Genomic DNA, 56661 nt, shown 5'->3' with positions numbered 1-56661 from the left:
CGCGCCGCGTTCGAGCGTGGCAGCGTCGATGCCTGGGTGATCTGGGATCCTTACCAGGCCGCCGCTGAACAGCAACTGCAAGCGCACACCCTGCGCGATGGTCAGGGCATCGTCGACAACCACCAGTTCTATCTGGCCACCAAGCCCTACGCACAGAAAAACCCCGAGGTCATCAAGGCCCTCGTGGACGAAGTGCGCGCCGTCGGCGAATGGTCCAAGGCCAACCCTGAAGACGTGACCCAACAGGTCGCGCCGCTGCTCGGCCTGCCCGCCGACATCACCCTGACGTCGGTGAAGCGCCAAGGCTACGGCGCGCTGTTCCTGACCCCTGAAGTGGTCGCCGCGCAACAGAAGATCGCTGACAGCTTCTTCCAGCTCAAGCTGATTCCAAAGCCGCTGAGCATCAAGGACGTGATCTGGACACCACCGGCCGCCGTTGCCAAGGCGCAGTAACTCGATTCCCCAAGGAGACCACTCCATGAGCCTCAATATTTTCTGGTTCCTGCCTACCCACGGCGACGGCCATTACCTTGGCACCGCCGAAGGCGCTCGCGCCGTGGACCACGGTTACTTGCAGCAGATTGCCCAGGCGGCGGATCGCCTGGGTTTCGGCGGGGTGCTGATCCCGACCGGTCGTTCCTGCGAAGACTCGTGGCTGGTGGCGGCGTCGCTGATCCCGGTGACCCAGCGCCTGAAATTCCTCGTCGCCCTGCGCCCCGGGATCATTTCCCCGACGGTGGCGGCGCGGCAGGCAGCGACCCTGGATCGTCTGTCCGGTGGCCGTGCGCTGTTCAACCTGGTGACCGGCGGTGATCCGGATGAACTGGCGGGCGACGGTCTGTTCCTGACTCACGAAGAGCGCTACCAGGCCTCGGTGGAGTTCACCCGGATCTGGCGACGTGTGCTGGAAGGCGAAACCGTGGATTACGACGGCCAGCACATCAGCGTGAAAGGCGCCAAACTGCTCTATCCGCCGCTCCAGCAACCGCGTCCGCCGCTGTATTTCGGCGGTTCGTCGGAAGCGGCGCAGGATCTGGCGGCGGAGCAGGTGGAGATGGTCCTGACCTGGGGCGAACCACCGGCCGCCGTGGCTGAGAAGATTGAACAAGTGCGGGCCAAAGCCGCAAAGCTGGGGCGTACCGTGCGGTTCGGCATTCGCCTGCATGTGATCGTGCGCGAAACCAATGACGAAGCCTGGCAGGCGGCGGATCGCCTGATCTCGCACCTGGACGACGACACCATCGCCCGTGCCCAGGCCTCCCTGGCGCGCTTCGATTCGGTCGGCCAGCAGCGCATGGCGGCCCTGCACGGCGGCAGTCGCGACAACCTCGAAGTCAGCCCCAACCTGTGGGCCGGCGTCGGCCTGGTGCGCGGTGGCGCGGGCACGGCGCTGGTCGGCGACGGCCCGACCGTGGCCGCCCGCGTCAAGGAATACGCGGACCTGGGCATCGACACGTTCATCTTCTCCGGTTATCCACACCTGGAAGAGTCGTACCGCGTCGCCGAGCTGCTGTTCCCGCATCTGGACATCGAGCGTCCCGAGTTGCCGAAAGGCGCCGGGTACGTCAGCCCGTTCGGCGAGATGATCGCCAACGATGTACTGCCCAAAGCCGCGTCCCAGAGCTGAGGCCTGCCATGAAGAAACTTATCCACAACCTGGCGCCCTGGGCGTTGCCGGTGTTGCTGCTGGCGGTGTGGCAGTTGTCGGTGTCGGCGGGCTGGTTGTCGACACGCATTCTGCCGGCCCCCATCGCAGTGATCGAAGCCGGGGTGAGCCTGGTCAGCAGCGGTGAAATCTGGACCCACCTGGCGATCAGTGGCTGGCGTGCGGCGCTGGGCTTCGCCATTGGCGGCGGCATCGGCCTGGTATTGGGCTTCATCACCGGTCTGTCGAAGTGGGGCGAACGCCTGCTCGACAGTTCGGTGCAGATGATTCGCAACGTGCCGCACCTGGCGCTGATCCCCCTGGTGATCCTGTGGTTCGGCATCGATGAGTCGGCGAAGATCTTTCTGGTGGCGCTGGGCACGCTGTTCCCGATCTACCTCAACACCTATCACGGCATCCGCAATGTCGACCCGGCGCTGGTGGAGATGGCGCGCAGTTACGGCTTGTCCGGCTTCAGCCTGTTCCGCCAGGTGATCCTGCCGGGTGCGCTGCCTTCGATCCTGGTCGGTGTGCGCTTCGCCCTGGGCTTCATGTGGCTGACCCTGATCGTTGCCGAAACCATTTCCGCCAGCTCCGGCATCGGTTACCTGGCGATGAATGCCCGGGAATTCCTGCAGACCGACGTGGTGGTGCTGGCGATTCTGATGTACGCGGTGCTCGGCAAGCTGGCCGACCTCGCGGCCCGTGGCCTGGAGCGCGTATGGCTACGCTGGCATCCGGCCTATCAGGTCGCCAAGGGAGGTGCCGCATGACCGCTCAACAACCTCCACGCCTGCTGCGCGGTATTCCGCTGGCGGTGCGCAAGCTGCAGAAAACCTTCGGTTCGCGGCAGGTCCTGCGCGAGATCGACCTGCACATCCCGGCGGGGCAGTTCGTGGCTGTGGTCGGGCGCAGCGGTTGCGGCAAAAGCACCTTGCTGCGCTTGCTCGCCGGCCTCGACCAGCCCACGGGCGGCGAGTTGCTCGCCGGCTCCGCGCCGCTGAGCGCTGCCCGGGAAGACACGCGGTTGATGTTCCAGGAAGCGCGCCTGCTGCCGTGGAAAAAGATCATCGACAACGTGGGCCTTGGGCTCACGGGCGATTGGCGGCCCCAGGCGTTGCAAGCGCTGGAATCGGTCGGGCTGGCGGACCGCGCCCATGAATGGCCGGCCGCGTTGTCCGGCGGTCAGAAGCAGCGGGTGGCGCTGGCTCGCGCACTGATCCACCAACCGCGCCTGCTGCTGCTCGATGAGCCGCTGGGCGCGCTGGATGCCCTGACCCGAATTGAAATGCAGCAACTGATCGAGCGGCTCTGGCAGCAGCATGGCTTTACCGTGTTGCTGGTGACCCACGACGTCAGTGAGGCGGTGGCGATTGCCGACCGGGTGATCCTGATCGAAGACGGGGAAGTCGGCCTCGACCTGCAGGTGGAACTGCCGCGCCCTCGGGTTCGTGGTTCCCATCGGCTGGCGTCGCTGGAAACCGAAGTGCTCAACCGCGTCCTCGCGCTGCCCGGCGAACCGCCGGAACCGGAACCTGTTTCACCCTTGCCTACGCAATTGCGTTGGGCCCAGTAACTCAAAGTTCATCCAACGACAGGAATCAACACCATGACTATCAAGGCCATCAACGTTCGTAACCAGTTCAAAGGCTCGATCAAGGAAATCGTGCTGGGCGACGTGCTGTCGGAAATCGACGTGCAGACCGCTTCCGGCATCGTCACGTCGGTGATCACCACCCGCTCGGTCAAGGAGCTGGAACTGGTGGTCGGCAGTGAAGTGATCGCGTTCGTGAAATCCACCGAGGTGTCGATCGCCAAGTTGTGATCGCGTGCGGTACACACGGCCCCGAATGGCTTGAGCCCTTCGGGGTTTTCATGTGAGTGAGTCAGTCAGTCGGTGGCGCTCCCATCGCGAGCAAGCCCGCTCCCACAGGAGATTTCAGTGGCCACAGGTTCTGTGCCCGGCGCAAAACCACGGTGGGAGCGGGCTTGCTCGCGATGGGGTCCGTCGAGCCAATACGAATCTCAGCGCTTGGGCAGGTAAGGCGGCAGATACAGCCCCAGGTACGCATCAAACACCCGCATCCCTTCCTCGGCCATGCGTGGGGTGATCTGCCCGTGCTGCTGCACCGCGCGCGCGTAGACGCGATCACCGAGCTCCATGGCCAGGGCGAACACATCGACATCGTCGGGCAACCTTGGCAATTCGAAGTGATGGTCGAACAGCTTGTGCATCAGGTCGCCGAGTTCGATGTCGTGCTGGCGGTCGGCCTGGGTGACTTCGGTCAGCCCGTGCTGGGCGAGGATAAGCTGGCGGGCGGCGGCGTCCTGGCCGTAGATCTCGAGCATCCGCTGCTCCACCAGCCGCGAGAGGTCACGCCAGTCCTTGAGCGTCCCGTGGTCGATAGGCGCTTGCAGGCAGGCGCGAAAGGCGGCGTGGACGTCGGCGGTCAGCGCTTCGAGCAGCGCCGGGACACTGGCGAAGAAGTGATAGACGGAGGAGGGCGGAATCTGCGCGCGCTCGGCCACGCTGTAGATCGACAGGCTGCTCACGCCCTCGGCGGCCAGCAGCGTGCGGGCGGCATCGAGTATCGAATCGATCCGCGCCTGGCTGGCGGCGCGGGGTTTGCGTGGGGTGGCGGCGCGTGTCATTGGGCTCTCCTGCGGGGCAGCGGGCATTGTACGAGGCGGGTTGTGAGTTGTCTCGTAAGCCGCCTTCGCGAGCAAGCCCGCTCCCACAGGCGATCGCATTCCAATGTGGGAGCGGGCTCGCTCGCGATCCGCCGAAGGCGGCCATAAAAAAACGCCGCAGGCGGTGAGGCCTGCGGCGTTTTTCCTGACTGCAACCGCTTACACGGTATGCAGGTACCAGTTGTACTCGAGGTCGGAGATGGAGTGTTCGAACTCCTCCAGCTCGCTCTCTTTGCACGCGACGAAGATATCGATGTATTTCGGATCGATGTACTTGGCCATGACTTCGCTGTCGTCCAGCTCGCGCAAGGCATCGCGCAAGTTGTTCGGCAGGCTCTGCTCGTTCTGCTCGTAGGAGTTGCCTTCCACGGGCGCGCCCGGCTCGATCTTGTTGGTCAGGCCGTGGTGCACGCCCGCCAGGACCGAAGCCATCAGCAGATACGGGTTGGCGTCGGCGCCGGCAACGCGGTGCTCCAGGCGAACCGCGTCGGCGGAGCCGGTCGGAACGCGCAAGGCCACGGTGCGGTTGTCCAGGCCCCAGCTTGGCGAGTTCGGCACGTAGAACTGGGCGCCGAAACGACGGTACGAGTTGACGTTCGGGCACAGGAAAGCCATCTGTGCCGGCAGGGTCTCGAGCACACCGCCGATCGCGTGACGCAGCGCGGCGTTCTGCTCGGGATCCTCGCTGGCAAAAATATTTTTGCCGTCTCGGTCCAGAATCGAAATGTGAACGTGCAAACCATTGCCTGCCTGGCCGGGGTACGGCTTGGCCATGAAGGTGGTGTCCATTTCATGGTCGTAAGCGATGTTCTTGATCAGGCGCTTGAGCAGCACCGCGTAGTCGCAGGCCTTGATCGGGTCGGCCACGTGGTGCAGGTTCACTTCGAACTGCGCTGGGGCACTTTCCTTGACGATGGCGTCAGCCGGAATGCCTTGCTCCTTCGCACCTTCGAGGATGTCCTGGAGGCAGTCGACGTATTCGTCGAGGTCGTCGATCAGGTAGACCTGTGTCGAGTGCGGGCGCTTGCCGGAAATCGGCGAGCGGGGAGGTTGCGGGCGACCGTTCACGTTCTCCTGGTCGATCAGGTAGAACTCCAGCTCGAACGCGGCGCAGATGGTCAGGCCCAGATCGTCGAACTTGGTTACAACTTGTCGCAGGACTTCGCGCGGATCGGCGAAGAAAGGTTCACCTTCGAGTTCGTGCATGGTCATCAGCAGTTGCGCGGTCGGGCGCTTCTGCCAGGGCTCATTGCACAGGGTGTCGGGGATCGGATAGCAGATTCGGTCAGCATCACCGATGTCCAGACCCAGGCCGGTGCTTTCCACCGTCGAGCCGTTGATATCCAGGGCAAATAGGGAGGCCGGCAGGTTGATGCCTTTCTCGTAAACCTTGTGGAGGCTGGTGCGTTCGATGCGCTTGCCGCGCACCACACCATTCATATCCGCAATCAGAAGGTCAACGTACAGAACCTCAGGATGTTCCTTAAGGAACACGTTCGCTTCGTTAAGCTGAACGGCACGCGGGGGTACCGACATGATGCAACACCTTTGTTGTTAAAAATATCAATCATTGATCTCTTCGGATTCCAGTCAACCCGAACGGCATGCCGAAGTCAAGCGAGGGCTTTTTTGCCCTAAAAAAGCGCCGGCAAGGCTTTTTTGGAGCACTTTGGGGCGTTTTTATGCCCGCAAGCGCTAGCCCCGGTGCGGGCTTGAGCGGGCCGTGTTGTATTTTTTACGGGGGTGTTGTGTAAAAAAATGAACAAGGCTAAGCTCGATTCAAACCCATAACAGCAATAATACCGGGGTGCTCCATGTCTCGCCTGCCGTTGACCGGCATCGCCGAATGCTCCAAGCAGAACGGCCCGCATGCCTGTCACGATGCCTGTCACGTAAGTGACCCTACGAATGTCCGCGCCACGGCCACAACGACTTCGGGCTCATCGGCGATTTCTGCTTCCCTGACGAAACCCCTGTCGGCGTCCGATATTCTGGACGGCGTTGATGGCACCCCCGTTACGGTTACACCTTTCAATATAGAACCGATTCACAATGGCGGCCTGGCATTCGCTCGGCACGCCAGCGCTCGTGATTCTGCACGCCCGGCACGCACCGTGCACTTGATTGAAAACACGATAGCCTGTCGTTGACCTTAATTTCAACGCGACGCCGATGCGTCAACCCATGGCCTGGCTTGCGATAGCCGGGAAACTCAAAGCCTAGAGGCATTTATGAGTCACAACCTCGACCAGCTCACCGATTGGCTGAAAAGCCACAAGATCACAGAAGTCGAATGCATGATCTCCGACTTGACCGGGATTACCCGGGGCAAGATCTCGCCGACCAACAAGTTCATCGCCGAGAAAGGCATGCGCCTGCCCGAAAGCGTTCTGTTGCAGACCGTGACCGGCGACTATGTCGAAGACGACATCTATTACGAACTGCTCGACCCGGCTGACATCGACATGGTCTGCCGTCCCGATCAGAACGCGGTGTACCCGGTGCCCTGGGCCATCGAGCCCACCGCCCAGGTGATTCACGACACTTACGACAAGCAGGGCAACCCGATCGAGCTGTCGCCGCGCAACGTGCTCAAGAAGGTCCTCAAGCTCTATGCCGACAAGGGCTGGCAGCCGATCGTGGCGCCAGAGATGGAGTTTTACCTGACCAAGCGCAGCGACGACCCGGACTACCCGTTGCAGCCGCCCATTGGCCGCTCCGGGCGCCCGGAAATCGGTCGTCAGTCGTTCTCCATCGAAGCGGCGAACGAATTCGATCCGCTGTTCGAAGATGTCTACGACTGGTGCGAATTGCAGGAGCTGGACCTCGACACGCTGATCCACGAGGACGGCACGGCGCAGATGGAAATCAACTTCCGTCACGGCGATGCCCTGTCCCTGGCCGACCAGATCCTGGTCTTCAAGCGCACCATGCGCGAGGCCGCGCTCAAGCACGACGTGGCGGCCACGTTCATGGCCAAGCCCATGACCGGCGAACCGGGCAGCGCGATGCACCTGCACCAGAGCATTATCGACATGGAGACCGGCAAGAACATCTTCTCCAATGAAGACGGGACCATGAGCCAGCTGTTCCTGCACCACATCGGTGGCCTGCAGAAGCTGATTCCCGAGTTGTTGCCGCTGTTCGCGCCCAACGTCAACTCGTTCCGCCGCTTCCTGCCGGACACCTCGGCACCGGTGAACGTGGAGTGGGGCGAAGAGAACCGCACCGTGGGCCTGCGGGTTCCGGATGCCGGGCCGCAGAACCGTCGCGTGGAAAACCGTCTGCCGGGCGCTGACGCCAACCCTTACCTGGCGATCGCCGCGAGCCTGCTGTGCGGCTACATCGGCATGGTCGAAGGCATGAACCCGAGTGCGCCGGTGGTGGGGCGCGGCTATGAACGGCGCAACCTGCGCCTGCCGCTGACCATCGAGGACGCGCTCGAGCGCATGGAAAACAGCGCGACCATCGAACGCTACCTGGGCAAGAATTTCATCACTGGCTACGTCGCGGTCAAGCGGGCCGAGCATGAAAACTTCAAGCGCGTCATCAGTTCGTGGGAACGGGAATTCCTGCTCTTCGCCGTCTGATGCGCCGGGCGCTGCCGATGTCGAGCAGCGCCTTCACCTGGATTTTTAGGAGATCGGTATGACCAGCAACAACCCGCAAACCCGTGAATGGCAAACCTTGAGCAGTGATCACCACCTGGCGCCGTTTAGCGACTTCAAGCAGCTGAAAGAGAAAGGCCCGCGGATCATCACCAATGCCAAGGGTGTCTACCTGTGGGACAGCGAAGGCAACAAGATTCTCGACGGCATGGCCGGCCTGTGGTGTGTGGCGATCGGTTACGGTCGTGATGAACTGGCCGATGCCGCCAGCAAGCAGATGCGTGAGCTGCCTTACTACAACCTGTTCTTCCAGACCGCCCACCCGCCGGTGCTGGAGCTGTCCAAGGCCATCGCCGACATCGCGCCGCAAGGGATGAACCATGTGTTCTTCACCGGCTCCGGTTCCGAAGGCAACGACACCATGCTGCGCATGGTCCGCCACTACTGGGCGATCAAGGGCCAGCCGAACAAGAAAGTCATCATCAGCCGCAAGAACGGCTATCACGGTTCCACCGTGGCCGGCGCGAGCCTGGGAGGCATGACCTACATGCACGAGCAGGGCGACCTGCCGATTCCGGGCATCGTGCACATCGCTCAGCCGTACTGGTTCAGTGAAGGCGGCGACATGACGCCGGAAGAATTCGGCGTGTGGGCGGCCAACCAGCTGGAAGAGAAGATTCTCGAAGTGGGCGTGGACAACGTCGGTGCCTTCATTGCCGAGCCGATCCAGGGTGCCGGTGGCGTGATCATTCCGCCAGAGACCTACTGGCCGCGCATCAAGGAGATCCTCGCCAAGTACGACATTCTGTTCGTGGCAGACGAGGTGATCTGTGGCTTCGGCCGCACCGGTGAGTGGTTCGGTACCGATTTCTACGGCCTCGAGCCCGACATGATGACCATCGCCAAAGGCCTGACTTCCGGCTACATCCCCATGGGTGGCCTGATCGTGCGCGATGAAGTGGTGGCGGTGCTCAACGAGGGTGGCGACTTCAACCACGGTTTCACCTATTCCGGGCATCCGGTGGCCGCCGCCGTGGCGCTGGAAAACATCCGCATCATGCGCGATGAAAAAATTATCGAGCGCGTCCACGCAGAAACGGCACCGTATTTGCAGAAACGTCTGCGGGAACTGAACGATCACCCGTTGGTGGGGGAAGTGCGCGGTGTTGGCCTGCTGGGGGCGATCGAGCTGGTGCAGGACAAGGCCACGCGCAAGCGTTACGAAGGCAAGGGCGTCGGCATGATCTGCCGCCAGTTCTGCTTCGATAACGGCCTGATCATGCGCGCGGTGGGCGACACCATGATCATCGCTCCGCCGCTGGTGATCACCAGGGCGGAAATCGATGAGCTGGTGGAGAAGGCGCGCAAGTGCCTGGACCTGACCCTGAGTGCGTTGCAGGGCTAAGTGCTAGGCTCTGAGCGGGAGACATGAAACTTTCGCTCAGTGCAGCCATAAAGGGTGGCCTTTCCTTGAAAGACCGCCTCGGATCTTGCCAGACTAGCCGCGGTTCCAGTTGTCCGGGTTCGGCCGCTGAACAAAGTGGTTCAAAAAAGAAAAATTTGGAGCATTAACGCATGAAGGCATTAGGAAAAAAGCTTGCTGGCAAGACTCTCCTCGCCCTGTCACTGATGGGGGTGATGGCGGGTGCGGTGCAGGCGGACGACAAGGTGTTGCACGTCTACAACTGGTCCGATTACATCGCTCCGGACACGATCAAGAAGTTTGAAGACGAGTCGGGCATCAAGGTGGTCTACGACGTCTTCGACAGTAACGAAACCCTGGAAGCCAAGTTGCTGGCAGGCAAGTCCGGCTACGACGTCGTCGTGCCGTCGAACAACTTCCTGGCCAAGCAGATCAAGGCGGGCGTCTACCAGAAGCTGGACAAGTCCAAGCTGCCAAACTGGAAAAACCTCAACACCGACCTGCTCAAGGCGGTATCGGTCAGCGACCCGGGCAACGAACACGCCTTCCCGTACATGTGGGGTTCGATCGGCATCGGCTTCAACGCCGACAAGGTCAAGGCTGCACTGGGTGCCGATGCACCGACCAATTCCTGGGACCTGCTGTTCAAGCCTGAAAACGCCGCCAAGTTGAAGTCCTGCGGGATCAGCTTCCTCGATTCGCCAACCGAGATGATCCCGGTGGCGCTGCATTACCTGGGCTATCCGACCGACAGCCAGGACAAGAAGCAACTGGCCGAAGCCGAAGCGCTGTTCCTGAAAATCCGTCCTTCGATTGGTTACTTCCACTCGTCCAAGTACATCTCCGACCTGGCCAACGGCAACATCTGCGTGGCTGTCGGTTACTCGGGTGACATCTACCAGGCCAAGTCCCGCGCGGCTGAAGCCGGCGACAAGGTGAAAGTCAGCTACAACATTCCGAAAGAAGGTGCCGGCAGCTTCTACGACATGGTCGCCATCCCCAAGGATGCTGAAAACGTCGAGGGTGCCTACAAGTTCATGACCTTCCTGCAGAAGCCGGAAATCATGGCTGAAATCACCAACGCCGTGCGCTTCCCTAACGGTAACGCCGAAGCCACCAAACTGGTGGACAAGGACATCACCAGCGACCCGGGCATCTACCCACCAGCCGACGTGCTGGCCAAGCTGTACGCGATTGCCGACCTGCCGGCCGCGACCCAGCGGATCCTGACCCGCAGCTGGACCAAGATCAAATCCGGTAAGTAAGCACGGATCCTGTACCTGTAGGAGCGAGCATGCTCGCGATGGTCGTCAATGATAACGAGGGGTGTCCGGCACCCCGCGGTATTGCGGCATTCTTTTCGCGAGCATGCGCGCTCCTACAGGGGCATCCATGAGGATTCAGAAGGAAATCTGGATAAAAGTTTTGCCGGATCGGTTTATCGAGGGTAAGTTGCGCGCCGGTTTTGTTGCTGGGCAGGTACGACTGTCATGTAACGCGGGGCAACTTGGGCCCAACTCATTTTAGAGGACCTCCACTTGCCTATTTTTTCTTTGTTGCGCAATGCATTGCTGATCGGCACCGGACTGACCCTGGCTGTCAGTGCCCAGGCCGCTGGCACCGTGCACATTTATAACTGGTCGGATTACATCGGGGAAACGACCCTGGCCGACTTCCAGAAAGAGACCGGGATCAAGCCGGTCTACGACGTGTTCGACTCCAACGAAACCCTGGAAGGCAAGTTGCTGGCCGGGCGCACCGGTTACGACGTGGTCGTGCCGTCCAACCACTTCCTTGGCAAGCAGATCAAGGCCGGGGCTTTCCAGAAGCTCGACAAGTCGCAGTTGCCGAACTATTCCAACCTCGACCCGGCGCTGTTGAAACGCCTGGAACAGAACGATCCGGGCAACCTGTATGCCGTGCCGTATCTGTGGGGCACCAACGGCATCGGCTACAACGTCGACAAGGTCAAGGCCGTGCTGGGCGTCGACAAGATCGATTCCTGGGCCGCGGTGTTCGAGCCGGAAAACATCAAGAAGCTGCAAAGCTGCGGCGTGGCGTTCCTCGATTCCGCCGATGAGATGATGCCCACGGTCCTCAACTACATGGGCCTCAATGCCAACAGCACCAACCCCGACGATTACAAGAAGGCCGAAGCCAAGTTGCTCGCGGTGCGGCCTTACGTGACGTACTTCCACTCATCCAAGTACATCGCGGACCTGGCCAACGGCGATATCTGCGTGGCCATCGGTTTCTCCGGCGATATCTTCCAGGCGAAAAACCGTGCCGAAGAAGCCAAGAAGGGCGTGAACATCGCCTACTCGATTCCCAAGGAAGGTGGCGCGCTGTGGTTCGACATGCTGGCCATTCCAAAGGACTCGGCCAACGTCAAGCAGGCGCATGCATTCATCAACTATCTGTTGAAACCTGAAGTGATTGCGCAGGTCAGTGATTACGTCGGCTACGCCAACCCGAACCCGGCGTCGGACAAACTGATGGACCAGGACATCCGCACCGACGAATCGGTTTATCCACCCCAGGAAGTGCTCGAAAAAACCTACGTGTCCATCGAGCTGCCGCCCAACATTCAACGTTTGATGACCCGCAGCTGGACCAAGGTCAAGTCGGGTAAATAGCGTTCAAGATTCAAACTAACCAAAGTTCGCTTACCTTGCGCGAACTGCACTCTTTTTTGGGGAGTTTCGTAAATGGCAGTTGCCTCCGGCGCCTACAAGAAAGCCCTCGAGGGCGACCAGTCACCTAAGCAGGTGCTGGTCAAAATCGACCGGGTCACGAAGAAGTTCGACGAGACGATTGCCGTGGACGATGTGTCCCTGGAAATCAAGAAAGGCGAGATCTTCGCCCTGCTCGGCGGTTCGGGATCGGGCAAATCCACCCTGCTGCGCATGCTCGCCGGCTTCGAACGACCGACCGAAGGGCGCATTTTCCTCGATGGTGTAGACATCACCGATATGCCGCCCTACGAGCGGCCGATCAACATGATGTTCCAGTCCTACGCGTTGTTCCCGCACATGACCGTGGCGCAGAACATCGCCTTCGGCCTCAAGCAGGACAAGTTGCCCGCTGCGGAAATCGATGCGCGGGTGGCGGACATGCTCAAGCTGGTGCAGATGACCCAGTACGCCAAGCGCAAGCCGCATCAGTTGTCCGGTGGTCAGCGCCAGCGCGTGGCCCTGGCCCGTTCGCTGGCCAAGCGACCGAAGCTGCTGCTGCTCGACGAGCCAATGGGTGCACTGGATAAAAAACTGCGCTCGCAGATGCAACTGGAACTGGTGGAGATCATCGAGCGGGTCGGCGTGACCTGCGTGATGGTGACCCACGACCAGGAAGAGGCCATGACCATGGCCGAGCGCATCGCGATCATGCACCTGGGCTGGATCGCCCAGATCGGCAGCCCGATCGACATCTACGAAACCCCGACCAGCCGCCTGGTCTGCGAGTTCATCGGCAACGTCAACATCTTCGACGGTGAAGTGATCGACGACGCCGAAGGGCATGCGACCATCACCTGCAAGGACCTCGACCGCCAGATCTATGTCGGCCACGGCATCAGCACCTCGGTGCAGGACAAGTCGGTGACCTACGCGATCCGTCCGGAAAAGCTGCTGGTGACGCCAACCATGCCGACCTGCGAGTACAACTGGTCCAGCGGCAAGGTGCACGACATTGCCTACCTGGGTGGGCACTCGGTGTTCTACGTGGAATTGCCGAGCGGCAAGCTCGTCCAGTCCTTCGTCGCCAACGCCGAACGCCGTGGCGCACGTCCGACCTGGGGTGACCAGGTCTACGTGTGGTGGGAAGACGACAGCGGCGTGGTACTGCGCTCATGAACATGCGCAAATTCAAACGCCGCCTCAACCGAATAATTCCCGGTGGCCGTCAGTTGGTCATCGGGGTCCCGTTCATCTGGCTGTTCCTGTTCTTCATGTTGCCGTTCTTCATCGTCCTGAAGATCAGCTTCGCCGAAGCCGACGTCGCCATCCCGCCGTACACCGAGATCTACAGCTTCGCCGAGCAGAAGCTGCAATTGCTGCTCAACCTCGGCAACTACGCCATGCTCGGCGACGATGAGCTGTACATCGCCGCTTACCTCGGCTCTCTGAAGATGGCGCTGATCAGCACCATCCTCTGCCTGCTGATCGGCTACCCGATGGCCTATGCCATCGCCAGCGCCCGCAAGGAACTGCAAACGGTGCTGGTATTGCTGATCATGATGCCGACCTGGACCGCGATCCTGATTCGCGTCTATGCCTGGATGGGCATCCTCAGCAACAACGGCCTGCTCAACGGCTTCCTGATGAGCATGGGCCTGATCGATGAGCCGCTGCAGATCCTCAACACCAACCTGGCGGTGTACATAGGCGTCGTCTATTCATACCTGCCGTTCATGATCCTGCCGCTCTACGCCAACCTGGTGAAGCACGACCAAAGCCTTCTTGAAGCCGCATCCGACCTGGGTTCGAGCACCTTCAACAGTTTCTGGAAGATCACCATCCCACTGTCCAAGAACGGCATCATCGCCGGCTGCATGCTGGTGTTCATTCCGGTGGTGGGCGAGTTCGTGATCCCTGAACTGCTGGGCGGTCCGGAAACCCTGATGATCGGTAAAGTGCTATGGCAGGAGTTCTTCAACAACCGTGACTGGCCGGTGGCGTCCGCCCTGGCAGTGGTGATGCTGGCGATCCTGATCGTGCCGATCATCCTGTTCAACCGTAGCCAGGCCAAAGAAATGGAGGGCAAGGAATGAAGCGCTTCCGTTTTTCCAGCCTGATGCTGGTGTTGGGCCTGCTGTTCATCTACCTGCCGATGCTGATCCTGGTGATCTACTCGTTCAACGCCTCGAAACTGGTGACGGTGTGGGGCGGCTGGTCGATCAAGTGGTACGTCGGCCTGATGGACAACACGCAACTGATGGGCTCGGTGGTGCGCTCGCTGGAAATCGCCTGCTATACGGCGATTGCGGCGGTGGCACTGGGCACCTTGGCGGCGTTCGTCCTGACCCGCATCACCCGCTTCAAGGGCCGTACGCTGTTCGGCGGCCTGGTCACCGCGCCGCTGGTGATGCCGGAAGTGATCACCGGTCTGTCGCTGCTGCTGCTGTTCGTGGCCATGGCGCAGATGATCGGCTGGCCGCAGGAACGTGGCATCGTCACCATCTGGATCGCCCACACGACGTTCTGTGCGGCCTATGTGGCGGTGGTGGTGTCGGCGCGCCTGCGTGAGCTGGACCTGTCCATCGAAGAGGCGGCCATGGACCTGGGGGCGAAGCCGTGGAAGGTGTTCTTCCTGATCACCATCCCGATGATCGCGCCATCGCTCGGCGCGGGCGGCATGATGTCGTTCGCCCTGTCGCTGGATGATCTGGTGCTGGCCAGCTTCGTCTCGGGGCCGGGTTCGACGACCCTGCCGATGGAAGTGTTCTCGGCGGTGCGCCTGGGCGTGAAGCCCGAGATCAACGCCGTGGCCAGCCTGATCCTGCTGGCGGTATCGCTGATGACCTTCCTGGTCTGGTTCTTCAGCCGCCGTGCCGAAGAAGCGCGCAAGCGCGCCATTCAGCTGGCCATCGAGGAAAGCGCTGCCGACTCGTGGAAACAACCGGACGTGCGCCGGGCGCAGGCGCCGCAAGCGGTTTGATCAAGCCATATCCCTGTGGGAGCGGGCTTGCCCGCGAAAGCGGTGGTTCAGCCAACAAACGTGTTGACTATGCCGACCTCTTCGCGAGCAAGCCCGCTCCCACAGGTTTTCCTGCGCTCAGGAAGCCCAAGGCGACCTGCGGATCACTTCAACGAAGTTCATCGGCTTGAACCCCGGCTCCTGATCCACCAGCACATCGGTCTTGACGTTGCCGAACGTGGTTTGCGGACGATGGCGCAAGCCGCCGGCAAAGGCGCAGATGATGCACTCCTTGAAGCCTTCGCCCCGTGGATGCGCATGCACCACTGCCTCGCGCTGGGCGGTGGGAAACGCGGCGTAGTCCATGCCCAGCACATCCATTTCAACACCGGCGGTCACCAGGGCCACGGTCGGGCGCAAATGTTGCGGCACGCCTGGCGTGGTGTGCAGGGCAATCGACAGCCAGACCTGTTCGATATCGTCGTCGCTGAACCCGTAAGGCTTGAGGAACGCTGCGGCGGCGTTGGCGCCATCGACTTCGAAGCGCTCGTTGTCGCTGCGATGCCCTTCGACCAGGCCCAGGTCATGGAACATCGCGCCGACGTAGAGCAGCTCCGGATTGTAGGCCAGTCGCTTGCGCTCGCCGCTCAACGCACCGAACAGAAACACCCGCCGCGAGTGGTGATAGAGCAGGTCAGATTCGATGTCGCGAATGTATTCGGTCGTGGCCTTGGCCAATGCGCTGTCTGGGATCTTGATACCGGCGATGGTGCTGCTCATGCTGCTGTCCTCGGAGGAAACGCCGTGGCGGCGCGGGTGCAGCCAGTCTGTTCCCGGCCCCGGGACCGGACAATCGATCCATGGCTGCGATCCCGGCCAATGAGCGTGCGAATCGCGCCAAGCCTTGGTTGTTGAGTAACCCTGTAGGAGCGAGTATGGTCCGGGCGGCGTTCCGACGATGGAGTCCAACGATGACGTTGGCTGTCTGGTTCCCCGCGTCATCGTTAACGACCATCGTCGGAACACCGCCCGGACCATACTCGCTCCTACCGGAGGGTGTCAGTCATACACACGCATAAAACCATCGCCATCGTCGTGTTTCCCGGAGTGCAGTCACTGGACGTCACCGGCCCCATGGACGTGTTCGCCGAAGCCAACCGTTTTCTTGCGCCAGCGGATCACTATCGACTCGAAGTGATTGGCGTCGAGCGCGGGGTGATGGCGTGCTCCAACGGGCTGGTGCTGCAAGCCCATCGGCATTTCAGCGAAGCCCTGCAGCCTTATGATCTGTTGCTGGTGGCGGGAGGGCCGCAGTTGCCGTCCCTGGATTTCGGCCCGGCGTTCGATGCCTGGTTGCGTGAGGCCAGCGCATTGGCGCAGCGCTTCGGATCAATCTGCAACGGCGCGTTCATGCTCGGCCGCGCCGGGTTGCTCGAAGGGCGAACAGTGACCACGCACTGGCAGGATGCGGCGGCCCTGGCCGCATTGTGTCCATCGACCCAGGTCGAGGCCGACCGCTTGTACGTGCAGGACGGCGAGCTCTTCACCTCGGCGGGTGTCACGGCGGGCATCGATCTGTCGCTGTACCTGCTGGCCAGGGATCATGGGCCGGAGGTGGCCCTGAGCGTGGCCAAGCGGCTGGTGGTGTTCACCCAGCGCTCGGGCGGGCAGTCGCAGTTCAGCCCGTTCCTGACGCCCCACGTCGAGCCGACGTCAGCGGTGGCGAGGGTCCAGCGCTACGTGCAGGCCAACCTGGGCGCCGACCTGACCCTGGCCGACCTGGCGAGTGCGGCCAACATGAGCGCCCGCAACTTTTCCCGGGTGTTCGCCCGGGAAGCCAGGGTCACTCCGGCGCAATTCGTCGAGCGGGCGCGGGTGGACGCGGCGCGGGTGTTACTGGAAAGCACGGCGCTGCCGCTGAAAACCGTGGCGTATGACTGTGGCTTTCGCGATGCCCAGCACATGCGCAGCGTGTTCAATCGTCGGCTGGGGGTGACGCCGCAACAGTTCAGGTTGAATTTTGCGGCGATGGTTTGAAGGGGCCGGGACAGGCGACTAAAACCTATCGTGCCGGCAGCAGCTTCAACGTACTGCGCGCATTCGCCGCCACTTCCTCGTCATTCAGATGCGCCTGGAAGTACAGTCCCTCCACATACGCTTCCGCCTGATCATCAAAATGCCGATCGAACGCAACGCCGCTTTGGCCCACCGGGTTGACGGTCAGGCTGTGGGTCGGGTCGGCGAAGTCGATCAGGCGCCGGGTGGACGGCCCGTAGGTCACCGGCCAGGGCGCCGGGCCGATCTTCGCCGAGAGGTTGTTCGGCACTTCATGCGTGCCGGGCGCAGCGAACGGGCCGACGTTGAAGATGCGGTCGAGCGGCTTCTGCTGCCCCAGTGGATGAGCGTGAGTCAGCGTGTGCGCCTTGCCCCATTGCCACTGCGCGAAGTCGGCGCCCAGGGTGAGTTTGAGGTGCGCGATGCTCGCCTGCCACGCGGCCTTCACCGTGTCGGCGCGGGTTTCCTTGGCCGGGGTGCTGCGGTTGTCCCACCACGGCGAGTCGGCATACGCCGCCAGACGCGGCAGGGCGGCGTCGATGATCCGGGTCGAGAGCAGGGTTTCGAAAAAGTCGTTGCCCAGTTCGTCGCGCATGGCGCTGTCCGCAAGGTTGAACAGAAACTGGTTGAACAGCGTGGCGCTGGTGGACTCCAGCGGGTAGTCACCCTGCCATTGGCTCAGTTGCTCCACCAGTTTGAGTTCGGCGGGATCGCTCACCACTTCACGCAGCACCGGCAACAGCGGCGCGAGCAGGCGTGGCCCGTACGCGGTGGTGGTGCCCAGTTGCAGTTTCTGGCTGGCCTCCAGGTCCCATTTGACCGATTTGTCGCCGAGCTGGCGATGGAGTTGCTGGCCCCGGTCGGCCAAGTTGTAGTAACCCGGGATCTCGATGCCGGTCGGTGACACCGGCTGGAAATTGGCCGAGACGATGTAGCCCCGTGCCGGGTTCTCTTCCTGCGGGTTGGCGCTGAACGGGTAGAAACCGTCCTTGTCCGCGTCGCTGCTGCTGCCGTCGAGGATGAACCAGGGTTTTACCCCCGCCGGGCGCTTGGGCAATTGCGCGGCCGCCCACCAGCCGATATCACCCCGGGCATTGGCCCAGACGATGTTCAGGCCCGGCGCATGGACCTTGGCGGCGGCACTGCGGGCCTTGGCCAGGGTGTCGGCGCGGTTGAGCTGGTAGAAACCTTCGAGGATCGGGTTCTGGCTTTCGAGGAACCCCCACCACATGGCGATCGGCGTCTTGCCGGCGCTGCTGCCCAGTGCATCGTTGACGATCGGACCGTGGGGCGATTGGCGCAACACCAGGGTCACTGGTGCCTGGCCCTTCACGGCAATCTGCTGCTCGTGGGTGATCAGGTCGACCCACTGCCCGCGATACCAGACCTGGTTGGCGTTGTCCGGGTTGACCTTCTCGGCGATCAGGTCGAGGTCGTCGTTCTGGAACATGGTGATGCTCCAGCCGAAGTCGCGGTTCATCCCCAGCGAGGCGAACGGCATCAAGGCCTGGTAATGGCCATAGAGCTCGAAACCCGGGGCCGAGAGGTGCGCCTCGTACCACACCGACGGCACGGAAAAGCGGATATGCGGATCGCCCGCCAGCAGCGGCTTGCCGCTTTTGGTGCGGCTGCCGGCCACCGCCCAGGCATTACTGCCCTCGAACTGCGGCAGGCCGTTGTCGGCCAGGGCCCGCTCGCTCAGGCGGGCGAGGGCGTTGAGGTCCTGCCAGTCGCCGCTGGCCAGTGCAGGCCCGCTGTTGGCGTTGTTCGCCAGCACGCCCTTGGGCTGCCAGTCGAGGTCGAACACATTCAGGTAGTCGGCGCCCAACTGGTCGCGCACATAGGTCAACAAGGGTTCGGTGCGAAACGCCGCCGCAAAGCTGTAGGCCATGTACCCGGCGATGCTGATGGTGTCCAGGGCGGTGAACGGGCGTTTCTGGATGCCCAGTACATCGAACTCGACGGGACTGGCGTGGCTGTCCTGATATTGGTTGATGCCGTCCAGGTAGGCCTGCATGGCGACGAACGCCGGCGACTGCGGATCAAGGCTGGCCAGGTAGGTGTCGGCACGCTCACGAATGCGCAGGGTGCGCATCAACTTGTCGGTGTCGAGCAGTTTCGGCCCCAGCACTTCAGCCAGTTCACCGCGCGCGAGGCGGCGCAGCACTTCCATCTGGAACAGCCGGTCCTGGGCGTGCACGTAGCCGAGCGCGCGGTACAGGTCGGTTTCGTTGTCGGCGCGGATATGCGGTATGCCGCGTTCGTCGTAACGCACGGTCACCGAGCCCTTCAGGTGTTGCAACTCGACCATGCCCTGGCGCGTCGGCTGCTTGCTGTAGACGTAGCCGCCCACGACCACGGCGAGGACGACAACCAGCCCGACGAGCGCAATCAGGAGACGTTTCATGAAGGTTCCTTGTTCTTGTTATGAGTGACGGCAGTTCCCTGGCATCACTGTTTAACACGACCTGTTGAAACGGCCCATCGCCCGTAGGAGGGATTCTCGTCTCGCGATTTGTCGCTACTTTCGCGCATCCGCCGGCCACGGGCAGTAACACCCTACCGCCAGTGTGTGCGTGGCACTCACCGGGCGGCCTTCGTTCAGGGCTTGCAGGATCGGTTCGATGAAGCTGTTGTTCGAGTTGCAGGTCAGGTCTTCACTGTAGGGCCCGAAATACGCCAGCTTGCCGCTGCGATCCCAGATCGCCACGGCGGGGCTGGCCGGGATCTGCTCGGCACCCGGCAGCACATCGATGGCTTTCAGGCCGCTCAAGGTGCTGGGCAACTGGCCGTGGCTGCCGGGCTTTTGCACCGAAAAGAACTCGACGCCCTGAGGGCCGTAGTGTTCGACCAGTTCGCTCAAGTGTTGTTGATTGCCGACATTGCACGGGCACGCCGGGTCCCAGAAGTGCACGAGGCGGATCGCGCCGGGCCCCGACAGGCTGTCGGGCAGGCGCAGCGGGTCGCCGGAGAACAGCGCCGTGTGCTCGCTGAAGGCACGCAGGTAACGTCCCTGGAACCAGTCGTAGGCCGCCCAGAGCATACCGGCACAGAGGAGGGCGAGCAGGCTGGCGAGCAGAGTGGTGCGGTAGGGCGAACGCATGGGTGGTCTTCCTCAGAGATCGCCCAGCTTGCCATGCTTGCCGCGACAGATGAATATCGCAGGCTCATAAAGTCTGCTTCAAGCTCTGGAACCGTCCATGCCCGCCACTTTCGACCCCGACCACCTGCGCGCCAGCCTGCGGCCCCTGGCCCAATGGCAACCGCTGTCCGGGGAGGCGTTGGCGTACCAGCAGTTTTACGGCCTGGATTTTCCGGGGCGAGCGCTGCGTACGGGATTGGGGCGTTTCGACGTGGACGGCTATGAACTGGTCGGCCAGGTCTGGTGGCCGGAGTGCGCCAAGGCGACGCTGTTCCTGTTCCACGGTTTCTACGATCACACCGGGCTTTACCGGCATGTGATCGAGTGGGCGCTGGACCAGGGCTTTGCGGTGATCGCCTGCGACCTCCCGGGGCATGGCCTGTCCAGCGGCGAGCGGGCGAGTATCCGCGATTTCGCCGAGTATCAGGACGCGCTGCAAGGGCTGTTCGCCCAGGCTTCGTCGCTGGAACTACCCCAGCCCTGGCACCTGTGCGGACAGAGCACCGGCGGCGCGATCATCGTCGACCATGTGCTCAACGCCGGCGCCCACAGCCCGGCGCAGGGCCAGATCATCCTGCTGGCGCCGCTGGTGCGCCCCCGGGCCTGGGGCTCGTCGCTGCTCAGTTATTACCTGCTCAAGCCTTTTGTCAGGGGTATCGCCCGGCGTTTCAGCGAAAATTCCAATGACCCGCAGTTCCTGACGTTCCTGCAGGCCGACCCCTTGCAGGCGCGACGCCTGCCCACCGCCTGGGTCGGCGCCTTGTCACGCTGGATCAAGCGCATCGAAGCCGCACCGACCAGCACCCGGCAGCCGTTGATCGTGCAGGGGCAGGCGGACATGACGGTGGACTGGCCGCACAACCTCGAGGTGTTGAAAGCCAAGTTCAACCGGCCGCAGGTGTTGATGCTGCCGGAGGGGCGGCATCATCTGGCGAATGAGGTGGTGGAGATGCGCAGGGAGTATTTCGGGTTCTTGAGCAAGCGGATCAAGGGTAGCAATCGATAGCGACTGTGCCGGCCCCATCGCTGGCAAGCCAGCTCCCACAGGGTTCTTGAGCCAGCACGGATCTTGTGTACGCCAGGAGCATCTGTGGGAGCTGGCTTGCCAGCGATGGCGACCTGAGGGGCGCCAGTGATCACTGACCGGAATTCGAAGGATTCTGCCCCACCGCCAAGCCCGCGCGAATCGCTGCCAGCGCCGCCTGGTAATACGCCTTGCCTTCGGCCGACTCGGCAAAGGTGGCGAATTCTTCCAGTTCGTTATCCGACAGGTCGCGATAGACATACAGCAGGGTGTTGTTCAGGTCGCTGCCGATCTGGTCCATCAAGCGCTGACGCTGACCGTTCAACAGGCCTTGCGCCTGTCCGCCACCCAGCAGGCCGGGAATCATCGAACTCAGGCTGTCGGCCGCGACGCCGGCGATCGCCAGGCTGACTTCCGCACCCGCTTCACGGGCAGGCAACGCCTGGGCCAGGTGGCCGATGATCAGCAGGCGACTGTCGCTGGCCTGCATCTTCGGCAGGCCCTTGGCGTTTTTTGCCAGTTGATCGCGACGGGTCGCGAGCAATTCGGCGGCCACGATCTTCTTGCCCAGTGGCGACTGGAAGAAGGTCAGGGCGGGTTTCGGGTCGGCAAGGTTTTTGCGCAGTTGTGCCTCGGCACGCTGATCGACGGCCTGCGGCGCGAAGCGTTGATTGCTGTTGTTCACCAGCGCCTGAAACACAGCCGGTGGCAGGCTGTTCTGATAGCGCTGCTGAGCCGCCGCCAGAGCGTCGTTGAAATGCGCGCGTTGTTCCGGCCAGCCGGCGACCTTGTACAACTGGTCGTGGCCGTCTGCCCAGGCGGGCATCACGCAGAACATCAACATTGAGAAAAGCAAACGACGCATAGGGACTCCTGTCAGCAGCCGACTATTCTCCGTGCGGCATACCGACTTGTCGAGAATTCGTATCAAGCCGCCGCGTGGCTCTGTCGGATTTTCGAGGACAGGAATACTATGCGCGCCATGCCAATATCCTCTGATCACCCGCTGCTGTTACGTATCGTTGACGAACTGGCCGAACACGGCTGGTCGCAGCAGAATATTTTCCTGCCTATGGATCTGACCCGGGCACTGGCGGCTGAGTGCCGTAAACGTGCGGCCGAGGGTGAGCTGGCCCCGGCCGCCGTGGGGCGCGGGCCGACTTCGGAGATACGCGAGGCCATTCGCGGCGACAGGATCCAATGGATCGAGCCGGGCCAGGCGCCGGCGTGCGACCGCTACCTGGCGTTGATGGACAGCCTGCGCGAAGCGATCAATCGCAGCTTGTTCCTGGGGCTGGAGGATTTCGAAAGCCATTTCGCGCTGTACCCGCCCGGCGCTTTCTACCTCAAGCACCTTGACCGCTTTCGCGATGATGACCGGCGTGCGGTGTCGGCGGTGCTGTACCTCAATGAGGCCTGGCTGCCCCAGGAAGGTGGTCAGTTGCGCATGTACCTCAAGGATCGCGGCGAATACGACGTGTTGCCCACTGGCGGATGCCTGGTGGTGTTCCTGTCGGGCGAGGTACCCCATGAAGTCCTGCCCGCCACCCGGGATCGCCTGTCGCTGACCGGCTGGTTCCGCCGCCGTGGCAACGAGCCGTTCTGATCATGCACAAGGTCCTGGTGAGCCGCTGCCTGCTGGGTCACCGCGTGCGATACGACGGCGGCGCCAGCGGGCCTTTCGATCAGCTCCAGCAATGGCTCGACGAAGGTCGTGTGGTGCCGCTGTGCCCGGAGGTGGCCGGTGGCTTGCCGACGCCACGGCCAGCGGCAGAAATTCCGGGTGGGCAGGGCGTCGATGTGCTGGAAGGGCGGGCGCCGGTGATGACCACCGAGGGCGAAGACGTCAGCGCACAGTTCCTGTCCGGGGCGCATCAGGCGCTGGCCTTGGTGCAAGCCCACGACATCCGCATCGCCGTGCTCAAGGCCAACAGCCCCTCGTGCGGAAATCGGCTGACCTACGACGGCACCTTCAGTGGGGTGAAAGTCAGCGGCGAAGGGGTGACGGCGGCGTTGCTCAGACGCCACGGGGTGCAGGTGTTCAGTGAGCTGGAGTTGGCCGAGGCGGCTGAGGCGTTGGCGGCGCAGCCCTGAGCCACCACTCAACCTTGTGGGAGCGGGCTTGCTCGCGAAAGCGGTCAGTCAGGCGGATGCATTTCAATGACACACCCAGTCGCGAGCAAGCCCGCTCCCACATGGGCCGTCATTGTTGGTGGGATTCGGGCTCGGCAACCGACTTTTGCATAAGCCACTTCTGCTCCAGCGCCTGCAAACGGCCATCGGCCTTGATGCGCTGCAAGGCATTCTCCAGGCTGGCATGGAACGCCGGGTTGCCCTTCTGAAATGGAATCGCCAGGTTCACCGGCGAGGCGGCCTTGGTTTTTTCCGGCGTCAGGGACTGCACCAGCAGCATCGACTGCGGCGCTGCTTCCTTCTGCGCGATCAATTCTCCATCGACCCGCGCGTAAGGTTCGCTGAAGTCGAAACGATCCTTGAGTTCCGGGGTCTGTGCTATGTGGTTGATGGCGACGTCGTACTTGCCGCTTTCAACGCCGGTCAACAGATCGCTGGCATCGGTGACGACAAAGTCGGCCCGCACATCCAGTTCGTTGGCCAGCAACTGGCCCAGTTCGACTTCGAAGCCCGAGAGCTGGCCGTCGTCCTTGAAATTGAAGGGCGGTGTATTAGCCTCAAGGGCAATGCGCAATTCACCACGGTCGTTGACGTCGTCAATCAGTTCGGCATGGGCCAAAGGGCTCAAAAGGGGCAGCAGACAGATCAGGCCAGGCAGAAAGCGCATGGTCACTCCTTTGAATTTCTTGTTGCGACCCTTTGATTCAGGCTCGCTTTGCTATGGTTGTCGAGTGCCTTCGACAACGAATGGTCATGAAGTTGTCATGACCACGCGAATTTTATGAAAAAACTGGAGAAGAGAATGAAATCCTTTATGTCACGTGCTGCTTTGGCTGGCCTGCTGATGGGTGTTTCGGTGCTGGCCAGTGCGGCGACCCCGGCGCCCAAGGGGGCTGAAGTGTCCATCGTTTCTCCTGCAGACGGCGCCACCGTCCCTCAGACCTTCATCGTCAAGTTCGCAGTCCAGAACATCGCGCTGGCACCTGCGGGCGATGTCACCAAGAACACCGGGCACCATCACCTGCTGATCGACGTGGATGATCTGCCGGATGCCGGCCAGCCGATCCCTACCGATGCCCACCACATGCATTTCGGCAAGGCGCAGACCCAGGCTGAAATCAAGCTGGCCCCGGGCAAGCACACCCTGCAACTGATTCTCGGCGACAGCGGCCACATGCCGTTCGAGCCGTCGATCGTTTCCGAGAAGATCACCGTCAACGTCAAATGACCCATGCATGAAAAAGGGAGCCCGAGGGCTCCCTTTTTTGTCGTTCAAGTCGCGATCAGAACAACACGCGGCTACGGATGGTGCCGTTGATGTGCTGCAGCTTCTCTTGCGCCAGGTCCGAGTACTCGGCGTCGACGTCGATCACCACGTAACCGACTTTTTCGTTGGTCTGCAGGAATTGACCGGAGATGTTGATGCCGTTTTCGGCGAAGACCTTGTTGATCTCGCTCATCACACCCGGAATGTTCTCGTGGATGTGCAGCAGGCGGTGCTTGCCAGGGTGAGCCGGCAGGGCCACTTCCGGGAAGTTCACCGACGATACCGAGGTACCGTTGTCGCTGTACTTGACCAGCTTCTCCGCCACTTCCAGACCGATGTTAGCCTGGGCTTCGGCAGTCGAACCGCCGATGTGCGGGGTCAGGATCACGTTGTCCAGGCCGCGCAGCGGGCTTTCGAACTCTTCGTCGTTGGAGCGAGGCTCCACCGGGAATACGTCGATGGCCGCGCCGATCAGGTGCTTGTCCTTGATGGCTGCCGCGAGGTGGTCCAGCTCGACCACGGTGCCGCGAGCGGCGTTGATCAGGATGCCGCCTTTCTTGATGGCGCGGATTTCCTTCTCGCCGATCATCCACTGGGTCGCGGCGGTTTCCGGTACGTGCAGGGTCACGATGTCGGACATGCCCAGCAATTCGTGCAGGTTGCCGACCTGGGTCGCGTTACCCAAAGGCAGCTTGGTCACGGTGTCGTAGAAATACACCTGCATGCCCAGGCCTTCGGCCAGGACTGACAATTGCGTGCCGATCGAGCCGTAACCGACGATGCCCAGCTTCTTGCCGCGGATTTCGAAGGAGTTGGCCGCGCTCTTGATCCAGCCGCCACGGTGGCAGGAAGCGTTCTTCTCAGGGATGCCGCGCAGCAACAGGATCGCTTCGGCCAGCACCAGCTCGGCAACGGAGCGGGTGTTGGAGTACGGCGCGTTGAACACGGCGATGCCGCGCTCGCGAGCTGCGTTCAGGTCGACCTGGTTGGTGCCGATGCAGAAACACCCTACCGCCACAAGCTTCTTCGCGTGGTCGAAGATCTCTTCGGTCAGTTGAGTGCGGGAGCGAATGCCGATGAAGTGAGCATCGGCGATCTTTTCCTTCAGTTGGGCTTCCGGCAGAGAACCGGTGAGGTACTCGATGCTGGTGTAGCCGGACGACTTGAGGACGTCGACAGCCGATTGGTGGACGCCTTCGAGAAGAAGGAACTTGATCTTGCTCTTATCGAGAGAAGTCTTGCTCATCTGCGTAAACCTGTATCCCGGAGAAAAATGGCAGGAAATGGTCAATAGATGCTGACCCGGACGACAACTCGGCCGTCGCCGCAACACCGCCGTTGGGCTCTGTGCTGCGGGGTCGGTATGCTAGCATAAGCGCCCCGCTAAACACCCGTTCCTGCGACGTGAAGCGTTCTCAGGATGACCATGAATTGTTCGAGAGTTCTGTCGATGACCAATCCTGTCCTGATTGAAGAACTGAAGTCTCTGGTCGAGCCCGGCAAGGTGCTGACCGACGGCGAATCCCTGACGGCCTACGGCAAGGACTGGACCAGACAATTCGCACCGGCGCCCACGGCCATCGTGTTTCCCAAGACCACAGAACAGGTGCAGGCCATTGTCCTGTGGGCCAACCGCCACAAGGTGGCGCTGGTGCCGTCCGGCGGGCGCACCGGCTTGTCGGCAGCTGCCGTGGCGGCCAATGGCGAAGTGGTGGTGTCGTTCGACTACATGAATCAGATTCTCGATGTGAACCTGACCGAACGCACTGCCGTGTGCCAGCCGGGCGTGGTGACTGAGCACCTGCAGAACGTCGCCGAAGAGCAGGGCCTGTATTACCCCGTGGATTTTGCCTCGGCAGGCTCCAGCCAGATTGGCGGCAATATCGGCACCAATGCCGGCGGGATCAAGGTCATTCGTTACGGCATGACCCGCAACTGGGTGGCGGGCATGAAGGTGGTCACCGGCAAGGGCGACGTGCTCGAACTGAACCGCGACCTGATCAAGAACGCCACCGGCTACGACCTGCGCCAACTGTTCATTGGTGCCGAGGGCACCCTGGGTTTTGTGGTCGAGGCCACCATGCGCCTGGACCGTGCGCCCAAGAACCTCACCGCCATGGTGCTTGGCACCCCGGACCTGGACTCGATCATGCCGGTGCTGCACGCCTTCCAGGGCAAGCTCGACCTGACCGCCTTCGAGTTCCTCTCCGACAAGGCCCTGGCCAAGGTCGTGGCGCGCGGCGATGTGCCGGCGCCGTTCGACACCGACTGCCCGTTCTACGCCCTGCTGGAATTCGAAGCGACCACCGAAGAAGTGGCCAACCAGGCCCTGGAAACCTTCGAGCATTGCGTCGAGCAGGGCTGGGTGCTGGATGGCGTGATGAGCCAGAACCAGACTCAGCTGCAAAACCTGTGGAAGCTGCGCGAGTACATCTCGGAAACCATCTCCCACCGCACGCCGTACAAAAACGATATTTCGGTGACCGTGTCGAAAGTCACGGCATTCCTGAAGGAAATCGACGAGATCGTCGCCGAGCACTACCCCGACTTCGAAGTGGTCTGGTACGGTCACATCGGGGATGGCAACCTGCACCTGAACATCCTCAAGCCGGATGACCTGAGCAAGGACGAGTTCTTCGCCAAATGCGCAACGGTCAACAAGTGGGTGTTCGAAACGGTCGAGAAGTACAACGGCTCGATATCCGCCGAGCATGGCGTGGGCCTGGTCAAGCGCGATTACCTGACCTACAGCCGTTCACCGCTCGAGATCGAGTACATGAAGGCGCTCAAGGGCGTGTTCGATCCGAACGGCATCATGAACCCGGGCAAGATTTTCCCTGTTTGAGTCTTGAATTTCAGCTTCACGAACCAGGAGTCGGTAATGAGCTACCAGCACCAGTATGTCGACGGCACGCGTATCCACTTCCCGTTGGGAAAAGTGGTATGCATCGGGCGTAACTACGCCGAACACGCCAAGGAACTGGACAACCCCGTTCCGACGGAGCCCTTGCTGTTCATCAAGCCGGGCAGTTGCGTGGTGCCGCTGGAAGGCGGCTTCAGCATTCCCACCGAACGTGGCTCGGTGCATTACGAAGCAGAAATCGCGGTGCTGATCGGCAAGCCGCTGTCCACCAAGCCGAGCCGTGAAGAAGTGCTCGACGCGATCAGCGGTTTCGCTCCGGCCCTGGACCTGACCTTGCGCGACAAGCAGGCCGAGTTGAAATCCAAGGGCCTGCCCTGGGAAATCGCCAAGTCCTTCGACGGCGCGGCGGTGATCGCCCCGTTCGTGTCCGGCAGCACCTTCGCTGACCTGACCGACATCGGCATTCGCCTGACCATCAACGGCGAAGTCCGTCAGGATGGCAACAGCAGCGTGATGCTCAACCCGATCGTGCCAATGATCCAGTACATGGCAGGCTGCTTCTCGCTGCAAGCCGGTGATGTGATCCTCACCGGCACGCCGGTAGGCGTCGGTCCGCTGAATGTGGGCGATGAGATCGTTCTCGAACTGCCGGGCGCCAGCCGCTTCGCCAGCAGCGTGCGCTGACTCGGCGCCCCCATCCTGCAGGAGCGAACCTGCTCGCTCCTGCAGGGGATTGGTGTGTGATTTCACAGGGCAATCCCGCCATTTGCCGTTTTTTTCACATCTGGTCTGGATAATTCCGGGGCTTGCGGCGTCTGAGCCGTTCCCAATTGTGCTATTACCCTTAGCCTGAATTTCTGGAAAGCATCCCCCGATGGCCACTCAACAGCAGCCCACGCTCAAGCCTGCCCGTCGCCCGCGCCTTTTCATGCGCTGGTATTCCTGGCTTTTGCTGGCGGTTGCCGCAGCCTATGGTCTTGCGTTTGCGATGCATTGGGACGACCGTGGCATCCTTTGGGTGCTTGAGCGTTTCGAGAGCCCGGCGGAACGTCAGGAAAGCATCTGGCTACCGGATTACCAGGTGGTGATCGATGCCAAACCGTTGCCGGGGATGGAAAAGGACGAAGCGTCCGACCTGGCGTACAACCCGCAAACCAAAACCCTGTTCGCAGTGATGGGCAAGAATCCGTTCCTGGCCGAGCTGACCCTGCAGGGCGAAGTGCTGCGCAAGATGCCGCTGGTGGGCTGGAGCAACCCGGAAGGGCTGACGCTTATGGGCAACGGCCTGCTGGCCATCGTCGACGAGCGCGAGCATTCCCTGACCATCGTCAAGGTCGACGCCGACACCCGCGAGCTCAACATCGCCAACTTCCCGAAATACGATCTCGGTCCGTCGGAGGATCAGAACAAGGCGTTCGAGGCGATCGTCTGGGACGCTGACAATCAGCAGATGCTGTTGGGAGAGGAGCGGCCGCCGGCGTTGTTCACCTGGAAAAGTGCCGACGGCCAGACACTGACCGGTGACAAACAGAAACTGGCCAGCGACGAATTGGACATCCGCAACCTGTCGGCCCTGGCCATCGATCCCCGTACCCGGCATACGCTGGTGTTGTCCGCTGACTCCCATCTGTTGCTGGAACTGGACGAGAAAGGCGAACAAGTGAGCTTCATGACCTTGCTCGGCGGTTTCAATGGCCTGAAAAAGACCATTCCCCGTGCCGAAGGCGTGACCATGGACGAGGCGGGCACGCTGTACATGGTCAGCGAACCCAACCTGTTCTATCGTTTCGAAAAGCAGCACTGACCCGGGTTTGTAGGAAACATAACCCTCAGTTGTAGGCTAGGGCTAATGGCCATTAAGCTTGAATTCAGACTGCCGTGGTATTTCATCCACCTGTCCTGATCCCGAGCCTGCCCGAATGCGCCGATTTGCCCGTCCCAAACCCCTGATGTTGACCCTGTTGGCGATTGCACTGCTGGTACTGTTTGCGGTTGGCCAGTACCTGCGTTTGTTCGAGCGCGCCTGGTTCAACCTGAACACGCTTTGGCAGCCGGAAAGCGCTCAGTCCATCGGGCTGGGGCACTACCAGGTCACGCTTGAAGGCCGGAGCATCGAGGGCCTGGATGACGACGTGTCGGCGTTGACCTTCGATCCGGTGCGCAAAAGCCTGTTTACCGTCACCAATAAGAACTCCGAGCTGATCGAACTCTCGCTTGAGGGCCAGATCATCCGGCGCATCGCCCTGGTCGGCTTCGGCGATCCGGAGGCGGTGGAGTTCATCAGCGCCGACACCTACGTCATCACCGATGAGCGCCAGCAGCGGCTGATCAAGATTCATGTGGAGAAAGACACCACGTTCCTCGACGCCGCAGAAGCCGAGCAAATGACCCTGGGTATGCACATGAGCGGCAACAAGGGCTTCGAAGGTTTGGCCTACGACTCGGTGGGCAAGCGCCTGTTTGTCGCCAAGGAACGCGACCCGATGCTGATCTATGAAGTGCTGGGATTCCCGCATCACAACCCGGAAAAATCCTACGCGGTCCATGTGGTCAACAATCCCAAGCGCGATGCCGGGATGTTTGTCCGGGACCTGTCGAGCCTGCAATACGACGAGCGCAGCGGCCATTTGCTGGCGCTGTCCGATGAGTCGGGGCTGATTCTGGAACTGGATGTGGACGGGCGGCCGCTCAGTACCCTGTCACTGGGCAAGGGGCGTCACGGGCTGAAAAAGACCGTACCGCAAGCGGAAGGCATCGCCATGGATGACGACGGCACCCTGTACCTGGTGAGCGAGCCGAACCTGTTCTACGTGTTCAGGAAGCCTTGATCCACACCGCAAAACCCTGTGGGAGCGAGCAGGCTCGCTCCCACACAAAGCAACGCGTTGAAGTTACTCCGCGCGCAGGGTTTTCACGCCTTCGCTGGTGCCCAGCAGCAGCAAATCCGCCGGCCGAGCCGCGAACAGGCCGTTGGTGACCACGCCGACGATCGCGTTGATCTGCGTTTCGAGTTCCACCGGGTTGGTGATCTGCATGTTGAATACGTCGAGGATGATGTTGCCGTTGTCGGTCAACACGCCTTCACGGTAGACCGGGTCGCCACCGAGCTTGACCAGTTCACGGGCCACGTGGCTGCGGGCCATCGGGATCACTTCGACCGGCAACGGGAACGTGCCGAGCACGGGCACCAGTTTGCTGGCGTCGGCGATGCAGATGAAGGTCTTGGCCACGGCAGCGACGATCTTCTCGCGGGTCAGGGCGGCGCCACCCCCCTTGATCAGGTTCAGGTGCTCATCGCTTTCGTCGGCGCCGTCGACGTAGAACTCCAGGTCGCTGACGGTATTGAGCTCATACACCGGGATGCCGTGGCCCTTGAGGCGCGCGGCGGTGGCTTCGGAACTGGCGACTGCGCCGTCGAAAGCGCCCTTATGTTGGGCCAGGGCGTCGATGAAGCAGTTGGCGGTAGAGCCGGTGCCGACCCCGACGATGCTCTTGTCATCGAGTTTCGGGAGGATGAAGTCGACGGCAGCCTGGGCCACGGCCTGTTTGAGTTGATCCTGGGTCATGCGGGCTCCGGAAGCGGGCAGGGGGAAACGGAAAGGCCGGCATTATAGCCCCTTGCACGACCAAAACCTCTTGATTCGTGTGGTCGCACGGCTGAAAGCCGGGTTAGACTCCCGGGCCCTGCCCAACCCGCTCAGTGATGCTTTCCGATGCTCGAACAGTACGTCAAAAAGATCCTCACCTCGCGCGTTTATGACGTTGCCGTAGAAACCCCGCTGCAGGCTGCCCGCCAGCTCTCCGAGCGGCTGGGCAACCATATTCTGCTCAAGCGCGAAGACTTGCAGCCGGTGTTCTCGTTCAAGATTCGTGGGGCCTACAACAAGCTGACGCAACTGAGCGACGAAGAGCGCGCCCGTGGCGTCGTCACCGCGTCGGCGGGCAACCACGCCCAGGGCCTGGCCCTGGCCGCCAAGGTGCTGGGCGTCAAGGCCACGATCGTGATGCCCAAGACCACGCCGGAAATCAAGGTCGAGGGCGTGCGTTCACGCGGCGGAAAAGTGGTGCTGCACGGGGACTCGTTCCCGGAAGCCCTGGCCTACTCGCTGAAACTGGTCGATGAAAAAGGCTACGTCTACATCCACCCCTACGACGATCCCCACACCATTGCCGGGCAAGGCACGGTGGCGATGGAGATCCTGCGCCAGCACCCGGGCCGGCTGGATGCGATCTTCGTTCCGGTGGGCGGCGGTGGCCTGATCGCCGGTATTGCGGCGTACGCCAAATACCTGCGTCCGGACATCAAAATCATTGGCGTGGAGCCGGATGACTCCAATTGCCTGCAAGCCGCAATGGCGGCGGGCGAACGCGTGGTCCTGCCGACGGTGGGCATCTTTGCCGACGGCGTCGCGGTCGCGCAGATCGGCCAGCACACCTTTGACATCTGCAAGGATCATGTCGACGAGGTGATTACCGTCAGCACCGACGAAATCTGCGCTGCCATCAAGGATATCTACGACGATACCCGCTCGATCACCGAACCTGCCGGCGCACTGGGCGTGGCCGGGATCAAGAAGTACGTCGAGCAGCACGCCGTGACGGGTCAGACCTTCGTAGCGATCGATTCCGGCGCCAACGTCAACTTCGACCGCCTGCGTCACGTCGCCGAGCGCGCCGAACTGGGTGAAGGTCGCGAAGCCATCATCGCCGTGACCATTCCCGAGAAGCCGGGCAGCTTCAAGGCGTTCTGCGAGGCCATCGGCAAGCGTCAGATCACCGAATTCAATTACCGCTACAACACCGGCAGCGAGGCGCACATCTTCGTTGGCGTGCAGACGCACCCGGAAAACGATCCGCGCAGCGCACTGATTGCCAGCCTGACCGAGCAGGGTTTCCCGGTGCTGGACCTGACCGACAACGAGCTGGCCAAGCTGCACATCCGGCATATGGTCGGTGGCCGCGCCGCCCAGGTCGTCGATGAAGTGGTGCTGCGTTTCGAGTTCCCGGAGCGACCAGGCGCGCTGTTCAACTTCCTCAACAAGCTCGGCGGTCGCTGGAACATTTCGATGTTCCACTACCGCAACCACGGCGCGGCGGACGGCCGGGTGGTGGCGGGCCTCCAGGTCCCTCACGACGAGCGTCACCTGGTGCCCGCCGCCCTTGAGGAAATCGGCTACCCGTACTGGGATGAAAGCGACAACCCGGCTTACCAGCTGTTTCTTGGCTGAGCGGCTACGCTGATGGGCAACGCATAAGGAAATCGAACCATGGAAACCTTGACCGCCCTGAAATTGGCGCATGTCGTGGCCACAGTGCTGCTGTTGCTCGGCGCGCTGGGGCTGGCGATCTGGGTCTGGCGTGCCCGGCGCAAGGGCGATGCCACGGCCGCCAGCCGGACGCTGCAGCGGCCTCGGGTGTTCGTCTGGCTGGTGATGGGGCTGGCATTGCTGAGCCTGCCGTTTACCGGCTGGTCGATGGTGCATCGGGTGGGCTGGCCGTTGGGGCAGACCTGGCTGCTGGCCTCCAGCGTGCTTTATACCGTGGCGGCGCTGGCGTGGTTCTGGCTGTTGGTGCGGCTGAACAAAGTGCGTAACACGCCGGGTGGTGTGGGTAAATTCAGTGTTGCGCTGGCGGTGTTCAGTTTTGTCTGCTTTATCGCCATTGCCGGGTTGATGGGTGCCAAGCCGGTCTGAACGACGCCCCCTGTAGGAGCGAGCATGCTCGCGATGGACTCAACGAAGCCGCGGGGTATCAGATGCCCAGCGCCATCGTTAGCGACCATCGCGAGCATGCTCGCTCCTACAGGGTCGCTAATCAATCGCGCAGACTGATCACCGGCCAACCACGCTTCTCGGCCTCGGCCCGCAGATTCGGATCAGGATCCACCGCCACCGGGTTCGCCACCTGTTCCAGCAACGGCAAGTCATTCATCGAGTCGCTATAGAAGTAGCTGTCTTCCAGCGAATACCCGGTTTCCTCCAGCCAGCGGTTCAGCCGCGTCACCTTGCCTTCGCGAAAACACGGGATGTCGGTGCTGCGCCCGGTGTAGCGGCCATCGACCATCTCGCATTCGGTGGCGATCAGGGTGTCGACGCCCAGGCGTGCGGCAATCGGCGCGGTGACAAATCGGTTGGTGGCGGTGATGATCACCAGCTTGTTACCGGCAGCCCGGTGTTTGGCCAGCAGCTCGATGGCCTTGGGCAGCATCAGCGGTTCGATGCAGTCGCGCATGTAGTCGTTGTGCCAGAGGGCCAGCACGTCCATGTCGGTGCGGCCGAGAATTTCCAGGCAGAAGTTGAGATAAGCGTCGTTATCCAGCTTGCCGGCCAGGTAATCCTGGTAGAACTCATCGTTGCGCGCCTTGTAGGCCACCGGGTCGAGAAAGCCACGTTCACACAGGTAATCGCCCCAGGCGTGGTCACTGTCGCCGCCCAGGAGGGTGTTGTCCAAGTCGAATAAAGCCAGGCGCATTGCGGTTACTCGCTGAAAAGTCTGTAGAAAGACGCCCAGAATACGGACTTTTCACCAGAGTGCACATAAGGTCGGTCGGCGCGTTGCTGCCTTCACGACATTTGTGGAACAATGCGGCGACATGCGTTTGCGAGGTTGTTGCCGTGATCGACCCCGATGGTTTCCGCCCCAATGTCGGGATCATTCTCACGAATGATGCCGGACAGGTGCTATGGGCTCGCCGTATCAATCAGGACGCCTGGCAGTTTCCGCAGGGGGGGATCAACCCTCAGGAGACGCCGGAAGACGCCTTGTACCGCGAGCTGAACGAAGAAGTGGGCCTGGAACGCGAGGACGTTGAAATTCTCGCCTGTACCCGGGGCTGGTTGCGCTATCGTTTGCCGCAACGTCTGGTCCGTACCCACAGCCAACCGCTGTGCATCGGCCAGAAACAGAAATGGTTTCTCCTGCGCCTGATCTCCAACGAGCAGCGGGTGCGGATGGATTTGACCGGTAAACCGGAGTTCGATGGCTGGCGCTGGGTCAGCTATTGGTATCCGTTGGGCCAGGTGGTGACATTCAAGCGCGAGGTGTATCGACGCGCTCTCAAAGAGCTTGCCCCGCGCCTGTTAGCGCGCGACTGACGACGGAGTTCGACCCCGAGCCATGCTCAATACGCTGCGCAAGATCGTCCAGGAAGTTAACTCCGCCAAGGATCTCAAGGCGGCGTTGGGGATTATTGTGTTGCGCGTCAAAGAGGCCATGGGCAGCCAGGTCTGCTCGGTCTACCTGCTTGATCCCGAGACCAACCGCTTTGTGCTGATGGCGACCGAGGGCTTGAACAAGCGCTCGATCGGCAAGGTCAGCATGGCGCCCAACGAGGGTCTGGTCGGCCTGGTCGGCACGCGTGAAGAACCCCTGAACCTCGAAAATGCTGCGGATCACCCGCGCTACCGCTACTTCGCCGAGACCGGCGAAGAGCGCTACGCCTCCTTCCTCGGGGCGCCGATCATTCACCACCGTCGCGTCGTCGGCGTGTTGGTCATCCAGCAAAAGGAACGTCGACAGTTCGACGAAGGCGAAGAAGCCTTCCTCGTGACCATGAGCGCGCAGCTCGCCGGCGTGATCGCCCACGCCGAGGCCACCGGTTCGATCCGCGGCCTGGGCCGTCAGGGCAAGGGCATCCAGGAAGCCAAGTTCGTCGGCGTGCCGGGTTCGCCGGGTGCGGCGGTCGGCACTGCGGTGGTCATGTTGCCGCCGGCCGACCTGGACGTGGTGCCGGACAAGACCATCACCGACATCGACGCCGAGCTGAAGCTGTTCAAGACCGCCATCGAAGGCGTGCGCGCCGACATGCGAGCCTTGTCCGCCAAGCTGGCCACCCAATTGCGGCCCGAGGAGCGGGCGTTGTTCGACGTCTACCTGATGATGCTCGACGACGCCGCGCTGGGCAATGAAGTGACCACGGTGATCAAGACCGGCCAGTGGGCCCAGGGCGCGCTGCGCCAGGTGGTCACCGATCACGTCAACCGTTTCGAACTGATGGACGATGCCTACCTGCGCGAGCGCGCCTCGGACGTCAAGGACCTGGGGCGCCGCCTGCTCGCCTACCTGCAGGAAGAGCGCCAGCAGAATCTGGTCTACCCGGAAAAAACCATTCTGGTTGCCGAGGAACTGACACCGGCCATGCTCGGCGAGGTGCCGGAAGGCACGCTGGTCGGCCTGGTCTCGGTGCTCGGTTCGGGCAACTCCCACGTCGCGATCCTGGCCCGGGCCATGGGCATCCCGACGGTGATGGGCCTGGTCGACCTGCCGTACGCCAAGGTCGACGGCATCGGCATGATCGTCGACGGCCATCGCGGCGAAGTCTTCACCAACCCCAGCGAAGTATTGCGCAAGCAATTTGCCGAGGTCGTGGAAGAAGAGAAGCAACTGGCCCTGGGCCTCGATTCCCTGCGTGACCTGCCCTGCGTGACCGTCGACGGTCACCGCATGCCGCTGTGGGTCAACACCGGCCTGCTGGCGGACGTGGCGCGGGCACAGAAGCGCGGTGCCGAAGGCGTAGGTCTGTACCGCACCGAAGTGCCGTTCATGATCAACCAGCGTTTCCCCAGCGAAAAGGAGCAGCTGGCGATCTATCGCGAGCAGCTCGCCGCGTTCCACCCGCAACCGGTGACCATGCGTACGCTGGACATCGGTGGCGACAAGGCGCTGTCGTACTTCCCGATCAAGGAAGACAACCCGTTCCTTGGCTGGCGCGGGATTCGCGTCACCCTCGACCACCCGGAAATCTTCCTGGTGCAGACCCGCGCGATGCTCAAGGCCAGCGAAGGCCTGAACAACCTGCGCATTCTGCTGCCGATGATCTCCGGCATCCATGAACTCGAAGAAGCCCTGCACCTGATTCACCGGGCCTGGGGCGAAGTGCGCGACGAAGGCACCGACGTGCCGATGCCGCCGATTGGCGTGATGATCGAGATTCCGGCAGCGGTGTACCAGACCAAGGAACTGGCGCGGCAGGTGGACTTCCTGTCGGTCGGCTCCAACGACCTGACCCAGTACCTGCTGGCCGTGGACCGTAACAACCCACGGGTGGCGGATCTCTACGACTACCTGCACCCGGCGGTGCTCCAGGCGTTGCAGAACGTGGTGCGTGATGCCCATGCCGAAGGCAAACCGGTGAGTATCTGCGGCGAGATGGCCGGCGACCCGGCGGCGGCGGTGCTGTTGATGGCGATGGGCTTCGACAGCCTGTCGATGAACGCCACCAACTTGCCGAAGGTGAAGTGGATGCTGCGCCAGATCAACCTGGACATGGCCAAGGAGTTGCTGGCCGAATTGATGACCATCGACAACCCGCAGGTGATCCACAGCTCGCTGCAACTGGCGCTGAAGAACCTCGGGTTGGCGCGGATGGTCAACCCGGCGGCGGCCAAGGTTCTCTGAAACCCTGAGGGACCCATCGCTGGCAAGCCAGCTCCCAGTGTGTCTGCGTCTGCTCACTTATCCGTGAGCGACGCAAACCTTGTGGGAGCTGGCTTGCCAGCGAAGAGGCCGGTCCAGGCAGCAAACAATCAAACGCTGATCACCACTTCTCCAAGATGCCCGCCATAGGGCCCGAAACTGCGCTCGACCATCTGCCGCGTCCCGTCCGCCTGAACGATCAGTGCCGTACTCGCCCGCGTCCCGTACGTGGGGCTGGCAATGAACACGCTCGACAACAGGCTCTCGGTCGCCAGCCCCACCCCGGTGTCCGGCAGGTCGGCGAAGGGCGCCGTCTGCGCGTCACTGAGCAGCGCCAGCAGCGCTTCGGGTTGCGGGTCGTCCAGTTCCGCTTCCAGCCTGGCCCGGGCCTTGAGCAACTTGGGCCACGGCGTGTCCAGCCCCGCATTCGACAAGCCGTAGACCCCCGACTGAAGCATCACCGCCTCGGCGGCTCGGGCGTGGTAGTACCACAACTCGTTGGCATTGCCGAGCAGCAGGTTGAACCCGGCATATTCCAGGGAACGCCCGACCACATCGTCCAGATAGTCATCGATCGGCATCTCGCCGCCGAGAAAACGCGCGACCAGTTCGCCACGGGATTTGCGTGCGGGCGGTTGATGGGGATCGCGGATGTTGGTCAGCGCCGCAAAGCGCCCATTGGCGGCGATCCCCAGCCAGGTGCCGCCGGCCTCCAGGTCGCGGCCGGCGTAGACCTGCGGGGCGTGCGGCCATTGCGCCAGCGGCAGGCTGGGCCGGGCATAGAATTCGTCGCGGTTGGCCGCGACGATCAGCGGTTGGGCATGACCCGGGCGCCAGGCGAAGACAATCAGGCACATAAGGTGGTCCTTGTGTGTTTTTGCCCACTCTACGCAGACATCGCCCGTCGATCCATCGGCTTCACAGTAGAGCCGGAGGCCGTGCATCCGTTAACATGCCGCTCCGGTTTTGAGTGTTCGGTAGGGATTGTCCATGGAGTTTGTGCTCTATCTGGCGCTTGGCGCCTGCGCAGGCGTGCTGGCCGGCCTGTTTGGCGTGGGCGGTGGGATCATCATCGTCCCGGTGCTGGTGTTCAGTTTCAAGGCGCAGGGCTTCGATCCGTCGATCCTCACCCACCTCGCCGTGGGGACGTCGCTGGCGACCATCATTTTCACCTCGGTCAATGCCGTGCGCGAGCACCACCGCCGGGGCGCGGTGCGCTGGCCGATCTTTGCCTGGATGACGGTCGGTATCCTGCTCGGTGCCGGTTTCGGCGCCCTCACCGCCGAAGCGATCTCCGGGCCGAACCTGCAGAAGGTCATCGGCGTGTTCGCCCTGGTCATTGCCGCGCAACTGGCGCTGGACCTCAAACCCAAGGCCAGTCGAACGGTGCCGGGCAAAGTCGGTCTGACCGTGGCCGGCAGTGTGATTGGCTGGGCGTCGGCGATCTTCGGGATTGGCGGCGGTTCGCTGACCGTGCCGTTCCTGACCTGGCGCAGCGTGCCGATGCAGCAGGCCGTGGCCACGTCGTCGGCCTGCGGTTTGCCGATTGCCGTGGCCAGTGCATTAAGTTTCATGATTCTGGGCTGGCATGATCCGTTGTTGCCGGCCCATAGTTTCGGTTTCATCTATTTGCCGGCGCTGTTGGGCATCGCCTTGACCAGCATGGTGTTCGCCCGCCTCGGCGCGCGGCTGGCGCACAAGCTGTCGCCGAAGTTGCTGAAAAGGCTGTTTGCCGCTTTGCTGTTCTGCGTCGGGCTGACGTTCCTTCTTTGAGGGGCGGCGCAATCCTGGCTTAATCCTGAGGTGACAGCGTCGCCCGGGAACTGATTTGAACTCATGAGGAGTCGCAATGCTGCCTTACCCGCAGATCGACCCGGTGGCTTTGGCCATCGGTCCGCTGAAAATCCACTGGTACGGCCTGATGTACCTGATCGGCATCGGCGGTGCGTGGCTGCTGGCGTCGCGCCGGCTCAACCGCTTCGACCCGACCTGGACCAAGGAGAAACTCTCCGACATGGTGTTCTGGATGTCGATGGGCGTCATCGTCGGCGGGCGCCTGGGTTATGTGCTGTTCTACGATCTGAGTGCCTACATCGCCAACCCGCTGCTGATTTTCGAGGTGTGGAAGGGCGGCATGTCGTTCCACGGCGGCTTCATCGGCGTGATGCTGGCAGCGCTGTGGTTCGGCAAGAAGCACAACAAGTCATTCTTCCAACTGATGGACTTCGTGGCGCCGATGGTGCCGATCGGCCTCGGTGCAGGGCGTATCGGCAATTTCATCAACGCCGAATTGTGGGGCAAGGCCACCGACGTGCCGTGGGCCATGGTGTTCCCGCCGTTCAGCGATCCGGCACAACTGCCGCGTCACCCGTCGCAGCTGTACCAGTTCGCCCTGGAAGGCGTCGCGCTGTTCCTGATCCTGTGGCTGTACTCGCGCAAGCCGCGGCCCACCATGGCGGTGTCGGGGATGTTCGCGCTGTTCTACGGGATCTTCCGGTTCATCGTCGAATTCGTCCGCGTACCGGATGCGCAACTGGGCTACCTGGCCTGGAACTGGCTGACCATGGGTCAGGTGCTGTGCGTGCCGATGATCATCGGCGGCCTGTTCCTGATCTGGCTGGCCTACAATCGCGCACCGGCGCCGCCAGCGGCTGCTGCATAAATTCGAACCCCGGGGCTGCGGCCCCGGGTTCAAGGACACAGGTAACTCATGAAGCAATATCTCGAACTGGTCGCCCACGTCATCAAGAACGGCACCAAGCAAGCCAACCGCACTGGCGTGAACACCATCAGCTTCCCCGGCGCGATGCTGCGTTATGACCTGCAGGAAGGTTTCCCGGCGATCACGACCCGCAAGATGGCCTTCAAGTCGGCCATTGGCGAAATGTGCGGCTTCCTGCGTGGGGTGAACAACGCCGCCGAATTCCGCGCGCTGGGTTGCAAGGTCTGGGATCAGAACGCCAACGAAAACGCCCAGTGGCTGGCCAACCCGTTCCGCCAGGGCGAAGACGACCTCGGCGAGATCTATGGCGTGCAATGGCGCAAATGGCCGGCGTACAAGCAGATCCCGCTCAGTAACCAGGCCGCCATCGAGCAGACCTTGAGCCAGGGCTATCGCCAGATCGCCGAAGGCGAAGAAGACGGCCAGGCCTACGTGGTGCTGTACAAGGCGATCGATCAGGTCCGCCAGTGCGTCGACACCATCATCAAGGACCCGGGCAGCCGCCGCATCCTGTTCCACGGTTGGAACGTTGCGCAACTCGATGAAATGGCCTTGCCGCCGTGCCATCTGCTGTATCAGTTCCACCCGAATGTCGAGACCAGAGAGATTTCCCTGACCCTCTACATCCGCTCCAACGACCTGGGCCTGGGCACGCCGTTCAACCTCACCGAGGGCGCGGCACTGCTGAGCCTGATCGGGCGCCTGACCGGCTACACGCCGCGCTGGTTCACCTATTTCATCGGCGACGCGCACGTCTACGAAAACCACCTTGACATGCTCAACGAACAGCTCACGCGCGAGCCGTTCCCGATGCCCAAACTGGTGATCAGCGACCGTGTGCCGGAGTTTGCCAAGACCGGTGTGTACCAGCCGGAGTGGCTGGAGCTGGTGGAGCCAGGTGATTTCTCGCTGGAAGGTTATCAGCACCATGCGCCGATGACGGCGCCGATGGCGGTGTAGATCAGACACGATCCCCTGTAGGAGCGAGCATGCTCGCGATGGTCGTCAACGATAACGCTGGCATCCTGATGCCCCGCGGTGTCCCGTCCTCCATCGCGAGCATGCTCGCTCCTACAGGAGGCCTTGTGTGGTTTTAGTGACCATGGCTGCGGCCCACATGCGAATGCTCGACCTCCGTCGCCACCACCCCGCCACTCACTTCCAGCCGCTGCAAGATCCCGCATTGATCGATGTCCGGTCCTTCGCCGCAGCGTTGGCGCAGGTCGATCAGTTGCGCCTGTAGCGCCTGTAATCCGTCGATCCGTGCCTTGACGTGCTGGATGTGTGCATCCACCAGCGCATTCACGCTTTCGCATTGATCCTGCGGGCTGTCACGCAGGGCCAGCAGGCTGCGGATTTCCTCGAGCGTCATGTCTAGGGTGCGGCAGTTGCGGATGAAGGTCAGGCGTTCGGCGTGGGCCTGGGTGTAGACACGGTAGTTGCCGTCACTGCGGGCCGGTTCCGGCAGCAGGTTCTCGCGCTCGTAGTAGCGGATGGTCTCCACGGCGCAGTCGGTCTGTTTCGCCAGTTCGCCGATCTTCATGACAGTGCTCTCCAAATGGGTGCTTGACCCTATAGTGGCTACAGGGTCTTTACTTGGCAACAGGCACTTTCATGGACGCGACCAATGAGCGATTCCCGGCACTCTCACTCTCATTCCCCCGACACCGGCACTGGCTGCTGCAGCAAACTCACGACCCTTGCCAAGCCTGTGCATGAACATCATGGCGACAGCTGCTGTTCGTCCAATACCGCGCCGGCGCTGGTCCAACTGACCGAAGCCCCCAGCGCCAATGCGCGGCTGAGCAGTTTTCGCATCGAAGCCATGGACTGCCCGACCGAGCAGACGCTGATCCAGAACAAGCTGGGCAAGCTGGCGGGCGTGCAGCAGCTGGAATTCAACCTGATCAACCGCGTGCTCGGTGTCACCCATGACCTGCCAGGCACCGCGCCCATCATCGAGGCGATCAAGTCCCTGGGCATGCAGGCCGAGCCGCTGGAGGCGGGCGTTGAAGCGCCAGCGCCAGCGCCCGAGAAAAAGCCCTGGTGGCCCTTGGCGCTGTCGGGCGTGACCGCGCTCGCCGCCGAAGTGGTGCACTTCACCAGTGCGGCGCCGGATGTGGTGGTGGCGGTCATCGCGTTGATCTCCATTTTCAGCGGCGGTCTCGGCACCTACAAGAAGGGCTGGATCGCCCTGAAAAACCTCAACCTGAACATCAACGCGCTGATGAGCATCGCCGTGACCGGCGCGATCCTGATCGGCCAGTGGCCGGAAGCGGCGATGGTGATGTTCCTGTTCACCGTCGCCGAGTTGATCGAAGCCAAATCCCTGGACCGCGCGCGCAATGCCATCAGTGGCCTGATGCAGATGACCCCGGAACAGGCCACGGTGTTACAGGCCGACGGCAGTTGGCTGGAGCAGGACGTCAAGACCATCGCCCTGGGCGCGCGGGTGCGGGTGCGGCCCGGCGAGCGCATCGGCCTGGACGGTGAAGTGCTTTCCGGCAGTTCCACCATCGATCAGGCGCCGATCACCGGTGAGAGCCTGCCGGTGGAGAAAACCGTGGGCGACAAGGTGTTCGCCGGCACCATCAACCAGGCCGGCTCGCTGGAGTATTCAGTGACCGCAGCGGCCAACCAGTCGACCCTGGCGCGGATCATCCATGCGGTGGAACAGGCGCAGGGCGCGCGGGCTCCGACTCAACGTTTCGTCGATCAATTCTCGAAAATCTACACCCCGGCGGTGTTCGTCTTCGCCCTGGCCGTCGCGGTGATTCCGCCGCTGTTCATGGGCGCCGCGTGGTTCGACTGGATCTACCGGGCGCTCGTGTTGCTGGTGGTCGCCTGCCCTTGTGCGCTGGTGATTTCCACCCCGGTGACCATTGTCAGCGGCCTTGCGGCGGCGGCGCGCAAAGGCATTCTGATCAAAGGCGGCGTCTACTTGGAGGGCGGTTACAAGCTCGATTACCTGGCGCTGGACAAGACTGGCACCATCACCCACGGCAAACCGGTGCAGACCGATTACCTGGCGCTCGACCCCAAGGCTGACGCGACCGCGCCTGCGATTGCCGCCGCGCTGGCCGGGCGTTCGGACCACCCGGTGTCATTGGCGATTGCCAACGCCGCTGTGGATAAATCCTCGGCCCCGCTTGTTGTGGATAACTTCGAAGCTCTCGCCGGTCGCGGCGTACGCGGCGAGATCGACGGTCAGGTCTACCACCTGGGCAACCACCGCCTGGTAGAAGAGTTGAACCTGTGCTCACCGGCATTGGAGGAGAAGCTGTTTGCGCTGGAGAAACAGGGCAAGTCGGTGGTGTTGCTGCTCGATGCCTCAGGCCCGCTGGCGCTGTTCGCCGTGGCCGATACGGTGAAGGACTCCAGTCGCGAGGCCATCCGCCAATTGCACGAGCTGGGCATCAAGACCCTGATGCTCACCGGCGACAACGTTCACACCGCTCAGGCGATTGCCGCGCAGGTGGGCATCGACGAGGCCAAGGGCGACCTGTTGCCCACCGACAAGCTGCAAGCCATCGAAGCGCTGTATGCGCAGGGCCGGCATGTGGGCATGGTCGGTGACGGCATCAACGATGCCCCGGCACTGGCACGTGCCGAGATTGGTTTCGCCATGGCGGCGGCGGGCACCGATACCGCCATCGAGACCGCTGATGTCGCCTTGATGGACGATGATCTGCGCAAGATTCCAGCCTTTGTTCGCCTGTCCCGGCAAACCTCGAGCATCCTCAAGCAGAACATCGCCCTCGCTTTGGTCATCAAGGCGATCTTTCTTGGGGTAACCTTCTTCGGGTTCGCCACCATGTGGATGGCGGTGTTCGCCGACATGGGCGTGAGCCTGCTGGTGGTGTTCAACGGTTTGCGCCTGCTGCGCAAGTAACGGATGAGGGGCGGCTGTGCTGAGTGCCGAGCTGAAGGCGTTTTACATGGTGGCCCGCCTGGGCAGCATTACCCAGGCGGCGAAAAAGCTCGGCCTGAGCCAACCCACGGTGACGACCCAGATTCGCCACCTGGAAAGCCAGTACGCCGTGGAACTGTTCTACCGTGGCGGCCGCCGCCTCAGCGTCAGCGATGAGGGCGCACGGCTGTTGCCGATGGTGAAGGCGCTGTTGCAGCAGGAGGCCGACATCGAGTTTTTCCTGCGCAACAGCGGCCAGGTCCAAGGCACCTTGCGCATTGCGGCCACGGCGCCTTACTACATCCTCGACCTGGTGAAGACCTTTCGCGAACGCTTGCCCCAGGTCGAGGTTTCGGTGGAGATCGGCAACTCCCAGCAGGTCCTCGAAGCCCTGGAGGATTACCGGGTGGACGTCGCCGCCTCCTCGCAGTTGCTCGACGACGCGCGCTTGATTCGTCGGGTGCTGGGCAGCGACCCGCTGGTGCTGGCGGTGCATCGCAACCATCCGCTGGCGGTGCACGACCATGTGCCGCTCGGCGCCCTGGTCGGGCACACATTGCTGATGCGCGAATCGGGTTCCACCACAAGGCGCCTGACCGAAGAGCTGCTGGCCGGCGCAGGCCTGGATTTCGGGCCGCTGCTGGAGATCGGCAGCCGGGAATCGATTCGCGAGGCGGTGCTGCGCAACATCGGCATCAGCATCATTGCCCGGCAGGAAGTGCCGCACGATCCGCAATTGCGGGTGCTGACGATCGAGAATGCGCCGCAGATCCCCGAATACCTGTATTGCCTCAAGGAACGCAAAGGGGCGCGGTTGCCGGCGGCATTTCTCGGGGTGGCGCAGGAGATGTCTCCAGCCTGAGCGGGCCCCATCGCTGGGACAACCCAAATCCCCGAATACCACTATCAGCCGTTTTTGCCTCGTTGCCACATGACGGACTCATTACAACTCTAGGATGGCTCTCATCTGCTTGATGAGGCCTGTCCATGAACCACTCGACCGCAACTGTCCTGACCACCCCCGGCACGCCGATGAAGGTGCGCGGCGTGCAGAAACGCTTTGGCGCCTTCACCGCGCTGGATAACGTCTCCCTCGATGTGGCGGCCGGTGAACTGGTGTGCCTGCTGGGCCCGTCAGGTTGCGGCAAGACCACCTTGCTGCGTTGCATCGCCGGTCTGGAGAAGCAGGACGATGGTGAACTGTTCCTCGGTGGGCGAGACGTGTCCGACCTCCCGCCGCAGGCGCGCGACTACGGCATCCTGTTTCAGTCCTACGCGCTGTTCCCCAATCTCACGGTGGAAGCGAACATTGCCTACGGCCTTGCCGGCAGTGGACGCGATGAAACGCGCCAGCGTGTCGCGCAGATGCTGGAACTGGTCGGCCTGACCGGCAGTGAGAAAAAGTACCCCGGCCAACTGTCCGGCGGCCAGCAGCAACGCGTCGCCCTGGCCCGGGCCCTCGCGCCGTCACCCTCACTGTTGCTGCTCGATGAGCCGATGTCGGCGCTGGATGCCAGGGTCCGAGAGCACCTGTGCACCGAGCTGCGCCAGTTGCAGCGCAGCCTGGGCATCACCACCCTGATGGTCACGCACAACCAGGACGAAGCCATGTTGATGGCCGACCGCATTGCCGTGATGAACAACGGCAAGGTCGAGCAGTACGCCACGCCGCAGGAAATCTACGATCGCCCCGCCACGCCCTTCGTTGCGGAGTTCGTCGGCCAGGGTAACTGGCTGCCTTTCCAGCGCAGCAGCGAGAGTCACGCCCGGGTCGGCGAGCTGAACATGCGGCTGGTGGATGGCAGCGCCAAAACCGCGTCGGGCCGCCTGTTCTGTCGCCCCGAGGCGGTCAGCATCAACCCGGTGGTGCACGAGGACAACCTGTTCCCGGCCCGGGTTCGTGAAATCACCTTCCTCGGCAACCGCTGCCGCATGAGCTTCGAAATCGAACAACTGCCGGGCCATACGCTGTTGGCGGAACTCGCGCCGCAAGACATGCCGCGCCTCGGCGCGCAGCAGATCCTGGTCGCCTTGCCGCCGCGCAGCCTGCAGGTGTTTGCCTGATGAGCGCCAACGTCGCGCTGCCGATACCGCACAAGCAGGTCCGGCAGGCCTCCCGTGCCGAGATCGGCGACCGGCTGTTCGTGGTCGGCGGCAAGGTCCTGTTGCTGCTGTTGCTCACCCTGGCGGTGTTGATGCCGCTGCTGGCGATCTTCTGGCGCGGTTTCAGTGCAGAGGCCGGGCAGGGCGGCGGTCTGGTGGCGGCCCGGGAGTTGCTGACCAGTGCCAACTTCCAATGGTTGCTGGGCAACAGCCTGAAAGTCTCCCTCAGTGTCGCGGCCATCGTTGTACCGCTGGCGTACCTGTTCGCCTATGCCCTGCAACGCACGCTGATCCCGGGCAAGGGCCTGTGGCGCGGCATCTCGCTGCTGCCATTGATGGCGCCGTCGATGCTGCCGGGTATCGCCCTGGTCTATCTGTTCGGCAACCAGGGCCTGCTGCGCGGTTTGCTCTCGGACAACATCTACGGTATCTGGGGCATCGTGCTGGGCGAGGTCATCTACACCTTCCCCCACGCCTTGATGATCTTGCTGTCGGCGCTGTCCCTGGCGGATGCGCGTCTGTTCGATGCCGCCTCAAGCATGGGCGCAAGCCCCGCAAAAGCCTTCCGCAGCATCACCTGGCCGGCCACGCGTCAGGCGGTGTTCGCCGCGTTCTGCCTGGTGTTCACCCTGACCATCACCGATTTCGGCGTGCCGGTGGTGGTCGGTGGTGACTATCAGGTGCTGGCGCTGGAAGCGTACAAGGCCGTGGTCGGCCAGCAACAGTTCGGGCGCGGAGCCCTGATCGGCATGGTCCTGCTGCTGCCGGCGCTCTTCAGTTTTGCCGTCGATGCCTGGCTGCGCCGGCGTCAAGGCGATGCCATGAGCGGTCGGGCGCAGGTGTTCCAACCGCTACCGTCCCGGCGCCGCGATGGGTGCTACCTGGCCATCGTGTTGCTGATCTGCGCGGCGTTGCTGCTGGTGTTCGGCATGGCGGTGTTCTCCTCGCTGGTGAAATTCTGGCCGTACAACCTGTCGCTGTCGCTCAACCATTACCAGTTCAACGACACGGCGGGCGGTGGCTGGCTGGCCTACGGCAACAGCGTGAAGATGGCCCTGTATTCGGCGTTGATCGGCAGCGTGCTGATCTTCACCGGCGCCTACCTGATGGAAAAGACCCGAGGCCAGCGTGGTCTCAACCTGACCTTGCGCCTGCTCAGCTTCGTGCCGATGGCGGTGCCGGGACTGGTGCTGGGCCTGGGTTATGTTTTCTTCTTCAACCTCACCGGCAACCCGCTGCACGTGCTCTACGGGACCATGGCTCTGCTGGTGGTCTGCACCATCGCTCACTATCTGACCACCGCGCAAATGACCGCGACCACCGCGCTGCGCCAGCTCGACGCCGAGTTCGAAGCCGCTGCGCTGTCGCTCAAAGCGCCGCTGTATCGGCACTACCTGCGGGTCACCGTACCGATCTGCCTGCCGGCGCTGCTGGACATCGTGCGCTATCTGTTCGTCTCGGCCATGACCACCGTCTCGGCGGCGATCTTCCTCTACAGCCCCGACACCATCCTCGCGGCGGTGGCGGTGTTGAACATGGATGACGCCGGCAACGTCGGCGGTGCGGCGGCGATGTCGACCCTGATTCTGTTCACCTCGGCGGGCGTGTCCCTGCTGCTGGCCTGGGCGTCGCGCGGGTTGCTGCGTCGCTCCCAGGCGTGGCGGCAGACCGTGCCCGGTCATTGATCAGCCTTGCCCTTGTCCCCCACTACCCAACACAGGAAAAAGATCATGTTCAAGCCAATGGCCCTGGCCGCTGCTGTCCTCTCCGCTTTCAGCCTGAACGCCTTCGCGGCGACCACCGAGCTGACGGTCTACACCGCACTCGAAGCGGAACAACTGAAGACCTACAAGCAAGCTTTCGAGAAGGCCAACCCGGACGTCGAGATCAAGTGGGTGCGCGACTCCACCGGCATCATCACTGCCAAGCTGCTGGCGGAAAAAGCCCGCCCGCAGGCCGACGCGGTGTGGGGCCTGGCGGCGTCCAGCCTGGCGATCCTCGACCAGCAGGGCATGCTGCAAAGCTACGCGCCAAAGGACCTGGGCAAAATCGGCGGCAACTACCGCGATGCCGCCAACCCGCCTGCGTGGGTGGGCATGGACGTCTGGGCCGCGACCATTTGCTTCAACACGGTCGAAGCCGAAAAGCAGGGCCTGAGCAAACCGGTGAGCTGGCAGGACCTGACCAAGCCTGAGTACAAAGGCAAGATCGTCATGCCGAACCCGGCCTCGTCCGGCACCGGTTTTCTTGATGTCAGCGCCTGGTTGCAGACCTTTGGCGAGAAGCAGGGCTGGCAGTACATGGACGATCTGCACCAGAACATCGGCCAGTACGTTCACTCCGGTTCCAAGCCGTGCAAGCTGGCGGCGGCGGGTGAATTCCCGATCGGCATTTCCTTTGAATACCCAGCCGTCCAGTTGAAGCGCCAGGGCGCACCGCTGGACATCATCCTGCCGAAGGAAGGCCTGGGCTGGGAGATCGAAGCCACCGCTGTGATCAAGGGCACGCCACATGAAGAAGCGGCGAAGAAACTCGCCGACTTCTCCGCCAGCCCGGCGGCGATGGAGCTTTATAAAGAGAACTTCGCCGTGCTCGCCCAACCCGGTATCGCCAAGCCGCAGACCGAACTGCCAGCCGACTACGAGCAGCGCCTGATCAAGAACGACTTCGCCTGGGCCTCGAAGCATCGCGACGAGATCCTGGCCGAATGGCGCAAGCGTTATGACGGCAAGTCCGAGAAAGTGGCGGCCAAGTAGATCACCATCGGCTGACAGGGCGCCATCGCTGGCAAGCCAGCTCCCACAATGGGCAAGGTGAATCACAGATTGTGTGAACAGCACCGTTCTCTGTGGGAGCTGGCTTGCCAGCGATGGCGGCCTTGAATTCAGGACCTTTTCAGATGACCCAACACAACGACATGCTGATCGTCGGCGCCGGCATTCTTGGTTTGTCCCACGCCTACGCGGCCGCCAAACGCGGCTTGAAGGTCAGCGTTTTCGAACGTAGCGATACGCCGCTCGGCGCTTCGGTGCGCAACTTCGGCCAGGCCCTGGTCACCGGCCAGCCGCCGGGGCCGATGCTCGAGCTGGCCCGAGCCAGTCGAGAGATCTGGGGCCAGTGGGCGCAGCTCGCCGGCCTGCAGCTCAAACGCAACGGCTCCTTTCTGTTCGCCCGCACCGAGGCGGAAGAACAGTTGCTCGAGAGTTTCTGCTCTGGTCGAGCGGTGGAACACGGCTACCGCGTCGATCTGCTGCGCGGTTCAGCCCTGCGTGATCTGTACGACGGCCAGTTCAGCCATCACCGTGCCGCGCTGCATGGCCTGGACGATCAGCAACTGTATTCGCGCGAGGCGATCCCGGCCTTGATCGATTACCTGCGCCGCGAACTGAACGTTGAGTTCCACTTCTCCACCCTGGTGCGCGACATCGAGCCGGGCCGCCTGCACAGTACGGCGGGCAGCTTCAGCGCCAGGCAGATCATCGTCTGCTCCGGGCATGATTATCAGACCTTGCTGGCCGAGCCGATCGCTGAACTCGATCCGCAAATCTGCCGCCTGCAAATGCTGCGCGCCCGTCCGCAGGTCAATCTCAACCTGCAACACGCGCTGCTCACCGGATTGAGCGGCGTGCATTACGGCGCCTTTGCCGATCTGCCGGAAGCGGCGGCGGTGCAGGCGCAAATCCTTCGCGACGAACCGCACCTGCACGACAACGGCATCCACCTGCTGATCAGCCCGACGCCCTATGGCGAATTGATCATCGGCGATTCCCATCATTACGGCCGCGATGCCTCGCCCTTCAACGCCGAGCAGGTGGACGACTGGATGATTGAACTGGCCGAGCAGACGTTGCGCTGCAAGGTGCAAGTGGTCGAGCGTTGGCAGGGTGTCTATGGCGCACGCGGCCCGGGGCCCTTCTCGTTCCTGCGTCCGGCCCCGGGCGTTGGCGTGGCGCTGATGCATACGGGCGTTGGCATGAGCGTCGGGCCGGCCATGGCTGAACACAATGTCGCGACTGTGCTGGGAGAATGTTGATGGACCGTCATTCGCAGGTGATCGATGAGGTCTTCGCCCTGTACCAACGCTTCGGCGACAGCGACTACATCGGCGAGCCGGTGTCGCAGATCGAGCACATGTCCCAGGCCGCCGAACTGGCCATGGCCGAAGGCTTCGATGACGAAGTGGTGCTGGCGGCCTTCTTCCACGACATCGGGCACCTCTGTGCCGAGCACGCGGACAACATGGGCGGGTATGGCGTGGTCAGCCATGAACGGCTGGGCGCCGACTACCTGCGTCGCGCCGGTTTCAGCGAGCGCTTGGCGCGGCTGGTGGAATATCACGTACAGGCCAAGCGTTACTTGACACTCAGGGAGCCGGGCTATTACCAGCGCCTGAGCGAAGCCAGTCGGCGCACCCTGGACTATCAGGGCGGTGTGATGAGCGCTGCCGAGGCCGATGTTTTCGAGCAGGACCCCTTGTGCGCGGTGAGTTTGCGCATGCGTCAGTGGGACGAGCTGGCCAAGGAACTGGGGGTGCCGGTGATGGATCTTGGGGTGTTGAAAAGCAAGGCTGCGAAGGTTTTGGCCAGGGCCTGAACCGAGTCGCGGCTATCGCGAGCCTGCTCGCGATGGAAGTGTCAGAGAACTAAAGCTGCTGTGCCAACCCCTCAACCATTTCCTGCCGCTCGGCCTGGCTCAACCTGGGATGCGGATTGAGCGACGACCACTGTGGATGCGCCCGCGCCTTGTTCAGGGCTTCGGGCAGCTTGCCTTCGCGCCAGGTCTTGTCCTGCGGGGTGGCTACCTGGATGCTGTCCAGCGCCGCATGGCCACGGGCATTCAAGGCTTGCAGCAACTGGCGCTGACGCAGCGCCAACAGGCGCAGCACGCTGTCATCGACCGTCAATTCCCGTTGCCCCTTGATCTTGCCCAGCAGCCGGCTGCCATAGCTGCGCGCGGTTTGCAGGGCGCCCCCGGCAATGGCGCCGGCCAGGGCGGCGGCACCCAGGGTGATGCCGCCCACCAGCAGGTCGACCCCGGCCCCGGCCGCCGCGCCGGCCGCGATGCCGCCGCCGACCCGCACCCCCAGTTGCTTGAGGGTTTCGGGGTTGAACAGGTCGTCGCCCCAGCGCCCGTCGAGCAAGGGCAGGTCACTGGCCGCCGCGTCCTGGGGGCGGAAGGCGTAGAGCTTGAGTAGCGCCTCGACGCAGCGTTGCTCGCGTTGACGAACCGCTTTGCGCAGCTCGCCGACGGCTTGCTGTTCCTGCTCGGCGTCGCTGGCCACGCTGCGTCGGCAGGCCGCGCAATCAATCAACAATTCGGCAATCAATCGCTTCGCGCTGTGCTGTCGGGCCAAGCGCTGCGCCTCTTGATCAGCGATCAGCCGCTCCAGGGGTTCACGGGCGTTTTCCAGCAGCAGGGCGAGGCTTTCGTAGAGCCGGCGTTCGCCATCTTCCGGCGGGGCCACGCTGTCGAAACGCACCAGCGCGTGCAAGCCGAGGCGGGCCAGTGCTTCGCGCCAATCCGGCTCGCGATGGTTGGCGCTGCTGACGAAATTCAACACCGGCAGCAAGGGTTTGCCGCAACTGGCCAGCACCTGCAGTTCGTCACGGTACTTGGCGAGCACCGGCTCGCGGGCGTCGATCACGTAGAGGCCGGCGTCGCAGGTCAGCAATTGCCGCAGGACCTTGGCTTCCTGCTCGAACCGCTGGCGGGCTTCGCTGCCTTCGAGAAAACGCGCCAGTCGCGCCGGACCGTCGAGGCGTTCGCCGGGGCGTTCCAGGCGTTCGAGGTAGTCAAGCAGGGCGATGGCATCTTCCAGGCCGGGTGTGTCGAACAGGTCCAGCAAGGGCTCGCCGTCCACCGAGAGTCGTGCGCCTTCGACGTGCCGCGTGGTGCTGGGGCGATGGGACACTTCGCCGAAACCGACATCCCGGGTCAGCGTGCGCAGCAGGGAGGTCTTGCCGACGTTGGTGTGGCCGACCACGGCCAGTTTCAACGGTGCTTTCCACGGACTAGTCATGACCGGTCTCCAGCCAGTTCAGCGGTGCGCAATCGGCGTACGGCAATTCAAGCTGTTGCAACGCCACATGCCAGTCGCCGAGGCGTTCGGCATCCAGCGCTTCGCCGGGTGGAGCCTGCAGCAACCAGACGCGGGTGGCACTGGCGTTGCGCGCCAGTTCGGCGATCAGGGCCAGGCTACCGCGATCGGGTGAGCGGCGCGGGTCGCAAGCGATGGCCAGGCGCGCCGGGGGGAAGCGACTCAGCTGTTCGAGAAGTTTGTGCCGCGATTCGCGGCTGTCGAGGACGCCCGCGTCACTCACATTTTTTGGCAATGCCGGTGGCCAGGGGCGCTGATCGTCCAGTTCGATCGCCACCAGCAACGCGCCATCGCTTTGCAGGTCGCTGACCGTGCTTTGCACGCGATGCAACTGCTCGGGTGCCGCGTCACTGATGCCCAGCCGTTCGCTGGTGGGCATCAGGCGTTCGCGCAGTTGCGCATAGCCGGGCAGGTTCAGGTCCAGTTGCAGCTGGGCGCGCCCGCGCTTCCAGCGCCAGACGCACAACAGCGCCAGTAACAGGCGGGGCAGGACACCGTAGACCACCAGCACCCCGACCAGCCAGGTGGCCCACGCCTGACGGGCGCTTTCGATGTTCAGCGCGCCATCGCCACTGGCGCGGATCATCTCCACCGTCGGCACGTTGAAACCCAGCAGCGCCGGCAGGGCGCCGAGGGCCTGGGTCATGGCGACGAACGTATCGGAGCCGAGCAAGGTGGTTTCCCAGACAAACCCGTAGCGCCGGGTGGCCATCAGTGTCAGCAGGAGGATCAGGGCGCTGAGCATCGCCAGCAGCCACAAACCGTTGACCAGTGCGCCGAGTACCCAGCGATTGAGCTTGCGCCGTTGCAGCAACAGCAGCAGGGCGGGGGCCAGTTGCGCAGCCTTGGCATCGCGCGCGAGTTTCTCGCTGAGCCACAACCACAGGCGCCCCAGTGTCGCGCCGTGCTCGCCGGCAAACACCAGGCCCAGCGCCCAGCTCAACAGCAGGATCAGGTTGAGGCCGAGCAGGCTGCCCAGGGCCCAGAACACATTCACCGGCGTCTGCCCGTCACCCAGTGCGGCGAAGGCCAGGCCGGCGCCGCTGACCACGGCCAGCACCGCCAGCAGGATCAGCGCCAGCCGGGCGCCTTGCAGCCAGTGCCCCAGTGCATCGCTCAACCCGTCGCGTTCAGCCAGCCACAAGGCGCGGCGTTGAATCCGCGCCGACAGGTCGCCACCGGCACTGCGGGCCACTCGATTGGCTTCCAGGTCGTCCAGGGGGCCTGCGTGTTCTTCGCGCAGGCGAATGGTTTCCGTCAGCCAGAGGTTGTTCAGTTCTGTCACGCGCCATCCCGTCGCTCAATTGAGCTGTGAGCATAACCGCTGTGGCGCTTATCGGGGTACGGGAGGCTCTGGTATCCTCGCCGGCATGACTAAATCACTCCCCCTCAGCCTGATCGCAGCCCTCGGTGAAAACCGCGTGATCGGCGTCGACAACAGCATGCCCTGGCACCTGCCGGGGGACTTCAAATATTTCAAGGCCACCACCCTGGGCAAGCCGATCATCATGGGCCGCAAGACCTGGGATTCGCTCGGTCGTCCGCTGCCGGGGCGCTTGAACATCGTGGTCAGCCGTCAGGCGGACCTGGTGCTGGACGGTGCCGAGGTTTACCCATCGCTGGAAGCGGCGGTGATTCGCGCCGAGCAATGGGCGAAAGAACAGGGCGTCGATGAGCTGATGCTGATCGGCGGGGCGCAGTTGTATGCGCAAGGGCTGGCGCAGGCGGATCGGCTGTACCTGACCCGCGTGGCGCTGAGCCCGGACGGGGACGCGTGGTTTCCGGAGTTTGACTTGAACCAATGGAAGCTGGTGTCGAATGTGCCGAATGCGGCGGAAGGCGACAAACCAGCGTACACCTTCGAAGTCTGGGAAAAGGCTTGAAAGCATCGCTGGCAAGCCAGCTCCCACAGTGCCCAGGGTGAATCACCTGTTGCGTGAACACCATAGATCCCTGTGGGAGCTGGCTTGCCAGCGATGGGGCCAGATCAGGCGCTGAAGATTCAGGCGTGCGCCAGCTCCGCGTGCTCATCCGCATCCAGCAACGCCTTGTCCGTCTGCTGCATCACCTGGCTGGTGATCGCCCCGGCCGTGATCGAACCGCTCACGTTCAACGCCGTGCGCCCCATGTCGATCAGCGGCTCCACCGAAATCAGCAACGCCACCAGGGACACCGGCAAGCCCATGGCCGGCAGCACGATCAACGCGGCGAAGGTCGCGCCGCCGCCCACGCCTGCCACGCCAGCCGAACTCAAGGTCACGATCGCCACCAGGGTCGCAATCCACAACGGATCCAGCGGGTTGATGCCCACGGTCGGCGCCACCATCACCGCCAGCATTGCCGGGTACAGGCCGGCGCAACCGTTCTGGCCGATGGTCGCACCGAATGAGGCGGCGAAACTCGCCACGGACTGCGGAATGCCCAGGCGACTGGTCTGCGCTTCGATGCTCAGCGGAATGGTCGCGGCGCTCGAACGGCTGGTGAAGGCGAACGTCAGCACGGGCCAGATTTTGCGGAAGAAACGCAGCGGATTGATCCCGGCCGCCGACACCAGCACGCCGTGGACTACAAACATCAGGCCCAGGCCGAGGTAGGACACCACCACGAAACTGCCGAGCTTGATGATGTCCTGCAGGTTGGAACCCGCGACGACCTTGGTCATCAGCGCCAGCACGCCGTAGGGGGTCAGCTTCATCACCAGACGCACCAGACGCATCACCCAGGCTTGCAAGGTGTCGATGGCGTTGAGCACTTTCTGGCCTTTTTCCACGTCATCCTTGAGCAACTGCAACGCGGCAACCCCGAGGAACGCCGCGAAGATCACCACGCTGATGATCGAGGTCGGCTTGGCCCGTGCCAGGTCGGCGAACGGATTCTGCGGGATGAACGACAGCAGCAGTTGCGGCACATTCAGGTCCGCGACCTTGCCGGCATAGTCGGTCTGGATGGTTTGCAGGCGCGCCATTTCCTGAGTGCCAGCCACCAGCCCTTCGGCGGTGAGGCCGAACAGGTTGGTCAAGCCGATACCGATCAACGCCGCGATGGCGGTGGTGAACAGCAGGGTGCCGATGGTCAGAAAGCTGATCTTGCCCAGCGACGAGGCGTTGTGCAGGCGGGCCACGGCGCTGAGGATCGAGGCAAACACCAGCGGGATCACGATCATTTGCAGCAACTGCACGTAGCCGTTGCCCACCAGGTCGAACCAGCCGATCGAGGCTTTCAGCACCGGGTTGCCGGCGCCATAAACGGTGTGCAAGGCAACACCGAATGCCACGCCGAGCACCAGCGCGAGCAGGACCTTTTTCGCCAGGCTCCAGGTGGTGTGGCGAGTTTGTGCCAGGCCCAGGAGCAGGGCGAGGAACACCAGCAGATTGAGAATCAGCGGCAGATTCATAAAAACTCCGAAGTGACGGGTGCGAGCCACCGTCCGGGGCAGCTGCGAACGCGCAAGCCTAACAGTTTGATTTTCAATGAATTAATACCCAAAAAATCTTAGGACTGTCGTTTTTGGAATATGCAGGTGTCGTTTTCAGGAATGCAGCTGGCGTGAAGGGGATGCGTGCGGTCGCTGACAGAAGAGGGCTGTCATATGGATTTGTTAGCGTCGGTGTTTTAAATCAGGGGAGCATGCCGATGAAACTTGCACCGAAATTTCTCGCCGCAGTGGGATTGAGTTTGAGCCTGGGCCTTGCCGGCCAGGCCTTCGCCACGGATTTGAAACACTGGCCCGCCGATCAGGCCAAGGCGCTGGACGCGATGATTGCCGCGAACGCCAACAAGGGTAACTACGCGGTGTTCGACATGGACAACACCAGTTACCGCTACGACCTCGAAGAGTCGTTGCTGCCGTTCATGGAAAACAAGGGCCTGATCACTCGCGACAAACTCGACCCCTCCCTGAAACTGATGCCGTTCAAGGACACCGCCGACCACAAGGAAAGCCTGTTCAGTTACTACTACCGCCTCTGCGAAGTGGACGACATGGTCTGCTACCCATGGGTCGCGCAGGTGTTTTCCGGCTTCACGCTCAAGGAGCTCAAGGGCTATGTCGACGAGTTGATGGCGTCCGGCAAACCGGTGCCGGCCACCTATTACGAAGGCGACGTGGTCAAGAACCTCGACGTCAACCCGCCGAAAATCTTCACCGGCCAGCAAGAGCTGTACAACAAGCTGATGGAGAACGGCATCGAGGTCTACGTGATGACCGCCGCTTCCGAAGAGCTGGTGCGGATGGTGGCTTCGGATCCGAAGTACGGCTACAACGTCAAACCGCAGAACGTGATCGGCGTGAGCCTGCTGCTCAAGGATCGCAAAACCGGTGAGCTGACCACCGCGCGCAAGCAGGTCACCGCCGGCAAGTACGACGAGAAAGCCAACCTCGGCCTCGAACTGACGCCTTACCTGTGGACCCCGGCCACCTGGATGGCCGGCAAGCACGCAGCGATCCTGACCTACATCGACGAGTGGAAAAAACCGGTCCTGGTCGGCGGCGACACCCCGACCAGCGACGGCTACATGCTGTTCCACGATGTGGACGTAGCCAAGGGTGGCATCCACCTGTGGATCAACCGCAAGGACAAGTACATGACCCAACTCAACGGCATGATGGCCAAGCATGCGGCGGCCCAGGCCAAGGAAGGGTTGCCAGTCACGGCGGACAAGAACTGGGTGATCGTCAAGCCTGAGGAGATTCAGTAAGCCCGCGTCGCTGACCCCTGTAGGAGCGAGCATGCTCGCGATGGTCGTCAACGATAACGCTTGCTGCCTGACAGTCCGCGGTGCCTGATCCTCCATCGCGAGCATGCTCGCTCCTACAGGGGGGGGTGACCGGCCGAAATTAAAAATACCCGCACCAGGCGGGGGGTTTTAAATTATGCGGCTGACCCATAAACCCCCGGGGGCATAGCCATGTGGTTATGATTTAAACAAA

At 62.5% G+C, this 56661-nt stretch carries 52 protein-coding genes (1 of these 52 only partly in view); 37 read left to right on the top strand and 15 right to left on the bottom strand.

All coding sequences use genetic code 11. The features are described from left to right. The 5 genes in view from QIW53_RS16410 to QIW53_RS16390 are tightly spaced (at most 33 nt apart) and all read left to right on the top strand, a layout consistent with a single transcriptional unit that may run on beyond the window. Window positions 1-453, top strand: the 3' end of a protein-coding gene (locus QIW53_RS16410) for a sulfonate ABC transporter substrate-binding protein (protein ID WP_371050637.1). It extends 513 nt beyond the left edge of the window; the window shows 453 of its 966 coding nt (coding positions 514-966); its start codon lies beyond the left edge, outside the window; it ends in the stop codon at window positions 451-453. A gap of 25 nt (window positions 454-478) precedes the next feature. Further along, complete coding sequence (ssuD, locus tag QIW53_RS16405) at window positions 479-1627, top strand: FMNH2-dependent alkanesulfonate monooxygenase (RefSeq protein WP_371050636.1); 1149 nt, start codon at window positions 479-481, stop codon at window positions 1625-1627. Between the two features lie 8 nt (window positions 1628-1635). After that, window positions 1636-2418 (top strand): aliphatic sulfonate ABC transporter permease SsuC, encoded by a 783-nt coding sequence (gene ssuC, locus QIW53_RS16400; RefSeq protein ID WP_371050635.1) that lies wholly within the window; start codon window positions 1636-1638, stop codon window positions 2416-2418. Then, window positions 2415-3221: an aliphatic sulfonates ABC transporter ATP-binding protein gene (ssuB, locus tag QIW53_RS16395; RefSeq protein WP_371050634.1), complete on the top strand. Its 807-nt coding sequence runs from the start codon at window positions 2415-2417 to the stop codon at window positions 3219-3221. Before ssuC ends, ssuB begins: the two co-directional genes overlap by 4 nt. 33 nt (window positions 3222-3254) lie before the next feature. Then, window positions 3255-3470, top strand: coding sequence for a TOBE domain-containing protein (locus QIW53_RS16390; RefSeq protein ID WP_003229256.1), 216 nt, complete (start codon window positions 3255-3257; stop codon window positions 3468-3470). A gap of 200 nt (window positions 3471-3670) precedes the next feature. Here the strand turns inward: QIW53_RS16390 and QIW53_RS16385 are convergent, their stop codons facing one another. Both QIW53_RS16385 and QIW53_RS16380 read right to left on the bottom strand, forming a co-directional pair. Further along, window positions 3671-4297 (bottom strand): TetR/AcrR family transcriptional regulator, encoded by a 627-nt coding sequence (locus tag QIW53_RS16385; RefSeq protein ID WP_371050633.1) that lies wholly within the window; start codon window positions 4295-4297, stop codon window positions 3671-3673. Between the two features lie 198 nt (window positions 4298-4495). Then, entirely contained in the window at window positions 4496-5872 is a 1377-nt protein-coding gene (locus QIW53_RS16380) for a glutamine synthetase family protein (protein WP_371050632.1), read from the bottom strand. Window positions 5873-6567: 695 nt separating this feature from the next. Here QIW53_RS16380 and QIW53_RS16375 point away from each other — a divergent pair. The 7 genes from QIW53_RS16375 to QIW53_RS16345 all read left to right on the top strand — a co-directional run bounded on the left by QIW53_RS16375 (window position 6568) and on the right by QIW53_RS16345 (window position 15022). Continuing rightward, the gene (locus QIW53_RS16375; RefSeq protein ID WP_371050631.1) at window positions 6568-7926 is read left to right on the top strand and encodes a glutamine synthetase family protein; all 1359 of its coding nucleotides are present in this window, start codon (window positions 6568-6570) and stop codon (window positions 7924-7926) included. Window positions 7927-7984: 58 nt separating this feature from the next. Beyond that, window positions 7985-9349: an aspartate aminotransferase family protein gene (locus QIW53_RS16370; RefSeq protein WP_371050629.1), complete on the top strand. Its 1365-nt coding sequence runs from the start codon at window positions 7985-7987 to the stop codon at window positions 9347-9349. A gap of 170 nt (window positions 9350-9519) precedes the next feature. Then, the gene (locus tag QIW53_RS16365; protein WP_371050628.1) at window positions 9520-10632 is read left to right on the top strand and encodes a polyamine ABC transporter substrate-binding protein; all 1113 of its coding nucleotides are present in this window, start codon (window positions 9520-9522) and stop codon (window positions 10630-10632) included. A 273-nt stretch (window positions 10633-10905) separates the two neighbouring features. After that, complete coding sequence (locus tag QIW53_RS16360; RefSeq protein WP_371050627.1) at window positions 10906-12003, top strand: polyamine ABC transporter substrate-binding protein; 1098 nt, start codon at window positions 10906-10908, stop codon at window positions 12001-12003. A gap of 72 nt (window positions 12004-12075) precedes the next feature. Beyond that, a complete protein-coding gene (locus tag QIW53_RS16355; RefSeq protein WP_371050626.1) occupies window positions 12076-13218 on the top strand; it encodes an ABC transporter ATP-binding protein in 1143 nt (380 codons plus the stop codon). A gap of 35 nt (window positions 13219-13253) precedes the next feature. After that, the gene (locus QIW53_RS16350) at window positions 13254-14135 is read left to right on the top strand and encodes an ABC transporter permease subunit (RefSeq protein ID WP_371050693.1); all 882 of its coding nucleotides are present in this window, start codon (window positions 13254-13256) and stop codon (window positions 14133-14135) included. Next, window positions 14132-15022 (top strand): ABC transporter permease subunit, encoded by an 891-nt coding sequence (locus QIW53_RS16345; RefSeq protein WP_371050625.1) that lies wholly within the window; start codon window positions 14132-14134, stop codon window positions 15020-15022. Before QIW53_RS16350 ends, QIW53_RS16345 begins: the two co-directional genes overlap by 4 nt. A 117-nt stretch (window positions 15023-15139) precedes the next feature. Here the strand turns inward: QIW53_RS16345 and QIW53_RS16340 are convergent, their stop codons facing one another. Beyond that, on the bottom strand, window positions 15140-15781 hold the full coding sequence (locus QIW53_RS16340; protein WP_371050624.1) for an HD domain-containing protein: 642 nt from the start codon (window positions 15779-15781) through the stop codon (window positions 15140-15142). 285 nt (window positions 15782-16066) lie between these two features. Here QIW53_RS16340 and QIW53_RS16335 point away from each other — a divergent pair, with 285 nt between their 5' ends. Then, window positions 16067-17038: a GlxA family transcriptional regulator gene (locus tag QIW53_RS16335; protein ID WP_371050692.1), complete on the top strand. Its 972-nt coding sequence runs from the start codon at window positions 16067-16069 to the stop codon at window positions 17036-17038. 25 nt (window positions 17039-17063) lie between these two features. On the opposite strand, the gene QIW53_RS16330 is transcribed toward QIW53_RS16335, so the two are convergent. Next, the gene (locus QIW53_RS16330) at window positions 17064-19463 is read right to left on the bottom strand and encodes a penicillin acylase family protein (RefSeq protein ID WP_371050623.1); all 2400 of its coding nucleotides are present in this window, start codon (window positions 19461-19463) and stop codon (window positions 17064-17066) included. A 114-nt stretch (window positions 19464-19577) separates the two neighbouring features. Beyond that, on the bottom strand, window positions 19578-20159 hold the full coding sequence (locus QIW53_RS16325) for a DUF6436 domain-containing protein (protein ID WP_371050622.1): 582 nt from the start codon (window positions 20157-20159) through the stop codon (window positions 19578-19580). 97 nt (window positions 20160-20256) lie between these two features. Here QIW53_RS16325 and QIW53_RS16320 point away from each other — a divergent pair, with 97 nt between their 5' ends. Next, window positions 20257-21204, top strand: coding sequence for an alpha/beta hydrolase (locus QIW53_RS16320; protein WP_371050621.1), 948 nt, complete (start codon window positions 20257-20259; stop codon window positions 21202-21204). Window positions 21205-21334: 130 nt separating this feature from the next. Here QIW53_RS16320 and QIW53_RS16315 read toward each other — a convergent pair whose 3' ends face one another. Then, the gene (locus QIW53_RS16315) at window positions 21335-22087 is read right to left on the bottom strand and encodes a DUF2059 domain-containing protein (RefSeq protein WP_371050620.1); all 753 of its coding nucleotides are present in this window, start codon (window positions 22085-22087) and stop codon (window positions 21335-21337) included. A 108-nt stretch (window positions 22088-22195) separates the two neighbouring features. Between QIW53_RS16315 and QIW53_RS16310 the strand changes: the two genes are divergently transcribed. Both QIW53_RS16310 and QIW53_RS16305 read left to right on the top strand, forming a co-directional pair. Continuing rightward, a complete protein-coding gene (locus QIW53_RS16310; protein ID WP_371050619.1) occupies window positions 22196-22828 on the top strand; it encodes a 2OG-Fe(II) oxygenase in 633 nt (210 codons plus the stop codon). 2 nt (window positions 22829-22830) lie between these two features. Then, on the top strand, window positions 22831-23316 hold the full coding sequence (locus tag QIW53_RS16305) for a DUF523 domain-containing protein (RefSeq protein WP_371050617.1): 486 nt from the start codon (window positions 22831-22833) through the stop codon (window positions 23314-23316). A 109-nt stretch (window positions 23317-23425) separates the two neighbouring features. Here QIW53_RS16305 and QIW53_RS16300 read toward each other — a convergent pair whose 3' ends face one another. After that, window positions 23426-24022 carry a transporter substrate-binding domain-containing protein gene (locus tag QIW53_RS16300; protein ID WP_371050616.1) on the bottom strand — a complete coding sequence of 199 codons (597 nt, stop codon included), beginning with the start codon at window positions 24020-24022 and terminating at the stop codon, window positions 23426-23428. 135 nt (window positions 24023-24157) lie between these two features. Between QIW53_RS16300 and QIW53_RS16295 the strand changes: the two genes are divergently transcribed. Beyond that, window positions 24158-24583, top strand: coding sequence for a DUF4399 domain-containing protein (locus QIW53_RS16295; RefSeq protein WP_371050615.1), 426 nt, complete (start codon window positions 24158-24160; stop codon window positions 24581-24583). A gap of 55 nt (window positions 24584-24638) precedes the next feature. Here the strand turns inward: QIW53_RS16295 and serA are convergent, their stop codons facing one another. Further along, a complete protein-coding gene (gene serA / locus QIW53_RS16290; protein WP_371050614.1) occupies window positions 24639-25868 on the bottom strand; it encodes a phosphoglycerate dehydrogenase in 1230 nt (409 codons plus the stop codon). 204 nt (window positions 25869-26072) lie between these two features. Between serA and QIW53_RS16285 the strand changes: the two genes are divergently transcribed. The 4 genes from QIW53_RS16285 (at window position 26073) to QIW53_RS16270 (ending at window position 30313) form a co-directional block, all read left to right on the top strand. Continuing rightward, window positions 26073-27467: an FAD-binding oxidoreductase gene (locus QIW53_RS16285; RefSeq protein WP_371050613.1), complete on the top strand. Its 1395-nt coding sequence runs from the start codon at window positions 26073-26075 to the stop codon at window positions 27465-27467. Window positions 27468-27503: 36 nt separating this feature from the next. Continuing rightward, window positions 27504-28169 carry a fumarylacetoacetate hydrolase family protein gene (locus QIW53_RS16280; RefSeq protein WP_371050612.1) on the top strand — a complete coding sequence of 222 codons (666 nt, stop codon included), beginning with the start codon at window positions 27504-27506 and terminating at the stop codon, window positions 28167-28169. Window positions 28170-28359: 190 nt separating this feature from the next. Then, window positions 28360-29289, top strand: coding sequence for an SdiA-regulated domain-containing protein (locus QIW53_RS16275; RefSeq protein WP_371050611.1), 930 nt, complete (start codon window positions 28360-28362; stop codon window positions 29287-29289). A 115-nt stretch (window positions 29290-29404) separates the two neighbouring features. Further along, window positions 29405-30313: an SdiA-regulated domain-containing protein gene (locus QIW53_RS16270; RefSeq protein ID WP_371050610.1), complete on the top strand. Its 909-nt coding sequence runs from the start codon at window positions 29405-29407 to the stop codon at window positions 30311-30313. Window positions 30314-30376: 63 nt separating this feature from the next. Here QIW53_RS16270 and rpiA read toward each other — a convergent pair whose 3' ends face one another. Next, entirely contained in the window at window positions 30377-31051 is a 675-nt protein-coding gene (gene rpiA / locus QIW53_RS16265) for a ribose-5-phosphate isomerase RpiA (protein WP_060543978.1), read from the bottom strand. A gap of 147 nt (window positions 31052-31198) precedes the next feature. On the opposite strand from rpiA, the gene ilvA reads away from it, so the two are divergent. Both ilvA and QIW53_RS16255 read left to right on the top strand, forming a co-directional pair. Then, entirely contained in the window at window positions 31199-32713 is a 1515-nt protein-coding gene (gene ilvA, locus QIW53_RS16260; protein WP_371050609.1) for a threonine ammonia-lyase, biosynthetic, read from the top strand. Between the two features lie 39 nt (window positions 32714-32752). Next, the gene (locus QIW53_RS16255; RefSeq protein WP_371050608.1) at window positions 32753-33178 is read left to right on the top strand and encodes a DUF2269 family protein; all 426 of its coding nucleotides are present in this window, start codon (window positions 32753-32755) and stop codon (window positions 33176-33178) included. Window positions 33179-33299: 121 nt separating this feature from the next. On the opposite strand, the gene QIW53_RS16250 is transcribed toward QIW53_RS16255, so the two are convergent. Continuing rightward, window positions 33300-33956, bottom strand: coding sequence for an HAD family hydrolase (locus QIW53_RS16250; RefSeq protein WP_371050607.1), 657 nt, complete (start codon window positions 33954-33956; stop codon window positions 33300-33302). A gap of 143 nt (window positions 33957-34099) precedes the next feature. Between QIW53_RS16250 and QIW53_RS16245 the strand changes: the two genes are divergently transcribed. Together QIW53_RS16245 and ptsP are read left to right on the top strand one after the other, a co-directional pair. Next, on the top strand, window positions 34100-34579 hold the full coding sequence (locus QIW53_RS16245; RefSeq protein ID WP_007897732.1) for an RNA pyrophosphohydrolase: 480 nt from the start codon (window positions 34100-34102) through the stop codon (window positions 34577-34579). Window positions 34580-34601: 22 nt separating this feature from the next. Beyond that, on the top strand, window positions 34602-36881 hold the full coding sequence (ptsP, locus tag QIW53_RS16240) for a phosphoenolpyruvate--protein phosphotransferase (protein WP_371050606.1): 2280 nt from the start codon (window positions 34602-34604) through the stop codon (window positions 36879-36881). A gap of 128 nt (window positions 36882-37009) precedes the next feature. On the opposite strand, the gene QIW53_RS16235 is transcribed toward ptsP, so the two are convergent. Then, window positions 37010-37756, bottom strand: a complete 747-nt coding sequence (locus tag QIW53_RS16235; protein WP_371050605.1) for an NRDE family protein — start codon at window positions 37754-37756, stop codon at window positions 37010-37012. 133 nt (window positions 37757-37889) lie between these two features. On the opposite strand from QIW53_RS16235, the gene QIW53_RS16230 reads away from it, so the two are divergent. From QIW53_RS16230 to QIW53_RS16220, 3 genes are all read left to right on the top strand, one after another. Then, window positions 37890-38672, top strand: coding sequence for a sulfite exporter TauE/SafE family protein (locus tag QIW53_RS16230; protein ID WP_371050604.1), 783 nt, complete (start codon window positions 37890-37892; stop codon window positions 38670-38672). Between the two features lie 76 nt (window positions 38673-38748). Next, window positions 38749-39561: a prolipoprotein diacylglyceryl transferase gene (gene lgt / locus QIW53_RS16225; protein ID WP_371050603.1), complete on the top strand. Its 813-nt coding sequence runs from the start codon at window positions 38749-38751 to the stop codon at window positions 39559-39561. 48 nt (window positions 39562-39609) lie between these two features. Then, window positions 39610-40581 carry a thymidylate synthase gene (locus QIW53_RS16220; RefSeq protein ID WP_371050602.1) on the top strand — a complete coding sequence of 324 codons (972 nt, stop codon included), beginning with the start codon at window positions 39610-39612 and terminating at the stop codon, window positions 40579-40581. Window positions 40582-40714: 133 nt separating this feature from the next. Here QIW53_RS16220 and cadR read toward each other — a convergent pair whose 3' ends face one another. Continuing rightward, window positions 40715-41164, bottom strand: coding sequence for a Cd(II)/Pb(II)-responsive transcriptional regulator (cadR, locus tag QIW53_RS16215; RefSeq protein WP_371050601.1), 450 nt, complete (start codon window positions 41162-41164; stop codon window positions 40715-40717). Window positions 41165-41248: 84 nt separating this feature from the next. Between cadR and QIW53_RS16210 the strand changes: the two genes are divergently transcribed. The 7 genes from QIW53_RS16210 to QIW53_RS16180 all read left to right on the top strand — a co-directional run bounded on the left by QIW53_RS16210 (window position 41249) and on the right by QIW53_RS16180 (window position 50227). Beyond that, window positions 41249-43513: a heavy metal translocating P-type ATPase gene (locus QIW53_RS16210; protein WP_371050600.1), complete on the top strand. Its 2265-nt coding sequence runs from the start codon at window positions 41249-41251 to the stop codon at window positions 43511-43513. Window positions 43514-43529: 16 nt separating this feature from the next. Next, window positions 43530-44393: a LysR family transcriptional regulator gene (locus QIW53_RS16205; RefSeq protein ID WP_371050599.1), complete on the top strand. Its 864-nt coding sequence runs from the start codon at window positions 43530-43532 to the stop codon at window positions 44391-44393. A 125-nt stretch (window positions 44394-44518) separates the two neighbouring features. Further along, a complete protein-coding gene (locus QIW53_RS16200; protein WP_371050598.1) occupies window positions 44519-45595 on the top strand; it encodes a putative 2-aminoethylphosphonate ABC transporter ATP-binding protein in 1077 nt (358 codons plus the stop codon). After that, window positions 45595-47319 (top strand): putative 2-aminoethylphosphonate ABC transporter permease subunit, encoded by a 1725-nt coding sequence (locus QIW53_RS16195; RefSeq protein ID WP_371050597.1) that lies wholly within the window; start codon window positions 45595-45597, stop codon window positions 47317-47319. The genes QIW53_RS16200 and QIW53_RS16195 overlap by 1 nt, the downstream gene beginning before the upstream one ends. Before the next feature lie 45 nt (window positions 47320-47364). Continuing rightward, the gene (locus tag QIW53_RS16190) at window positions 47365-48390 is read left to right on the top strand and encodes a putative 2-aminoethylphosphonate ABC transporter substrate-binding protein (RefSeq protein ID WP_371050595.1); all 1026 of its coding nucleotides are present in this window, start codon (window positions 47365-47367) and stop codon (window positions 48388-48390) included. A 143-nt stretch (window positions 48391-48533) separates the two neighbouring features. Beyond that, entirely contained in the window at window positions 48534-49667 is a 1134-nt protein-coding gene (locus QIW53_RS16185) for a TIGR03364 family FAD-dependent oxidoreductase (protein WP_371050594.1), read from the top strand. Continuing rightward, the gene (locus QIW53_RS16180; RefSeq protein WP_371050593.1) at window positions 49667-50227 is read left to right on the top strand and encodes a phosphonate degradation HD-domain oxygenase; all 561 of its coding nucleotides are present in this window, start codon (window positions 49667-49669) and stop codon (window positions 50225-50227) included. The genes QIW53_RS16185 and QIW53_RS16180 overlap by 1 nt, the downstream gene beginning before the upstream one ends. A 49-nt stretch (window positions 50228-50276) precedes the next feature. Here QIW53_RS16180 and QIW53_RS16175 read toward each other — a convergent pair whose 3' ends face one another. Together QIW53_RS16175 and QIW53_RS16170 are read right to left on the bottom strand one after the other, a co-directional pair. After that, window positions 50277-51653, bottom strand: a complete 1377-nt coding sequence (locus QIW53_RS16175) for a GTPase/DUF3482 domain-containing protein (protein ID WP_371050591.1) — start codon at window positions 51651-51653, stop codon at window positions 50277-50279. Then, window positions 51646-53016 carry a DUF2868 domain-containing protein gene (locus QIW53_RS16170; RefSeq protein WP_371050590.1) on the bottom strand — a complete coding sequence of 457 codons (1371 nt, stop codon included), beginning with the start codon at window positions 53014-53016 and terminating at the stop codon, window positions 51646-51648. Before QIW53_RS16170 ends, QIW53_RS16175 begins: the two co-directional genes overlap by 8 nt. An 85-nt stretch (window positions 53017-53101) precedes the next feature. On the opposite strand from QIW53_RS16170, the gene QIW53_RS16165 reads away from it, so the two are divergent. Further along, a complete protein-coding gene (locus tag QIW53_RS16165; RefSeq protein ID WP_371050589.1) occupies window positions 53102-53614 on the top strand; it encodes a dihydrofolate reductase in 513 nt (170 codons plus the stop codon). Window positions 53615-53733: 119 nt separating this feature from the next. Here the strand turns inward: QIW53_RS16165 and QIW53_RS16160 are convergent, their stop codons facing one another. Next, window positions 53734-55125 (bottom strand): L-cystine transporter, encoded by a 1392-nt coding sequence (locus QIW53_RS16160; protein ID WP_371050588.1) that lies wholly within the window; start codon window positions 55123-55125, stop codon window positions 53734-53736. Window positions 55126-55364: 239 nt separating this feature from the next. Here QIW53_RS16160 and QIW53_RS16155 point away from each other — a divergent pair, with 239 nt between their 5' ends. Next, window positions 55365-56429, top strand: coding sequence for a haloacid dehalogenase-like hydrolase (locus QIW53_RS16155; RefSeq protein ID WP_371050587.1), 1065 nt, complete (start codon window positions 55365-55367; stop codon window positions 56427-56429). Window positions 56430-56661: the final 232 nt, after the last annotated feature.

The organism is Pseudomonas fluorescens (assembly GCF_041354075.1).
GTDB lineage: Bacteria > Pseudomonadota > Gammaproteobacteria > Pseudomonadales > Pseudomonadaceae > Aquipseudomonas > Aquipseudomonas fluorescens_CE.
Note: the sequence above shows the minus strand (reverse complement) of the source record. Positions and strands in the feature narration are given on the sequence as shown.

Coding starts and splice junctions, on each gene's coding strand:
- QIW53_RS16165 (WP_371050589.1), top strand. CDS start 53,102: ATGACTAAATCACTCCCCCTCAGCCTGATCGCAGCCCTCGGTGAAAAC.
- QIW53_RS16295 (WP_371050615.1), top strand. CDS start 24,158: ATGAAATCCTTTATGTCACGTGCTGCTTTGGCTGGCCTGCTGATGGGT.
- QIW53_RS16175 (WP_371050591.1), bottom strand. CDS start 51,653: ATGACTAGTCCGTGGAAAGCACCGTTGAAACTGGCCGTGGTCGGCCAC.
- QIW53_RS16195 (WP_371050597.1), top strand. CDS start 45,595: ATGAGCGCCAACGTCGCGCTGCCGATACCGCACAAGCAGGTCCGGCAG.
- QIW53_RS16390 (WP_003229256.1), top strand. CDS start 3,255: ATGACTATCAAGGCCATCAACGTTCGTAACCAGTTCAAAGGCTCGATC.
- QIW53_RS16315 (WP_371050620.1), bottom strand. CDS start 22,087: ATGCGTCGTTTGCTTTTCTCAATGTTGATGTTCTGCGTGATGCCCGCC.
- QIW53_RS16365 (WP_371050628.1), top strand. CDS start 9,520: ATGAAGGCATTAGGAAAAAAGCTTGCTGGCAAGACTCTCCTCGCCCTG.
- QIW53_RS16270 (WP_371050610.1), top strand. CDS start 29,405: ATGCGCCGATTTGCCCGTCCCAAACCCCTGATGTTGACCCTGTTGGCG.
- ptsP (WP_371050606.1), top strand. CDS start 34,602: ATGCTCAATACGCTGCGCAAGATCGTCCAGGAAGTTAACTCCGCCAAG.
- ssuC (WP_371050635.1), top strand. CDS start 1,636: ATGAAGAAACTTATCCACAACCTGGCGCCCTGGGCGTTGCCGGTGTTG.
- QIW53_RS16300 (WP_371050616.1), bottom strand. CDS start 24,022: ATGCGCTTTCTGCCTGGCCTGATCTGTCTGCTGCCCCTTTTGAGCCCT.
- QIW53_RS16160 (WP_371050588.1), bottom strand. CDS start 55,125: ATGAATCTGCCGCTGATTCTCAATCTGCTGGTGTTCCTCGCCCTGCTC.
- QIW53_RS16330 (WP_371050623.1), bottom strand. CDS start 19,463: ATGAAACGTCTCCTGATTGCGCTCGTCGGGCTGGTTGTCGTCCTCGCC.
- QIW53_RS16320 (WP_371050621.1), top strand. CDS start 20,257: ATGCCCGCCACTTTCGACCCCGACCACCTGCGCGCCAGCCTGCGGCCC.
- QIW53_RS16180 (WP_371050593.1), top strand. CDS start 49,667: ATGGACCGTCATTCGCAGGTGATCGATGAGGTCTTCGCCCTGTACCAA.
- QIW53_RS16370 (WP_371050629.1), top strand. CDS start 7,985: ATGACCAGCAACAACCCGCAAACCCGTGAATGGCAAACCTTGAGCAGT.
- cadR (WP_371050601.1), bottom strand. CDS start 41,164: ATGAAGATCGGCGAACTGGCGAAACAGACCGACTGCGCCGTGGAGACC.
- QIW53_RS16155 (WP_371050587.1), top strand. CDS start 55,365: ATGAAACTTGCACCGAAATTTCTCGCCGCAGTGGGATTGAGTTTGAGC.
- QIW53_RS16250 (WP_371050607.1), bottom strand. CDS start 33,956: ATGCGCCTGGCTTTATTCGACTTGGACAACACCCTCCTGGGCGGCGAC.
- QIW53_RS16190 (WP_371050595.1), top strand. CDS start 47,365: ATGTTCAAGCCAATGGCCCTGGCCGCTGCTGTCCTCTCCGCTTTCAGC.
- QIW53_RS16325 (WP_371050622.1), bottom strand. CDS start 20,159: ATGCGTTCGCCCTACCGCACCACTCTGCTCGCCAGCCTGCTCGCCCTC.
- QIW53_RS16220 (WP_371050602.1), top strand. CDS start 39,610: ATGAAGCAATATCTCGAACTGGTCGCCCACGTCATCAAGAACGGCACC.
- lgt (WP_371050603.1), top strand. CDS start 38,749: ATGCTGCCTTACCCGCAGATCGACCCGGTGGCTTTGGCCATCGGTCCG.
- QIW53_RS16310 (WP_371050619.1), top strand. CDS start 22,196: ATGCGCGCCATGCCAATATCCTCTGATCACCCGCTGCTGTTACGTATC.
- QIW53_RS16280 (WP_371050612.1), top strand. CDS start 27,504: ATGAGCTACCAGCACCAGTATGTCGACGGCACGCGTATCCACTTCCCG.
- ssuB (WP_371050634.1), top strand. CDS start 2,415: ATGACCGCTCAACAACCTCCACGCCTGCTGCGCGGTATTCCGCTGGCG.
- ssuD (WP_371050636.1), top strand. CDS start 479: ATGAGCCTCAATATTTTCTGGTTCCTGCCTACCCACGGCGACGGCCAT.
- QIW53_RS16235 (WP_371050605.1), bottom strand. CDS start 37,756: ATGTGCCTGATTGTCTTCGCCTGGCGCCCGGGTCATGCCCAACCGCTG.
- rpiA (WP_060543978.1), bottom strand. CDS start 31,051: ATGACCCAGGATCAACTCAAACAGGCCGTGGCCCAGGCTGCCGTCGAC.
- QIW53_RS16355 (WP_371050626.1), top strand. CDS start 12,076: ATGGCAGTTGCCTCCGGCGCCTACAAGAAAGCCCTCGAGGGCGACCAG.
- QIW53_RS16285 (WP_371050613.1), top strand. CDS start 26,073: ATGACCAATCCTGTCCTGATTGAAGAACTGAAGTCTCTGGTCGAGCCC.
- QIW53_RS16210 (WP_371050600.1), top strand. CDS start 41,249: ATGAGCGATTCCCGGCACTCTCACTCTCATTCCCCCGACACCGGCACT.
- serA (WP_371050614.1), bottom strand. CDS start 25,868: ATGAGCAAGACTTCTCTCGATAAGAGCAAGATCAAGTTCCTTCTTCTC.
- ilvA (WP_371050609.1), top strand. CDS start 31,199: ATGCTCGAACAGTACGTCAAAAAGATCCTCACCTCGCGCGTTTATGAC.
- QIW53_RS16345 (WP_371050625.1), top strand. CDS start 14,132: ATGAAGCGCTTCCGTTTTTCCAGCCTGATGCTGGTGTTGGGCCTGCTG.
- QIW53_RS16275 (WP_371050611.1), top strand. CDS start 28,360: ATGGCCACTCAACAGCAGCCCACGCTCAAGCCTGCCCGTCGCCCGCGC.
- QIW53_RS16340 (WP_371050624.1), bottom strand. CDS start 15,781: ATGAGCAGCACCATCGCCGGTATCAAGATCCCAGACAGCGCATTGGCC.
- QIW53_RS16375 (WP_371050631.1), top strand. CDS start 6,568: ATGAGTCACAACCTCGACCAGCTCACCGATTGGCTGAAAAGCCACAAG.
- QIW53_RS16200 (WP_371050598.1), top strand. CDS start 44,519: ATGAACCACTCGACCGCAACTGTCCTGACCACCCCCGGCACGCCGATG.
- QIW53_RS16385 (WP_371050633.1), bottom strand. CDS start 4,297: ATGACACGCGCCGCCACCCCACGCAAACCCCGCGCCGCCAGCCAGGCG.
- QIW53_RS16380 (WP_371050632.1), bottom strand. CDS start 5,872: ATGTCGGTACCCCCGCGTGCCGTTCAGCTTAACGAAGCGAACGTGTTC.
- QIW53_RS16255 (WP_371050608.1), top strand. CDS start 32,753: ATGGAAACCTTGACCGCCCTGAAATTGGCGCATGTCGTGGCCACAGTG.
- QIW53_RS16230 (WP_371050604.1), top strand. CDS start 37,890: ATGGAGTTTGTGCTCTATCTGGCGCTTGGCGCCTGCGCAGGCGTGCTG.
- QIW53_RS16185 (WP_371050594.1), top strand. CDS start 48,534: ATGACCCAACACAACGACATGCTGATCGTCGGCGCCGGCATTCTTGGT.
- QIW53_RS16305 (WP_371050617.1), top strand. CDS start 22,831: ATGCACAAGGTCCTGGTGAGCCGCTGCCTGCTGGGTCACCGCGTGCGA.